The sequence below is a fragment of the Anabaena lutea FACHB-196 genome (assembly GCF_014698305.1).
Taxonomy (GTDB): Bacteria; Cyanobacteriota; Cyanobacteriia; order Cyanobacteriales; family Nostocaceae; genus Anabaena; species Anabaena lutea.
Map to the genome: position 1 here is coordinate 115,343 of NZ_JACJST010000011.1, position 57,671 is coordinate 173,013.

Sequence of the window (57,671 nt, forward strand, 5' to 3'; positions counted from 1 at the left end):
GTTCACACTAATGGCGATAGTTTAACCTTAGCTTACAATGCCCAAGGGCGGATTAGCCAGATTACCGACTCTACAGGACAAATTACCAGCTATAGTTATAATGCCTCTGGGGAAAACCTCCTATCTGTCACCAGTCCTGATGGAACGACAACCTATACCTACGATACAGGTACAGTAGCAGCGAAAAAACATTCTTTGTTATCGGTAAAATCGGATTTAGGCTATCAGCGTACTTTTGAATATGATAACCAAGGTCGTCTAACTAAAGAGTTTAGCAACGGACAAACCCAAACCCTGACCTACAGTTATGATAATAGTACAGGCGGTGTCACGATTACCGATAGTACAGGTGCGTCTCAAACTATCCTACTGGATGACCGAGGAAATGGTGGACAAATTCGCGGCGTTAATAATCAAAATCTGATTTTCAGCTATGATGCGGATGGTAATTTGATTGGTGCAACCCTGCCTAATGGTAGTGAAACTGGTTACACTTACGATACAAATGGAAATTTAACCCAGCAAACAAATTTACTCAGTCAAGACGTTAAATTTACTTACGATGCCATCTTTAATCAACTGACTGGGTTTATAGATCCAAAAGGTAATGGCGTTAATTATACCTACGATACCAAAGGCAATCTCACTAAAATCACATATCCCGATGGCAGTTTTGAACAGTTTAGCGTTGATGCTTTGGGAAATATCACCAGTGCTATCAACCGTCGCGGTAATACCATTGGATATACTTACAACACCAGTGGACTGCTAACCAAGAAACAATACGCTGATGGTTCTAGCGTTAGCTATGGCTATGACACCAAGGGAAATCTTACCAGTGTCACCGATGCCACCGGAACTATTACCATGCAGTATGATAGTGCAAATCAGCTTACTAAAATAACCTATCCTACGGGACGTTCTTTGACCTATACCTACAACGCTGATGGTCAACGGACTAAACTTGTCTCTCAAGATGGTTATACAGTTAACTACACCTATGACACCGTTGGACGCTTAAAAACTTTAACCAATGGAACATCACAAAGCATTATCAGCTATGACTATGATAATGCGGGTCGTCTGATTAAAGAAACCAACGGTAACGGGACTTATACGACCTATCAATACGACCAACAAAGTCAGTTAACTCAGTTAATTAACTATAAGGCGAATAATACCGTTAACTCTAAGTTTGAGTATACCTACGATAACTTAGGTCGGCGTACTAGCATGACCACATTGGAAGGAACTTTTCAATATGGTTATGATGCAACGGGACAATTAATATCTGTGGTTACGCCAACAAATCGTACCATTAACTATCAATATGATGCGGCGGGAAATCGTATTGGTGTGACGGATAACGGGACGACTACCAACTACAACACCAATAATCTCAATCAATATACCAATGTCGGTAATGCTGTCTATACCTACGATACAGATGGGAATGTTATCAGCAAAACCGAAGGAGGACAGACTTCAACTTATACTTATGATGTTGAAAATCGTCTGACTAAAGTTGTCAATGCTCAAGGAACTTGGGAATATCAATATGATGGTTTAGGAAACCGCGTTGCGACTATTTTCAATGGTCAAAAGACGGAATATTTACTTGATCCTTTTGGGTTAGGGGATATTGTCGGAGAATATAACGGTAGCACCTTAGTTGCTAACTACACTCACGGGATTGGTTTAGTGAGTCGGGTAAATGGTAGCAATAGTAATTATTATGATGCGGATGCTTTGGGTTCAACTATTGGGTTAACAGCAACGGATGGGAGTTATGTTAACCGTTACAGTTATTTACCCTTTGGAGAAGATTTAACTAAGGTTGAAGGTGTTGCCAATCCCTTTGAGTATGTGGGTCAATGGGGGGTGATGGATGAGGGCAATGGACTCGATTTCATGCGAGCAAGGTTTTATGATAGTGGGTTGGGACGGTTTACGGCGGTTGATCCGATTGGGTTTAATGGTGGGGATACGAATTTTTACAGGTATGTAAGTAATAATCCACTGATATATTTTGACCCCGCAGGAGAAAACGCGGCAATTATTGCTGCTGCTATAAGTGCGGTAGGAGCTATAGCAGTAGCAATAATCAATAATCTGTCTAGACCTTCTAGCAATGGTGGAACCGGGAGTAATAATAATGGCGGAACCGGGAATAATAATGGCGGAACTGTAATTAATAATAATGGTGGAACTGTAATTATTAATAATGGTGGAGTGATTAACAATTACGGTGGAACAGTAATACCAACTCCAAATCCTAAACCTAATCCTCCTAATCCTACACCACCACCAGGCGTAGGAAAGGGTGGAGGCACTGGTGGAAATAAACCCGGTTCAGGACCGGGTGGTAGTGGTGGAGGCACTGGCGGTGGAAAGGGTGGAGGTGCTGGCGGTGGAAAGGGTGGAGGAAAGGGTGGCTCAAATGGCGACCCCCACCTAGAAACCTTCGACGGCATTAAATACGACTTCCAAGGAGCAGGAGAATATACCTTCGTCAAATCCACAACAGACGACTTTGAAATTCAAACCCGACAACAACCTTGGAACGGTAGCACTACAGTTACGGTTAATACCGCCATTGCGATTAAAGCTGGTGGACAACGTATCGCTTTGTATTTGAATGATGCAAACCCCTTAAAAATTAACGGTACTGCCATAACCCTTCCCAACGCTGAACTTTATGCAGTCGGACAAAACTTCATTACCCGTTCAGGTAATGAATACAACATTTTTACAGCTAATGGCGATCAAATTCAGGTAACAATGTATGGCAATACTTACATTAATATCAGTCTTGGTCTTGCTGATAACCGCAAAGGTAAAGTAGTCGGACTTTTAGGCAACTATAACGGAACTCCTAACGATGACTTTGCTCTCCGTAACGGTACTGTCATCGGTGGCACAATTACAGATCAACGACTCTACGGTGATTATGATGACAGTTGGCGGATTACTCAAGCAAATTCCCTCTTTGACTACACTTCAGGGCAAAGTACCACGACCTTTACCGACCTCAACTTCCCACCCAGTGCTATTACTCTAACCGCCCAACAACGCGCCGATGCTGAACAGATTGCCCGAAATGCAGGAATTACAGATCCAAATCTGCTGGAAAATGCCATTGTTGATATTGCCCTTACCAATGGCGCACCCGAATTTATTCAGGGTTACGTTAACTTACAACTCCAATCATCTAACACCCTGACGAACCCCGATGGTTTGGGAACTCAACACTATTTAACTGCCAATGCAGTCATTCCCTACACTATCCGCTTTGCTAACACCGCAGCAGCCGGAACTACTCCAGTTGCTCAAGTTACCATCACTCAAACCCTCGACACTGACCTAGACCTCAACACCTTTACCTTACAAGACTTTGGTTTTGGGGATATTACCCTTGATGTTCCCAACGGCGTACAAAATTACAGTCAACGCCTTGACCTGCGTAGTACCAGAGGTGTGTTTGTCGATGTCAATGCGGGACTAAACACTACCACAAGAGTCGTCACTTGGACATTTACTGCCATTAACCCCACCACAGGCAACGCCGCTAATAGTGCGACTCAGGGCTTTTTACCTCCCAATGATCAAAACGGGGCAGGAAGTGGTTTTGTAGGTTATAGCGTTCAACCTAAAGCCAACTCCGCTAATAATACTCGCGTTGATGCCCAAGCCAGCATTACCTTTAACAGCCAAACGCCTATTCAAACCATTGCCGTCTTTAATACCCTAGATAGTAATGCACCGACCAGTCAAGTAACTGCCTTACCTGCCAACAGTAACGCTAACTTTACCGTATCTTGGACAGGTTCAGATAACGGCAGTGGCATTGCCTCCTACGATATTTATGTGGCTACCGATGGCGGTCAATATGTGCTGTGGAAAGATGATATTACAGCTACTTCTGCTACTTATAACGGTCTAGCAGGTAAAACATACAGGTTCTATAGCGTCGCTACCGACAACTTAGGTTTAACTGAAATAGCGCCAACTCTAGCTGATGCTACAACCACTATCGGTACTATCCAACCTGTTATCAATCTGAGTGCTAATCAAACCATAGTGGAAGGCTTCACGAGTCCCCAAAATGTTGCTTATATTGTGAGTCTGTCTAATTCTAGTACCCAAACGATTACAGTCCAGTATCTCACTAGCAATGGAACCGCTCAAGCTGGATCAGACTATACCAGCACAAGAGGAACTCTCACCTTTAACCCAGGTGTCACCAGTCAGGTGATTAATATTCCCATCCTCAACGATTCTGTCAATGAGGCAAATGAAACCTTTACCCTGACTCTCAGCAACTCTACAAATGCCACGTTGGGAACATCAAAAACTGCTACCACAACTATTACTGATACCCTCACTGCATTTGTTACCACTACCCTACCAGCCAATGTGGAAAACCTAATACTCACAGGTAATGCAGCCATCAACGGAACTGGAAATAGCCTGAACAATACGATTACAGGGAATGGTGCGAATAACATCCTTAATGGTGGTGCAGGTATTGACATCTTAATTGGTGGGTTAGGCAATGACATTTACATTGTTGACAGTACAACTGATACGATTACCGAACTAGCTTCACAAGGAACAGACACAGTTCAATCCTCCATTAGCTACACCTTGGGGACAAACGTTGAAAATCTAACACTCACAGGTAGTGCAGCCATCAACGGAACTGGAAATAGCCTGAACAATACGATTACAGGGAATGGTGCGAATAACATCCTTAATGGTGGTGCAGGTATTGACATCTTAATTGGTGGGTTAGGCAATGACATTTACATTGTTGACAGTACAACTGATACGATTACCGAACTAGCTTCACAAGGAACAGACACAGTTCAATCCTCCATTAGCTACACCTTGGGGACAAACGTTGAAAATCTAACACTCACAGGTAGTACAGCTATCAACGGAACTGGAAATAGCCTCAAGAATATCATCAGAGGAAATGGTGCGAACAACATCCTCAATGGTGGTGCTGGAAATGACCTACTGCAAGGGTTAGGAGGAAATGATACTCTCTGGGGGGGATTGGGTGATGATGTTCTCACCGGAGGAGTTGGTGCTGATCAATTTCGCTTCCAAGGTAGTGGAGTTTTTAATGCTAATTTAGGTGTTGATTACATTACCGATTTTGCAGTTGGACAGGACAAGATTGCTTTGAGTAAAGCTACATTTAATGCTATTACTAATGCGGTCGGACAGGCGTTAACCAATTTTGCGGTGGTTGCAAATGATGGGTTAGTAGATGCTAGTACTGCCCGCATTGTTTATAGTCAAGAAACTGGCAGTATTTTCTATAACCAAAATGCTAATGTTTTGAATGCAGCGGCAGTGTTTGAGTTTGCTTATTTAGGTAATCCTGATATCACTCTCAGTAGCAGTGATTTTGTTTTGATTGCTTAGTGCTTTCGTTGGATGATAGAAAAGGTGGGCAATGCCCACCCTACATTATTTTTGGGGTGAATTTTTGAGCATTTCTAATGCTTCATCACACCAATCTATCCACTCTAATTCGTAGCGAATACCTGCTTTTAACACTAAATGTCTTAACTTTTGTGGGTGAGTTAATGCTTCTTTTTGCGGAAAATGTTCTTGCTCAATTTCTCGGTATTTAGACAATTTTTCTAGATGTAATCGGCGACGATGTTCTACATCTTCGATGAGAATGTTAACGGATACTAAACTACCAGAAAATATTTTTACTAATATGTCTTCTCTAATCACATCAGGTTCACTAGGTTTTTTCATCCACTCCACTAAATGTTGCTTTCCTAGTTCTGTGATTGAGTAGATTTTTTTATCCAAACGACCTTCACGGGGAATGATCTCGGAAACAATGAAACCTTGTGTTTCGAGTTTGCCTAATTCCCTGTAAATTTGCTGTTGTGAAGCGTGCCAAAAATAACCCACTGATTCGCTAAAAACCTTGGAAAGGTCATAACCGCTGTGAGGTGCTTCGATTAAACAAGTCAAAATTGCTTGCGGCAAACCCATAAATAAAAAATTACTTGGCTACTTGACAGATATTTATTTAAGGTTACACTATAATTTGTATACAACAAATTGAATAAAACTAGTATATCTAAATAGTTGTGTACAGCAAGTTTAATTGCTGAACCTCAGGTAGTTACATCTATGCAAAATCTTGACCCCAACCAAGCAAGAATTCCTAAGTTTTCAACTCCGCTAATTGCAACGGTGGTAGTTTTAGCTTTGACAAGTGTTGCAGGGTCGTTATACTTTTTATCTAGTGATAATCCTGCTGAAAAAGCTACCTTAGCGGCTGATAATCGCCCTGTAATCAAGGCAATTACGGCTTTAGGACGAATCGATCCCCAAGGGGAAGTGATTCAATTATCGGTGTCTCAGATGGCTGGTAGTAACCGTGTAGCGCAACTTTTAGTTAAAGAAGGCGATCGCATTCAAAAAGGACAAATGATTGCTATTCTAGATAGTAGCGATCGCAGACTGGCTGCACTCAACCAAGCCAAACAACAGGTGAAAGTAGCAGAATCGCGTTTAGCACAGGTAAAAGCTGGTGCAAAACAGGGAGAAATTGAAGCACAAAAAGCCACAATTACCGAATTAGAAGCACTATTGCGTCAAGAAAGTGCTGCTAGAATTGCCACTGTGAAACGCTTAGAAGCAGAAGTTAAAAATGCCGAACTTGAATATCAGCGTTATCAATCTTTGCAATCTGAAGGTGCAGTTTCCGCTTCTATTCGTGATACTAAAAAGTTGACTTTAGAAACAGCACAAGCGAGTTTGCGGGAAGCCATTGCAAATCAGTCCCAGACATCAGAAACGTTGAGAGAAAAACTCAAACAAGCCAAAGCAACTTTAAACAGAATTGCCGAAATTCGTCCTACTGATTTACAAGCTGCAATTGCCGAAATTGAAAGTGCAGAAGCATCAGTAAAAGAAGCAGAGGCAGATTTAAATTTAACTTATGTGCGTTCTCCTAAAGATGGACAAATTCTGAAAATTCATTCTTGGACAGGTGAAGTAGTTACCGATAAAGGTATTGTCGAAATCGGTGAAACTAATCAAATGTATGTAGTTGCAGAAGTTTATGAAAATGATATTAATAAAGTTAAATTAGGACAAGAAGCCACTATTAATCAACTCAACTTACCTGGAACACTCAAAGGAAAGGTTGATTATATCGGCTTATTAATTGCTAAAAAAGATGTCCTCAACACTGATCCTGCGGCTGATATTGATGCACGAGTTGTAGAAGTAAAAATACGTCTTAATCCTGAATCTAGTCAGCGAGTGACTGGTTTGACTAATTCTAAAGTGAAGGTGGCAATTTCTTTAAATAAATAATGAATTAAACGCAGATAAACGCAAATAATTTATTTATAATTATGTGGAAACGAAAAATACCTCTTGCGTGGTTACAACTATCACGAGAAAAAGCCCGAATGGGAGTAGCTATTGCGGGAATTGCTTTTGCAGATGTTTTGATGTTTTTGCAACTGGGAATTCGTGAAGCTTTATTTGATGGTGCGGTACAATTACATAATAGTTTAGAAGGGGAAATTGTACTTGTAAGTTCTCGTTATAAAGCTTTAATTTCTCTTGATCAATTTTCTCAAAGAAGATTATATCAAGCATTAGGTTTTACCGGAGTGCAATCAGTTAGTCCGATTTATTTAGATTTTATTCCTTGGAAAAATCCGGATAACCAACAAACTTGGAGAATTTATGCTATCGGTTTTAATCCTGAAGAAAAAGTAGTTAATTTACCCAGTGTACAAGAGAATTTAAACTACCTCAGAGAAGCAGATACAGTTTTATTTGATAGAGGTTCGCGTAAAGAATTTGGAACGATTGTTTCTCAATTTGAAACTAAAAATGGAGTAAGGACAGAATTAAATAATCGTCAGATTAATGTTGTTGGTTTATTCAGGTTAGGAACTTCTTTTGGGGTAAATGGTAATATTATTACGAGTGATGTGAACTTTCTGCGTTTATTAGGGAAAAGACGAGAACGAGGTTTAATTGATTTTGGGGTAATAAAACTAGAACCTGGTGCAGATGTAAATTGGGTAATCGCTAATTTAAAAGCCAATTTACCAAATGATGTCCAAGTTCTCTCTAAACAGGAATTTATGGCTCAGGAAAAAAGCTTTTGGAATACTAGCACACCTGTAGGATTTACATTTACATTAGGTGCAATCATTGGCTTTGTTGTTGGTGCGGTAATTGTTTATCAAATTCTTTATAGTGATGTTTCTGATCATTTACCAGAATACGCAACATTAAAAGCAATAGGTTTCAAAAATAACTATTTACTCGTAGTTGTATTTCAAGAAGCTTTAATTTTAGCAGCTATCGGTTTTATTCCTGGGTTTGCGATTTCTCAGGGTTTATATTTCATGACTCGTCAAGCAACATTGTTACCGATAATAATGACTGTAGATAGAGCCATATTTATCTTTATTCTCACAACTTTGATGTGTTCAATTTCCGCATTAATCGCTATGCAAAAATTACAAGCTGCTGATCCTGCTGACGTTTTTTAAAAGCAGTTAACTAAAACTAAGTGAAAACATCTGTGTTAATCTGCGTTTATCTGTGTTCAATTACTAAACCCTAACTAACATGAAAACTTTACCTGCAATTTCCATTTCTAATGTTAATCACTACTATGGTGAAGGTTCATTAAAAAAACAAATTCTTTTTGATATCAATTTAGAAATCCAACCAGGAGAAATTGTGATAATGACTGGGCCTTCTGGTTCAGGAAAAACCACTTTACTAACTCTGATTGGTAGTTTGCGTTCTTTACAATCAGGAAGTCTAAAAATATTAGGTAAAGAAATTTATGGTGCTAGTAAAGATGCAATGATACAAGTGCGGAGAAATATCGGTTATATTTTTCAAGCACATAACCTTTTGGGTTTTCTCAATGCTCAACAAAATGTGCAAATGCCTTTTGAGAATGATCATACTATTTCTTTTCGAGAAGCACAAGCAAAAGCCGCAGCGATGTTAACAACTGTGGGTTTAGCGGAAAGACTGAATTATTATCCTGATAATCTCTCTGGAGGACAAAAACAACGAGTAGCTATTGCGCGTGCTTTGGTACATCATCCTAAGTTAGTGTTAGCAGATGAACCGACAGCAGCTTTAGATAGTAAATCCGGTAGAGATGTAGTTAATTTAATGCAGCAATTAGCAAAAGAACAAGGTTGTACAATTTTATTAGTTACTCATGATAACCGGATTTTAGATATTGCAGATAGAATTGTAAAAATGGAAGATGGTTATTTGGTAGTGTAGGGGTTTAGCATTGAGAGAATATTTTAAATATATGCCATAAAATATTATAATATAAACACACAATTATTCAATGAGCGAATCTGGAAGATGTCTAACACGCTGTACAATCACGATTTGCAATTATGGATTGAGCAAACGATTCAGCAGTTACAGAATCATGAATTTGGAACGCTAGATATTGAGCATTTGATTGAGGAACTAGTTGATTTGGGTAAATCAGAGAAAAATGCACTCAAAAGCAATATCAAAATTCTATTAGCTCACTTACTCAAATTAAAGATTCAGCATAATGTACCCGATTCAATGAAAGCAAGTTGGTACAGTTCGATTGTAGAACATCGTCAGCGAGTTATCGACAATATCACAGATACCCCATCTCTCAAAACTTTCTTAACAGAAGCTGTGGAAAAAGCCTATCCCGATGCTCGTAAACTGGCAATTAAGGAAGGTAAACTTGCTAAATTTGGGGTTCGTGTACTAGAAGAGAGTGAGTATCCTCTCATGTGTCCTTTTTCGATTGAGCAAATTCTGGATGAAGATTTCTATGGTCTATAGGGTTTCTAAATTAAAGCATGAAATGATTTTTGCACAAAGGTGAGGCAGCGCGGTCAAAGAACAAAACCGCTAAAATAGTACCCTAAAGCAAAATCATGAAAATGGTAATATGACCACAGCCACACCCGTAAAAACAGAATACGAAGCAATTATCGGTTTAGAAACCCATTGTCAACTCAGCACCAACACCAAAATTTTCTCCAACAGTTCCACCGCATTTGGTGCTGATCCCAATACTAACATTGACCCGGTGTGTATGGGTTTACCAGGGGTTTTGCCCGTACTTAACGCCAAAGTGCTAGAATACGCTGTGAAAACTGGTTTAGCGCTAAATTGTCAAATCGCTAGATATAGCAAATTTGACCGTAAACAGTATTTTTATCCTGACTTACCCAAAAATTATCAAATTTCTCAATATGACTTACCCATAGCCGAACATGGTTGGATAGAAATTGAATTAGTAGATGATGCTGGAAACCCTACCCGCAAACGCATTGGTATTACCCGTCTTCACATGGAAGAAGATGCGGGAAAATTGGTACACGCAGGGAGCGATCGCATTTCCGGTTCTACATATTCTCTGGTAGACTATAACCGCGCAGGTGTACCATTGGTGGAAATCGTCTCGGAACCTGATTTGCGTTCTGGACAAGAAGCTGCTGAATATGCCCAAGAATTACGCCGGATTGTGCGCTATCTTGGTGTCAGTGATGGAAATATGCAAGAAGGTTCTCTGCGTTGTGATGTGAATATCTCCGTTCGTCCTGTGGGAAGAAAGGAATTTGGGACGAAGGTAGAAATCAAGAACATGAACTCCTTTAGTGCTATCCAAAAGGCGATAGACTATGAAATTGAGCGCCAAATTGCTGCCAATGAATCAGGAGAAAAGATTGTTCAAGAAACGCGCTTGTGGGAAGAAGGTTCACAACGCACAATTAGTATGCGAGTGAAAGAAGGTTCTAGCGATTATCGTTATTTCCCAGAACCAGATTTAGCACCAATTCAAGTGAGTGAGCAACAATTAGCAACTTGGTTGAGTGAATTACCGGAACTACCAGCGCAAAAACGCCATCATTATGAGAATGAGTTGGGACTTTCGGCTTATGATGCACGAGTCTTGACAGAAGATAGTTCGGTAGCTGATTATTTTGAAAGTGCCATCAAATCTGGTGCAAATCCTAAATCTGCGGCTAACTGGATTACCCAAGACATCGCTGCTTACCTCAACAAGCAAAAACTCACCATTGCAGAAATTGCTTTAACTCCCGCTCACCTTGCAGATGTGATCACTCGCATTGAAACTGGTAAAATTAGTAATGCTCAAGCTAAAGAAAAACTCGCAGATTTACTGAGTGGTGTTTCTCCAGAAAAAGCTTTTGCAGGTCAGGAGTTAATTAGTGATCCTACTATACTAGAACCCATCATTGATGAAGTTCTCGCCGAAAATCCCCAACAGCTAGAAAAGTATCGTGGTGGTAACACTAACCTCAAAGGTTTCTTTGTAGGACAAGTGCTGAAAAAGACTGGTAAACGTGCTGAACCAAAACTGACTAATGAATTGGTGGAAAAGAAACTTAATGCTTAATTGCAGGTTCACTTCAGTAGTGATAATTAAGTTGTTTCCCTGTTAATTCACACAATATCCGTTTAAACGCCAATCATCAGCAATCGCACACCAATATAGAGACGTTGCACACAACGTCTCTATAGTAAATGTTCGCTTAATTACTTATCAAAAAAACTCGACCCGTCTTGAGCGTCTCCCATCTGGAGCGCGGTTCCCTAATTATAAATCTTTAACCAAACAGGATCTCATATCAATTCACTTAATTAAAGCTACAAATGAATCTCCGCATAAAAGCGTAAGAGCGTCGTTCTATTGTTATATCAACCTTAAAGTGAAACGATATCACCCCATATTTTGGCAAAAAACAAAAAAAGGGTATTACCCCTCATCCCTTAAGTGATATACTTTGCTATATAGATGAACCCTGATGATTTGGAGAGCTACCTAAGTGGCTCTCTTTCTTTTAGAAATAATCCAGAAATCACGAATAATTAAATTGGGTAAAAAAATCGCTCTCCTAAGTAGAACTCTTTTCACTACGTGACGCAGACGCGAAAAATTTTGAATTGTTGAAATTTTTTCCTAGTACACAACAGCATCTGCCAACAAACCATTAAAAATTACTGAAACGCTTGTTTAATGTGGTTTTTTAATTTTTAATTTTTAATTTTTAATTTCTAATTCCCAGAAAACAGTACTAGTGATAATTATGAGTATTTTCTCTTCAAAGCAGAAAATGATACCTAATAATCCGGATGAGTCAGCCAGTTCCAGAAGAACTGACACAGATAAAACCATTTTTGGCTTTAGGACAGGGAGATACTTAGATCATGACTATGGCATCTGCGTACTTATTCAAGATTCCTGGGAATCCTACTATTCAAATTAGTCAAGATGAATTGCGATCGCTTCTGACTAACATAGAAGCTGAACTACATCGTAGTCAAGTTTATACTCGTGCGATCGCTAACTTGCAAAAATTGCTTGGCTCATCAGATGAACAAGCCAAACTTTTATTTAAAGCTGTTGGCAGAGAAGCAATTAGTTTAGCATTTAAGCAATTCGCGCGACAGCATCATCTAGATGCAAATATCAATTCACCTACAGATAATACTGAGTCACCCAATGTAGATGTAGAACCATCTAGCAACTTGCCACAAAGTAGCAAAGGTATTAAATTACCCTCAAAATCCGAATTGGTAAATACTACCCAAGAACATTTACCATCAAAACCTCAATCTCATGTAATAGAAAATACAGAAGCCGCAACTCCTCGCCAAAAGCAAAATCCAAGGTGGTCTTGGCCACATCAAAAGCTAGGAAAAATGAGATTAGCTGATCAGATAGCGGCAGAAAAGCGGTTGGAAAGTCTACGTCAAATCGGTCAACAACTCAAGCAAGCCAGGGAGTCACAAGGACTGACTCTGCAAAAACTGCATATTTACACCCATATATCAATTCATCAGATGGAAGCAGTCGAAAATGCTAATTTCGATTTATTACCAGAAGATGTCCTCATTCGTGGTTTTATCCGTGTCATGGGCAATGCTTTGGGAATAAATGGTATAATTTTAGCCGCTTCCTTACCCATGCCCAATCAGGCTAAATCAGTTTTGCCCTCTTGGTATCACGTCAAAAATTCCGTTGGACAATTGGATCTAGAAATCCGTCCCTTACATTTGTATATGGGATATACAGCCCTTGTCGCTGGTGCTGTGGGGGGATTATCATTCATGACTCAACAATCACACAATAAATCCGTCTTAAATTCAGAAATAATTATTCCTACTACTTCATTACTATGTCAGTCAACTCAAAAAACTGAAGCCAATGTTAAGCCCGGTATCAAATCTAGTAGTACTGGTGTCTGTGTGGGATCTGATATTTCTCCACCAGAGGCATTTTAACCATAGCTACTCTGATGCCAAATTAATACCAAGAAAGAAAAATGATAGAGACAGATGGAAAACTGTAAATCAGGATTCTCTTAACACATATCCCACACCCCGCACCGTTTGAATAAGACGCTTGAGACCATCTTCTTCAATTTTTAACCGCAAGTAGCGAATGTATACTTCAATCACATTCGATTCACCCATAAAGTCATAACCCCAGACATTTTCTAAAATTTGTTCGCGGGTTAATACTTCACGCGGATGTTCCATTAAGAACTTTAATAGTTCAAATTCCTTCATTGTCAAGTCAATCGCTCTACCATTGTGGATAGCGCGACGGGTTCCTATATCTAGAACCAGATCGCCAAAGCGTAATTGCTCTGTAGTATCAACATCAGGTTTAAGATAGAGGCGAATTAACTTCAGAAAATCTTCAGCACGATAAGGTTTGAGAATGTAATCATCAGCACCCGCTTCTAGACAAGCTACACGGTCATCAACGGTGTCCCTCGCCATTAAAACTAGCACGGGGGAACAGTTACCCATGCTGCGGAGATTTCTACACAAGGAGAGTCCTGATTCTCCTACCAGCATTCTGTCTACAACTATTAAAGCAGGTTGGCGATGGTTATGCCCGCCTGCGGCATCACGGCAATGTTGTAAACCGCTGTTCGCATCATGAGCTAAAATGGCATCATAGCCAGCTTCTTGTAAATCAAAAGCCAGCTGATTAGCTAGACTTTCATCGGGTTCAATCACCAGAACACAGGGACTGTGAGCAAGTATCATATTAATTATTAATTGGTAATGGGTGATTGGTAATTGGTAATTGGTAATTGGTAATTGGTAATTAGTAAAAACCATCTCCTATGAGTTATTACTTTTTAACCTATGACATAAATCTTAGAAAATACTACTGATTGCAAATTGGTATCAATAATGTTTTAGCACCTTACGGTATAAAACATCGATTTTGGCAAGATGCAAATCTTATCACTCATTCCAAATACTATCCCTTAACTCTCAATTCTGGAAGAAACCAAGTTAGGAGTGAGCTAATCATTATTGAAACTTCATCAAAGCATCCTTGTATCAAGTTCCCATATTTATAGCCGTGGACAGGGCGGTTAGGACACCAACTGATTATAAAACTCTCACTAAAAGAGGGTTTTACTCCTGACTCCTGACTCCTGACTCCTGCTATATGTATGGGGTTTCCCCTGTACCTCTTCGTTGATATTCAGCAAACCCTAAAGATGAAAGCCAGTTGCTGAACGGGGAACCCCCCAAATCTGCACTGGCTTACTACTGACCACTGACTTATAAAAATTAAGGCAATTCTACTGACGTGGGTTTGGCAATATGTGGCAGACCCCAACCTAATTTTTCCCGTAAAATCCGGAAAAACTCTGGTGATTGTAGACGAATAAACCTAGCAGTGTATGGCGATCGCTCTAAATATACTCGATCCTCTGGTAAAACATAGCAGCCTCCATTCCCATCTACCACCATCACCATCCGGGGGACATTGACCGGATAGATGTTAACCGGTTCGCTATCGGGAAATACCAAAGCCCTCGAAGCCAGGGAATGAGGACAAATCGGTACTAACTGCAACACAGGTACACCAGGAGTCACCACTGGACCACCAGCGCTTAAGGAATAAGCTGTTGAACCTGTTGGTGTGGAGACAATCACTCCATCAGCAGCAATGTCAACTGCTGCATGACGACCGATTTCTATTTCAAAATGGCACATTGAGGTTAATGGTTCTCGATGCAGCACCATTTCATTTAAACAGAGGGCTTCCCATAATATCGAGTCTCCCCGCAGAACTTGGACGGTGATCATGACTCGTTCTTCAATTTCATACTTACCTAACATCACCTGTTCCATTGCTTGGGGTAATTGGTTAAGGTAAGATTCCGTCAAAAATCCCATATGACCAGTATTCACCGTCAGAAGTGGGATACCACAGGGCGCGACTTGACGCGATGCAGCTAAAACAGTACCATCTCCCCCTAGTACTACTGCAAACTCCATGTCTGAGTCAAAACCAGGAGGTGTTAGACCCTCTATTGGGGTGTGGCATACGGGGCTATGCGGATTACAGTAGCCCAATATACCACCGATGCTCGTTGTCACACACACATCCCAACCAGCTGCGGTTAGCTGGTCTTTCAGTTCGATAGCGACACGACCCGCTATCGGTTTAATGTCGTTGTAGATAATGCCTGCTTTCGGCACACTCAAATATCCAAGTTTAGGCGATGCTTGACTTTTTTTGATCTCTCTCCGGTCTAGAGACGCGGAGATTCTATAATCATGTGTAAAAATTAGGTTAAAACCTGATTTTTTTCACTTTTGCCCCTAATTCCTACCTGAAAGTGCTGCATGGTTTCAGCAGAATTTTCGCGATGGTAGAGGAGTTTCACCTTGGCGTTTTAATTTTACCAGATTTTTGACAGCACCTAAGTAGAAAGGTGTTTTGCACCCATCCCAATCCCAGGAGGAGCGGGATGAACGGTTCAATCACTGTAATAGTTACACATTTTTGACTGATGTAGTCATCAATCTTAAATTTATTGACCAGGAATTTTAGATTTTAGATTTTAGATTTTAGATTTTAGATTAAAAAAAATTTGGTATAGGTTCCCCGTCCTGAAGGATTGCAAAATACTCGCTGCGCTGCGTACGCTTCGCTAACGTAAATCCCAAATCCAAAATTTTCAAGCTCTACACTTGTTTGGTGGAGTCAATCCAAAATCCAAAATACTCGCTGCGCTGCGTACGCTTCGCTAACGTAAATCCAAAATCGAGTGACTATTGACTATTGACTTTTGAAGATTGTTTAAAAGGGGTCTTTTTATTTTTCTGCTTTTTGATTTTAGTTTTCTCGTAATCTAACTCCTTCAGCTTTTTCATAATTCGGCTGAAGTACTCTTGCAGATAGGTTTCTACGGTAGCCGTTTGTTGTTTGTCTAAGCCAAATACTGTATATACTTCATCCATTGAGGCATTGAGGGCGGAACCACTAGCTAATACTTCGGTAAAGGCTAGTCTGTCAGCAATATTCCATCCCCACTGAAAAAACCGCAGCAAACCTTGTACAGTACGCAGTAAGCCAATGGGCATCCTTGTGACTCTGGCATCTTTTCCAGATAAGCGTTCGCAAATGCTAATAATTTCTTCTGCACTCCAAGCACGAGTACCAACTACAGGGAAGGATTGCTTGTGGGTTTCTGGCACACTCAAGGCACGGATAGCAAATTTAGCAATATCCTGAGTATCCATATAGGCGACTGGGGAAGATGCTCCTGTCACCCACACTGGCTGGTTTTCTAAAATAGGGATGCCATATTGACCTATTAAGCCTTGCATAAAGCCAGCTAAACGTAAAATGGTGTAGTTTAAGCCGGATTCAGTTAAGTATAGTTCTGTACATCGCTTAATTTCCATGAGCGGTACATTGGGATACTTCTCGGCATCCAAAATCGAAAAGAAGATAAATTGCTCAACATTAGCAGCCTTCGCAGCTTGAATTAATGCTACTTTGCCATCCCAGTCCACTTGCTTAATGGTGAGTGAGTCTGTGGGGCGAGATGTGGAGGCATCAATGACTGCGGTTACTCCCGCTAATGCTCCCTCTAAGGTTTGGGGATAACACAAGTCACCTTTTACAAGTTCTGCACCCCATTCTTTCAGAAAAGCAGCTTTCTTGGGACTGCGAACTAAACAGCGCACTTTGTACCCCTCATCGATTGCACGACGAGCCACTTGTCTTCCTAAGGTGCCAGTGGCACCGACGATTAATAATGTCATGGGGTCTTTATAAATTTTAATGTTTTATGAAAAGAATCTTAACAGAATTATCCTATGTAAATAAAAATTTACATAATTTTAATGAAGCAGGAGTCAGGAGTCAGGAGTCAGGAGTCAGGAGTCAGGAGTCAGGAGTCAGGATAAAGAAAGATTAATGCTCTCCCTCATCCTCCCCATCTTCCCTGCACCCCTGCACCTCTGCTTATTCTTCTGCACCCTGGATTTTAAGTAATAATGCACCTAAGGCCCAACCTACGAAGATTAAACCGAAGGATAATAAAGCTGCATTTAAGATTTCGCCGCCCATGTGCTGTGATTCTCCTTTGTGAATGGCTTGCTTATGTTTCCCGTTGTGGTGACTACTCGATTTGACTTGAAGGTTCAAATCTCATTTTTGCTAGTCCAGGGACTCAGGTAAACTAGGTCTAATAGAAACTCCACAAGAGGTACTTTTAGATTAGACCTGTGTGAACAATTTTAAACTACTTTAGCAGTTAATCTCCACGGGTTTGGCGGTAAATCCTTGTGCTTGTGGGAAGAGGGGCAAATTAATGACAATTACTGTGAATGAGATTTAGGTAGCAAATGAATCCTTTTAAAGATAAACGTCCACGTTTGGCGCTGACGCTGGGAGATCCTGCGGGAATTGGGACAGAGGTAATTTTGAAGGCTTTAGCAGATCCGGAAGTTGGCAACAACTGTGATCTGGTTTTGGTTGGTAGCGGGGATTTACTGTTACGTACCTATAAAAATTTAACAGAAAGTTCAGTATGTTTGGCAAATCCAGCAGAATTGTCTGTGATTGATGTTCCTACTACGGGTGAAATTATTCCTGGTGTGGGTAATGCAGCAAGTGGGGCGGCGAGTTTTGCTTATATGGAATATGCGATAGCTCAAACTTTAGCTGGTGAATTTGATGGGATTGTGACAGCACCTATTGCTAAATCTGCTTGGAAATCCGCAGGTTACAATTATCCTGGACAAACGGAACTTTTGGCTGATCAGGCTGGTGTTGAGCGTTTTGGAATGTTGTTTGTAGGGCGATCGCCTTTTACTGGTTGGACAATCCGCGCAATACTTGCTACCACACATATTCCTTTACGTCAAGTAGCTGATACTCTGACACCGCAATTATTAACTCAGAAACTAGATTTGCTGGTGGAGTGTTTAGAGAGAGATTTTGGGATAGAAAATGGGAGAATTGCGATCGCAGGTTTGAATCCCCACAGCGGTGAAATGGGACAACTGGGAACCGAAGAAATAGATTGGTTAATTCCCTGGATAGAGGAACAAAGGTGCAAGCGTCCAAATATGCAGCTAGATGGACCAATACCACCAGATACAATGTGGGTTAAACCAGGTATTGCTTGGTTTGGAAATGCTGAAATCAAAAATCCGGCTGATGCGTATTTAGCACTTTATCACGACCAAGGTTTAATTCCGGTGAAGTTGATGGCTTTTGATCGGGCTGTAAATACTACGATTGGTTTACCTTTTGTGCGGACTTCCCCAGATCATGGAACGGCTTTTGATATTGCGGGTAAGGGGATTGCTGATGCTACGAGTATGAAAGAGGCGATTAATTTGGCGGTAGAATTGGTGAAGCAGAGGTATAGAGTCAGGGTTGTAGGGTGAAGTTTAACAGTCTTAACATCGTAGAGACGATGCCTAAAAGTACAAGTTATCATGAAAAACTAAGTTAAAGACCTACAAGATCCACTAGAAGCAGCAGCTTATATTGAATTTTATTCTTTAACCAATTCTGAGGGTTTAATTCCCCCGCCTCTACAGGCAGCAAGTTTTGTGTCGGGGTCTAAATCTCCGTTGCAAAGCTTAATTACGAATTACGTATCCCTAGCGGGACCGTAGGCACTATTACGAATTATTTTAAAGCTTTGTATTGAGGCTTGAGTAGACACAAATTCCCTGGGTTTTGCTGGTTACAATGTACAAAAATAACATGAATTATCTAATCAAGCCTCAATAAATGTACTTAGGCAATTCAACTATTAAAAGCAAGTTGTTAAGCAAGAACAGCAATATTGTGGTGATGAGTTGCTTTTTCTAAAGTTTAAATTTTGCTACCTTCGGGTGGTTCAAACTTGTAACCATATCCCCGTACAGTTTTGATAAACTCTGGCAGACTAGAATCAATTTCCATTTTTTTCCGTAGCTGACCGATATGGACATCAACAACTCGTCCATCTCCGACGTAATCACAACCCCAAATTTTTTGGATGAGTTGGGGACGACTCCAAGCTTGACCGGGATGACTGGCTAAAAAATGTAAAATATTAAACTCTAAAGCGGTTAAGGCTAAAGGTTTATCGTTCAGTGTTACTTCTCTACCTTCTGGGTTAATCGCTAACTGTTTAAAGATCAGGCGTTGTGATTGACTAGGATGGATATAACGGATGCGTCTTAAAAGTGCTTCTACTCGGACTTCCACTTCTGCCAAACTAAATGGTTTAGTCATGAAGTCATCTGCACCTGCTGCTAGAACCTTTATTTTATCAGCTTCATCATTGCGGCTAGTGAGTATCAAAACTAAAACATTGGTACGACTTTGCATTTCTTGACAAAGTTTGTAGCCATTAGCGTCTGGCAAATTCCAATCTAGAATGACTAAAGCTGGGTTGAATTGCTCAAATAAAGCCAGCGCAGTCTTACCATCTGCGGCTGATTCTATTTGATATTTCCGACTTAAAAAACGGTATACGAGATTGCGGACGCTGAAGTCATCATCTACAATCAGAATTTTGGGAGTATTAGTGGAAAGCGTATCCATAAGGCAATGCAGTCTATGATTGATGTGGCAATTTGCTGTAGCGATAGACGGGGGTTTACGTGTTGTTTTTCAGAGTTCATTCGCTCCTAATGTGGCTTGAGGTGAAAAATCCTGTAATACTACCTGTATATCCTAAATTTTCCATAAAGTTCATCAAAACTTCAAACATGATAATGCTTAAAAAATGTATGCGTAATGTACAATTTAGGGATTTTTTGAAAAAATTTTGGTATAAATTCGACGATCTATCCTTCAAAGTCATGTAATTTTTAAGCATCCCTAGAACTACAAACAGCCCAAAAAACTGATAGATATCATTTATCCGTATCAATCATGATTATTTGAGTCAAACCGTTACATTTTATTATTCAAATGGGATGAAGTGAATCGGGTTATAAATTAGACTTTTCTCATTAGAAAATCTTATTGGCGTAACTGACGATCTAAATTTTTTAGGAGTTACGCATTGACAAAAAATATCAAATATGTATGTCCGTGAAAACTACATTGATCGTAGGGGTAAAGCGCAGTGCTAAACCCCTACCCCACGGTTGATTTATCGGTAAAAATAGAATTAGTTTCAGCCTGAAATAAAGTATTTTGGTGAACGCATATCATGATTGATTTGTACAGTGCCTAAGTCCTATTTTTATACAAATTTTTCTAATGAATTCTACAGATCAATCACCGCGTATCGAGATCTGTGCGTCTGCCTATTTGAAGATAAAACTATTTACACAGATTAAACAACGATAAAAATGGTTTGGTGGGCATTGCTCACCCTACAAAACTTAAAATTTTTCTATGATCACTATATAAAAATATCCAACTATACCCAAAGAAAGAGGTTGGAGATTGTCATACTAAGGAAAGATAAATTAAGTTTAAAGATTTTGCTAAATTGCTGTTAAGGTAATCGGTGACACCTATGACTAACAATCCTTTCAGTAGTATTAGTTCCCATCAGCAATCAATAGAAGCAGAGTCTGATGTTCATGTGATTAAATCTCGTCTGGAATGGGGTGAACCAGCTTTTACAATTTTAGATGTGCGCGATCGCTCGATTTACAACGAAGGTCATATTATGGGAGCAATGTCTATGCCCATAGATGAACTAGCAGACCGTGCAGCATTATCTTTAGATCACAAGCGTGATATTTACGTTTACGGTATCGATGAGGAGCAAACTGCTCAAGCTGCTCAAACACTTCGTTCTGCTGGGTTTTTTAATGTATCTCAAATCAAAGGTGGTTTTGGTGCATGGAAAGCTATCGGTGGTGCAACAGAAGGTATTATTGAAGCACTAACGCCACCAGGGGCAGACGACTATAATGTTGTATCTAGGATACAAAATCACCTAGAACACCAACAGAAATAAAACTCGTAATTAATAATTCAGGGACTTACAAAGAGGAAAATAGAAAAATATCCAATTACTTCGGACGGACTAGAAGCCCATAACACAAAATTGGATAGTTTCTTTTTTGGTGTTCCTTAATTGGGAATTGGCAATTGTTTGGAGAATTATGCCTCAGTGTTCAAATAAATCTTTAAACTGCAATAAATCCAAAGACACTATTGTGGGCAGAACTTGAAAGCATTCTTGGGCTAATTCCCAACGTCCTTCTCGTTGCAGCATTTGCGTCAGCTTTTGCTGTATACTTAGTAAGTAACGGACATCATTGGCGGCGTAATTTAGTTGAGCTTCAGATAAATTAGCGGCGTTACCCCAATCGGAACTTTGAGAGCTTTTATCTAGTTCTACTTGTTCTAACTCTTGCACTACGTCTTTGAGTCCGTGACGGTTGGTATAAGTGCGGGCTAACTTACTGGCAATTTTGGTACAAAAAACAGGCTGAACCTTAATTTTTAGGTTGTGGTGTAAGGTAGCAACGTCAAAACGGGCAAAGTGAAATACTTTGAGGACGTGGGTTGCTTCCAAGAGTTTTTTTAAATTTGGGGCTGTTGTTTGTCCTTTAGCGATGCGGATAGCTGTGACTTTTCCCTCTGGGTTGCACAACTGGACGAGACACAAGCGATCGCGCTGTGGTAATAGTCCCATTGTTTCGGTATCGACTGCGATCGCATCAGATTCTAAATACTGGGAGAGGTTAGCGTCATCAAGATCGCGATCGCTAACCTGAAAATCTGGTAATGTCATGAATGGTTCACAAAATAAATGACTGTGTCTATCAGACAAATTATTCATCAGACACTACATCATTATTGTGCAAGAAATCAGTAATAAAATCTATCTCTTGTTCATCTCGTATTCAAAAATATCTGCGTGAGGTAGACTTCTCCTTTTCCATTAGTAGCTACACCGACTCCTGTCAGCTTGTATTTTCCTTGTATATTTTTCAGATGTCCAGGACTATCAAGCCAACCAATCACAGCTTGGTTAGCCGGATTGTTATATCCAACGTTGAAAGCCACATTTTCGGCTGCATTTTCCAAGGGAAGAGGGATAGCCTTAACTCGCTGTTCAAATCCATGATGACTAAACTTAACCGTTCCTTTAGCCATGTTTTGACTGTGAATTCTGGCTTGCTGAGTGATATTTGCGTTTAAAGTTAATTTTGGCAGTCCTTGAGAAGCTCGATATTGATTAATTTGCTCAAAAACTAATTTCTCTAGAGTAGTAGTTTGAAAATTAAGATTAGGTATTGCTGCTTGACTAGAAGTATTCAATGACTGCTGATTTAGCGCGATTTTTTTGTGAGAATTATTGCTGGTTACAGGAGCGGTCATGAATCCACTAGCGAAGACAAGCGTACTTAAAGCGATGCCAAAAGCAGTTTGTCGAAACATAGAGAATTAAGTAGTGTATGGATTTATAAGACATATACTCTATCTTCTGATTCTGAGAATACATACCAGGATACTATTAAGTCTTCATGATCTGAGTAATTATGGGAATTTTCAGAGTTACAGCAGATTGCAGATCAATGAGGTACAGAATCTAAATTGAAACCTAGACACATTTGCCAGTTTTACTCTTGAACGGCAGTTGCTTTATGCCGGGGAACCCGTCCACCGCACTGCCTCCTCCTGACTCCTGAATTCTGCTGTATGAGTTCATTTTTATGACTATTGCATTTTACTTCTCTGAAAATCTGCCAATTTCATGACTTTTTGATTACCATAGTATCCATTGGTTGATGTCTCTGGTAGATGCCGCCTTAAATGTTCTTGACATAACATTATTATTCAAAAAATATCCAAAAAATAGTATCCACTGACAGATGTCGTGGACACTAAAACTATCAGGAAAACATTTTTGGAAAAACTGATCTGGTATGAATGTTATCGGTGAAACTTACTGAGGAGTGAGAAATTTTGCGACTGTTTGCACATCCTTGTCACCCCGTCCTGAACAGTTGATGATAATCTTGGGACTACCAGTTAATTGGGGACAGAGAGTTTCTAGGTAAGCGATCGCATGAGAAGTTTCTAAAGCTGGTATAATTCCCTCTAGCTTAGATAGCCGTTGGAATGCCTCTAAAGCCTCAGCATCAGTCACACTATAATATTCAGCCCGACCAATATCCTTCATATAGCTGTGTTCTGGCCCCACACCCGGATAATCTAACCCTGCACTAATCGAGTGAGGTTCAATGACTTGGCCATCATCATCTTGCAGAAGATAACTCATCGCCCCATGCAATACACCAACTTGTCCTTTTGTCAAGGTTGCCGCGTGTTTGCCAGTATTCACACCTTCTCCAGCAGCTTCCACCCCAATTAACCGCACAGATGGCTCCTTCACAAATTCGTGAAATAGTCCCATTGCATTAGAACCACCACCCACACAAGCCATGAGAATATCTGGTAAACCGCCCCATTTTTCTAATGCTTGAGCGCGGGTTTCTTCACCAATGACAGCGTGGAAATCTCGTACCATCATTGGGTAAGGATGGGGGCCAGCGACAGAACCGAGGATGTAATGAGTACTTTCTACATTCGTGACCCAGTCCCGAATGGCTTCAGAAGTGGCATCTTTAAGAGTTCCCGTACCGGCAGACACTGGGCGAACTTCTGCCCCCATTAACCGCATTCTGAACACGTTTAAAGCTTGGCGTTCCATGTCGTGAACACCCATATAAATCACGCATTCTAAACCAAAACGAGCGCAAACCGTCGCTGTTGCTACACCATGTTGTCCTGCACCGGTTTCAGCAATGACGCGCTGTTTACCCATGCGCTTGGCTAATAATACCTGACCGAGAGCATTATTAATTTTATGTGCGCCGGTGTGATTTAGATCTTCGCGTTTTAAATAAATTTGCGCTCCTGTACCATCGGGACGGGCATAATGAGCCGTAAGGCGTTGGGCGAAGTATAATGGTGTAGCACGTCCTACGTAATCACGCAGTAACCCTTGTAGTTCGGCTTGAAAACCAGGTTCATTGCGGTATTGCTGATAAGCTGTTTCTAGTTCAGCTAAGGCAGGCATTAGGGTTTCGGGAACATACTTACCACCGAAGCGGCCAAAGCGTCCTAGTTTATCGGGTACGGAAGCAGTTTGTGAGAAATTAGGGGAGAGGGGAGTAGTAGTCACGGATTGGGTAAAATAAGATAACAAAGTTAATTTTAATTCTAGAACTGTTGAGGATGCCGAGAAAGAGCATTATTCCCTCGTACCCAGTCTCCAGACTGGGAATGCTATCTTGGAGGTTCTACCTCCAGGTATAGTAGAGTCGGAGCCTCTCAACTGTATTCCCACGCAGAGCATGGGAACTAAAGAAAATCAAGATTCTTGTATCTCCTTTTGTAAAGCCTGAACTTGCTCAACAGATAATTCGGTAACTTCAGCAATTTGTTCTAAACTCATCCCAATTCTCAGCAAATTTAAAGCCAACTTTCTTGTTGTTTCAACCTTACCCTTAACTTCACCTTTAGCTTCACCTTCTTCTAAAGCTTCTTGATAAACCTTAGTTTGTTTCAACTCACTTAAACCTAACATAGCTTCAATCTCCTCTCGGCTCTTTTTGGGTAATTTGTAGACGATAATTGTCTCAATGAGGTTAATTAAATCCCGTTTGATGGTTGCATCAGTTAGCTGTTGGTTTGCTTGTGTGATTAGGCGTTTTGCTAGTGCTGGTGCAGCTTCCTCTGTTTCTATCACCAGTTTAACAACACCCACCCCCAAAGAACTCTCTCCTAACTCATCTAAATAAATGCGTTTAACTCGCTCAAGCAGCAAGATTTCCCCAAATTGTAAATTCTCTTCTCTTTCTATATTACGACTGGGATAGATAATCACAACCTGCCAAGGATGAGGAGTTTTGTATTGTCGTAGGTAGAGAAAAAGTTCCGCAAATAGACGAAAATATAAATCATCATCTGGCTGAAACTGAACTTCAACAATATAAAATGGTTTTTTGGGATCTTTGGTAGTTGGTAAAAATACACCATCTAAGCGAAAAGCCAGTTGTTTAACTTCACGTGATGTGAATTCATAAGTATCTGCTTCTGCGGGTGAATGGTTAATTAATTCAAAGAAAATGCTAGGAAATGCCTGAAATAAGCTATAGAAAATTGTATCTGTTTTCACGGTAATTGAGGAATTAATATAATTTTGGAAAACGAACCGCAGAGACGCAGAGAGCGCAGAGAGATTTTAAGAAAATAGTTTTGTCAAAAATGTGTTTCCTGCATCTTCAATTTTATCATCAAGAGAAAAAGTGAGGCTACGAACTCTGATTTTTCCAATATATTTATCAAGAGAATGATTTAATTCTGTTGGATAGACTAATACTGTTTCAGGACAACTTTTAGAAACTGCATAAGTTACTACTTGGGCTATATCTTCAGGAGAAGAATGTTTGGGGTTTTTATATTTAGTATCGAGAATGTATTTAGGTTTTGAATCTGTTTTGTCATATAAAATTAAGTCAGTTTTAAAATATATTTTTTCTCCTATATTAATTTTCTCTTGAGTTTTTAAAGTGAAATTATGGGGTAAATTTTTCTTTAGCCATTCTGCAACAAACATTTCATAAAGACGCGCCATATCTACTAAAAACGGTAAACTTGTATTTTTACCCTTTTCATGATTTGGGATAGTGTTGTCTAAAAAGAATCGGCAAAATTGATGTAAAATATAATAATCTTCATTTAAGCGGTGATAAAGTCGCCCAATACAATCTTCTGAACTACAAGGTTGTAAAGATACCATTCCTTGCATTGCGTGATAAGCTTTTCTAACTATCAATGATACTTTTTCTGTACAAAAACCGCTATGTCCAATATGAAAAAGCGTCCAAAACAATATTTGATTCTCTATAATATCAGCAGTATGTTCTTCATATTCACATTGTAATTTTACATTCCAAGGTTTTTTAATTATTTGTTGAACATTTAATCTTCCGCGCACATAAGCCAATTGCTCAGTTTTTGGTAGATAAGTACGATATAATTCTTTACGACAGCGTTCTATTATTGTATCTGCTAAAATATAAGCTAGGTGATTGTAAAAATCTTCTACAGATTCACAATTCATTAAGCCTTTAAGAAATTTAAAACTCTTTAAATTATAAGCATATTCCAACATTCCAAATAAATTTTTAATTGGTACTTTCGGATTTATTTTCAAAGCTAAATCAGAATTTAAAGGAATATAACCTACATATCCTTGAGCCGTTATTTTCCATTGATAACGAGTTTTAGGACTGGGAAATTCTACATTTACTTGTTTTTGGTATTTCTCATATAAAATAATTCCAACCTCTTCAGAAATTTCCTCACGAGAAAAAGATTGAGTTTTATATTCGATTATTTCAATAATTTTTAAATTTGCTGGGTTCATATTGTTATCTGTTTTTCGATTTTATCCCAGCGAAACTCATCTACTTTTTCTAGGTTGTTAAAAAAGTATTCTTCTAAATACGGTTCAATTTCCATTTTCCAAATATCTTCAATATCTTCTCGTAGATTAGGAGTCAAAAAGAAAGAAATACCAATTTCATAGTTTTTATCATTAATCGCTTGATTTAATTGTTTTAAAACATTAATTAAATGAATAGCTGCAAAATTTTTATTTAGGTGATATTTGAATAACACCAAATAATTAGGACGCAGTTCAATAAACGCAAAACGACGACGTAAAGCATGATCTATTTGTGCAATAGACCTATCTGCTGTGTTCATTGTGCCAATTATGCGGACATTTTCGGGAATACGAAATCTATTACCACCAGCTAGGGGAATTTCTTGATTACGGTATTCTAGTAAATACATTAATTCACCAAAAACCTGTGCTAAATTAGCGCGGTTAATTTCATCAATAATCAGAACACAAATATCTTGACAGAATTCTGCTTTTTTACAAAATTCTAAAAATCTACCGGGAACAAGTGGATATGTTAATTTACCATCGTCACTTTGAGGACGAATACCTTGAATAAAGTCTTCATAGGAATATGCTGGATGAAATTGGACTAATTCAGAGAAACCGTTACCTTCACTGATTAGGTGCTTTGCGAGTTTTTCAGCTATGAAAGTTTTACCTGTTCCGGGTGAACCGTAGAATATGGCTTGTTTCTTGCGATTAATTGTGCGTATCCAACGTTCTATAGTTGTCTCTTCAAAACAGATTTCTTTACTGATATCAGATAAACTATATTTAGGATTAGATTCAATATTTGTGTCCACTTTAGTAATCTTTTGTTGATTGAGATATTGAAAATCATATTTTTTTATGGCTATTAGCCAATAACAGAACATATCGAATAAATCATCATCTCGTAAAGCTGGTACACCAATCTGGTGCATATCTTGAGCCAATTCTTGAATCAGATTACGTCCTGTATTATTAAGTTCTGGATAATCTGTAAGTTTGTTACCGTAGTTTGTATTAGAAAAATAATTAATAACTCTTTGTGATGTGTTATTTATCAATAAAAATTCATTCGGTTGTAGTGCATTCAGAATAGGAGTTAGTATTCCCATATGGAAACCTTTAGATTCAAAGAATTGTGAAAACTGCAACCTCACACAATAACTAAATAATTGCTTTGGATTACCATTACAGCAACGCACAAAATTTAAAATAACATTAGCAATTTGATTCCAGTCTTCACTTTTACTCCAGTTTGCTTCTTCAAACCATTCTTTAATATCTTTGGTAATAGCTGGAGCAATATGAATCCAAGCACCTTTTTGACGATTATTGCTTGTATTACTATGAGGTAAAAGTTGTAATAATACTAATTCTGTTATATTTTCACCTCTATCTGCTGCTGCTGTAATTGTCTCAAAATTACGATAAGCCTCTTGACGTTGCTGAGTATATGAATTGATATGACTTATCCCATCTGCTGTATAGGGATAGGAATTTATAAATTCATAAAATAATTGTATAAATTCAGATTTATGATTTAGCATAAATAATTATCATTAAATATTATTTTTTAGTAGACGATATACGGGATTTATCTGGAATTAAAGACTCAAATAACTGAAATTCACTATGTTTTAAATAACGATAACTTTGTGGGGGATGAAATCTGGGAATTTTGGCTCTCAGAGTTTCCAGTTCTATCGGCTTATGTAGCTCTTTTAGATTTTTAATAAAAATAGCAACAATTGTTGAAGCAGTATTGTAATATGTTTTATATTCATTACAACTAATTCCAGCTATATTTTCAATCTCCTTCCAAAAATTATTTATGTCTTTTGGCTTTGCTTGAATTTCATTTTGAATTATATTATCTACCTCAAATGTAGCAACTAAAGCCTTTGTAGGAGATGAAACATATACTAAAACTAAGTCACCTTTTTGTAAGCGAGTACGAACACGACGTAGTTCTACTTTTTTCTCTCCAGACAAAATCATTGCTGCATATTTAGGTTTAATTGATAACATTAATATATTCTCAAACATAATCTTATTTTTCACTTTTTATTTAAAACACCTAAATTATATAACGTTGGGAAATGAGAATTTTGGATTTTACAAGCCGACTGAAAAGTTGATTTTTTATTTAAAACCGCTTGAACTTTTTTTAATAGAACAGGATATTTAAATAACTCTGTATTGCTAAAACGAATTGCTATTATATCACCATTTTTATCTTGAGGTATCTTCATAATATCATCTAACTTATACACTCCTAATCTTTGAAAACGTTGATAAAGCTCTTTAGGCTTACCAATGATGACTTCATCAATAAATGAGCAAGCTCTAATAGAACTTATTCCACAGTATGAATTGTACTTATCTTCACTTACATACCAGAGAATTCTACCAGGAGCATTTAATCCTCCTGAATTTTTCGCAGATTTATAGTATACAGCTTCACGATTAAATGCAAGTTCTTTTTTTTGTCCTAATAGTAATATTTGTTGAGCCAAATATTCATCAAATAAATCCTGCGCCCATCTAGGTTGAATAGGAATAATAAAATTATTTATTTCAGAATCAATAATTTTTGCTGGAAAAAGGAATTTTTCAAAATCTGCTGATGCTTTAATATCCTTAATTAAGGATTCTGAATTAAGACTTTCAGCAATTTTCATACAAAAGTTATATTCTTGACTTAAACAAAAACCTATATCATCAAAGCGTATTGATAACTCTGATGCAGTTTCTGCAACTGCTAAATTTATCTTTAACCATCCGTTATTAACTCGAATAAAGTTATCTTCCTGAATAGCTTTAATTACTGCTTCTTCTAAATATGGATCAGTAATTCTAGTAAATTGTCGATTTTCATTAGCAGAAAGTAATATTGATTTAAAAATTATATGTCTTGCTAATGTAGCTGATAGAGGGTTGTTACTTACTCTTAAAAGTGGGATTTCTAATTCATTGTTTTTATTTCTACTATAAACAAATAAAGCAATAGGTAATTCTTCTTGCTCTGCAACTATATAACACTCGAATTTATCTGTTTCCGAAATAAATCTTCTTAAATTTTGTCGAAATTTAGATATATTTTCTTGCTGATCCTCACACAAAAAATGTTTAGTTAATAATTCTTCCTGTCCTTTTTTAATTGGTATTTTTTCTAACGAAGTTCCAGCCAAGCGTACAGGCTGATAATCAGGTTTATTACGCAGTTCATCTAGTTGTCGTATGAGTTCATTAGGAGTTAATATGGAAAGTCTGAAATTTTGATATATTTCATCTGCAATTTCTAATAAATCCTGTTCATTGGTTATAAAAACATGAGAATCTGATGCTATGGCTCTGGCTAAATGAGGTACATCAATATCATCTATAAATACTTTTTTATTTACAAAAAAAACCTTTAATTTTTCTTTTATTATGTCTAAATTATGATTGTTGCATGGTGGTAAAGACGTAAAATTTTGAGATAGTTTTAATAGATTATTTCTTTCTTTGCTATCACTAATTGAAATAATATAATTATTGATTTGACCAGTTATACATAATTCTAATTCTGACTTAAGCCAATCGCTTAAAAGTAATTTTGCTGCTTCATTTTCTTTATTTTCATTTTGACACAAAAGTAAAAAAATATGTCTATCAATTACGGCACAAAGTTTTGATTCTAGCTTTTGGGTAAAAATTGAAGATAACAGATTAGTATGTCCATGATCGAACCACCAATATACAAGTTCTTTTCGAGCTTTACTATTACCTGGTTTTTCATATTGAGCAACAAAATTTAGCCTTGACCACATAGATTGCAGTCCATAATCATGGCGACAACTCAATCCAATACCGCTATATTTATCTTTAGTAATTTTTTTGAGTTCATCAACCAATGAATCGCTAATACGTTGTTTTCTATATGAGGGATCTATACAAAGATGAACAATTGTAATTCTGTCATAAGAATTACGATATAGTAAATAACCAATACATTTGAATTCCGGTTCAATAGCTACAAGGATCTGACGCTTGATAGCACGTTCTATAAAAGCATCTTTAGGAAATAATCCAAGCCTTGAACGGTTAAGACTCCATAAATCTATTACAGCCTGTAAATAAGGAGATTTATCATCTATTGATTCTATTTTTATGTTATTTTTGTTTGTCATATTTTTAACCTTGCGATTATAGACTGCATAGCAGCTTAGTTCTTTAAACAAACGGTTATTGTCTATTATGTAGCAATTATATATCCGATTGCTCCCGCTTAGGCTAAAATAGACAATAGCTAAACTAAAATTATAAAAGTTTATTTTTTCTGCATTAAATTTTATGGCTTCTAATCCCAAATCTGACAAACGCTTTGTCTACCAAGAATTTGGTAACGGTAGTTCACCCGCACTCGAACGCGCTGTAGAACGGGGAATCCAAGATTTACCCCCAAATCAGCAAAATGTGAGAATCCAAGCCACTCGCGCTGGACGCAAAGGTAAAACTGTAACGGTAATTACTGGGTTTCAAACTAAACCAGAAACTTTAGCTACTTTATTAAAACAGTTAAAAGCCCAATGTGGTACAGGTGGGACTCTGAAAGATAACGAAATTGAAGTTCAGGGAGATCATAAACAGAAGATTTTAGAGATTTTGGTCAAACTTGGTTACAAAGCCAAAATCAGCGGTGGTTGAAGAGTGCGGTTTACCGTATCTTTTCAGGAATTGTATTTATAGCAGGTGATGTTAATTGTAGAGATGTGGAATATTAACAGGAGGCTGAAATGGATTTAGTACGGATTTTATGCGCGGTTTTTCTGCCACCTTTAGGAGTATTTTTGCAAGTTGGTTTTGGTCTGGACTTTTGGATTAATATCGTTTTGACTTTGTGCGGATATCTTCCAGGAATTATTCACGCGATTTGGATAATTGCGAAGAAATAATTATTGCTGAGAGGTAGGTGTTATTTTCCTATCTCTCTATTTTTTTTACTAACTTAAAAAATTTCACCAAAAGTCCAGAATATGAAAATAAAGTATCCCATTAATTTTCACAAAGGTCTAACTTTCCTTATCGTGTTGGGACTAATGTTTTTATATCATAATTTTACTATTGGAGCTTGGGTTTATCTTGCCCTTCATAGTACTTATGGTTTTCTTTGGTTAATAAAAGATACTATATTTCCAGATAAACAATGGGAGCAGAAAATTCCCACTGTTCAAGGAATAATTACCTTTTTTCTACTTGGCTTGTACTGGGTAGCACCATTTATTCTCATTAGTAGCGGTACTGTTCCACCTTTACCATTAGTAGCTGCTGCTATTTCTTTGAATATTGTGGGTGTGTTTTTACATTTTACCAGTGATGCCCAGAAATACTATACACTCAAGTATAAAACTGGACTAATTACAGAAGGTTTCTTTGCCAGATGTCGTAATACTAACTACCTAGGAGAAGTATTAATTTATCTGGCATTTGCTATGTTAGCTCAACATTGGCTACCTTTACTAATTCTTGGGTTATTTATAGCTATGATATTTGTTCCCAACATGATCAAAAAAGATAAATCTCTGTCTCGATACCCTGAGTTTGCAGAATACAAAGAAAATTCTGGTTTGCTGTTTCCTAAACTATGGACATCCAGGAATATTCAAAACGAAGAAACTACTGCTTAACGAGAATAAAGATACAACAATATAATTTTACCTTCACCAAAGAGAGTTTTATGAACTACAAAGGTATTGCTTTAGCAGCTTTTTTGGGTATTGCTACACCTGCGATTCTTGATATTGCTATTCCTCAACCTGTACTAGCAGCAAAATACAATTATCCAAAAGGCACATTTGTTGATAAAGAATGGAAAGTCAGTTTGTCATTTAATAATAATGTTTATTATTACTATGGTGAAAAACTTAATAGTAATGCTTATATAAGCCTGTCTGGTGCTGTCGCTTCAGGAACTAACGACCGTCAAGTTTACACTTGGAATAATAATGGCACAAAATATCAAGTAAGTTGGCGGCCAAGTGATCCGAGTTTTATTCGGGTAGAGGTAAAAAGTCCTAATGGTAAGGTGATTTTGAATCGGTTACTCATGGCTACGGGAGATTAGAGAAATTGATTGATAACGGGTTATGGGTAATAGGTGAAAGCTTATTACCTATTTGCTCAACAAATTATGATGGATATTTTAGTTACAAAATAAAATATATTTACTTAAGATAAATTGTCAGGAGTTCATAAATGACTACAGTAGTATGTTGGTTAAACAAAGACAGAGGTGTAAATTGTGAACTGGCAATATTTGGTTTTTGTCATGTTAGCTCTGAATTTAAAATAATTCATTTATATCAAAAAAACAAAGATAATCCATTAGATATTGTAGTTACAGAAGAAAATACCTTAGATGATAACCATTTACTCATACTTGGCGATAAAAAGAAAGAAATACGTCAACTTATCGAGAACAAAAGAGCAGAATACGTTGAAAACGAGTTTTTATGGTGGTATTCTCCTAAAGAAGTAATAGAAAGTCTTATAGAAGAAGAAAAATTTAAGACTATAGGTGGTTCAATACAGACGTGTATTGCCGCAGAATCTGAATTTAAAATATATGCCAATGCTTTTCCTAGAAAACAAGGTATTCAACAAGAAACAATGTTGTATCAAAATATAGATCCTGATGATATTGTTAATATTGGTAATTGTTTTATAGCCTTTCCAATATTTCCAATATTTTGACCAATTTAATAACGATAAATATCTCTAAAATGAGCTTATTCATTTCCACAGATATTGTCCAAGCCAGTTGATTTAAAAAACTTGGGAATTATCTAAAATTTATTATTGATATCTAATACTACTTCTACAAATTAATGAAATATGGATTTATTGGTTTGCATGATCAACCGCCTGGGAATGAATTCCCAGTCTAATAACCCAAGTCCGTTAAAACGGACTAAAAGCTTTTTTCAGTCGTCTTCAGACGACTTTTGCTATTAGACTCAGAATTCATTCTGAGGCGGGTTATTATTAGCAATTACCTATTCGCTAAATATTGATACATTTCCCATCTAGCATTAACTTCTGCTTGCGCTTGTTCCAGTAAAGATTTTGCAATTTCCGGTTTACTCTTCGTCAACATCTTAAATCGGTTCTCTTGATACATTGACTTTTCCACCGATTCAGAAGGTGCTTTCATATCTAATTGGAGGGGATTTTTTCCCTGGTTTTGTAATGCCGGATTGTAGCGATATAATAACCATCTTCCTGCGTCTACTAAAGCCTTTTGCTGTTGTAAACCGGTGGTCATATCAATACCGTGAGCAATACAATGACTGTAGGCTATTATGATTGATGGGCCATCAAAAGCTTCCGCTTCCAAAAATGCTTTGAGTGTATGTTCATCACGCGCACCTAACGCTACACTCGCCACATAAACATTACCATAAGTCATGGCCATTAAACCTAAATCTTTCTTTGGTGCAGGTTTTCCACCAGTTGCATATTTAGCGATCGCACCTTTGGGAGTTGCTTTGGAAGATTGCCCGCCTGTGTTAGAATAAACTTCGGTATCCATGACGAGGATATTGACGTTTTTACCGCTGGCTAAAACATGATCTATCCCCCCAAAATCAATGTCATAAGCCCAACCATCACCCCCAACTATCCAAACACTCTTTTTCACCAGATAATCAGCGAGGGATTTGAGATTTTCAACCGCAGATAAACGCTGATTAACGCGGATATTCTTTGCTTCTATCTGCGTGTATCTGTGTGCATCTGCCTTGGTAATTTCTTCTAGCTTTTGTTTGAGAATTGCGACTCGTTCCCGTTGTTCCCAAATATCAGCTTCATCTTTTTGTTCAGCGTTGAGAATGCTGTTAACCAAATTATCCCCTAACTCACTGCTGAATTGTTGCAATAACTCCGCTGCAAATTGCGCTTGTTTGTCGAGGGAGAGACGATAACCAAAACCAAATTCCGCGTTATCTTCAAACAGGCTGTTAGACCATGCTGGCCCTCTACCGTCAGCGTTTTGAGTCCAAGGAGTTGTGGGTAAATTTCCACCGTAAATGGAGGAACAACCGGTAGCGTTGGCAATGAGTGAGCGATCGCCAAATAATTGTGTTAATAATTTAAGGTAGGGCGTTTCTCCGCAACCAGCACAAGCACCAGAAAATTCAAACAACGGTTCCTGCAATTGCTGCTGACGAATTTGGTTTAACTTCAACTTTGTGCGATCGGGATTTGGTAAACTCAAAAAGAAGTTCCAGTTTTCCCGTTCTTGTTCCCGCAATGGTAACTGCGGACTCATATTAATAGCCTTCCTCGTCGGTTCCGCTTTGTTTTTTGCAGGACAAACATTAACGCAGATAGTACAACCTGTACAGTCTTCTGGGGCTACCTGAATGGTAAATTTCTGGTTAGCAAAATCCTTATCTTTGGCGTTAGTTGATTTGAAAGTTATCGGTGCGTTGACTAACTCACTCGGTTGATAAGCTTTAGCGCGAATTGCACTATGGGGACAAACCATCACGCATTTCCCACATTGAACGCAGACATCTTCATCCCATACCGGAATTTCTTCCGCAACATTGCGTTTTTCCCATTTTGCAGTTCCACTGGGGAAAGTTCCGTCAGCAGGTAAAGCACTGACAGGTAAATCATCACCTTCCCAGACCATGATTTTGCTAAGAACATCCTGCACAAATTTAGGTTTAGTAATTGATAATTGATTTTCTTCCCCATTACCTATTACCAAAGACCTATTACCAACTTCATGCAGATTTTCTAAGGTGTTGTCCACAGCTTGTAGATTCATACGGACGATTTCTGCACCTTTTTTACCATAGGTTTTTTCAATGGCTTGTTTAATTTTAGCAATTGCTTCTTTTTCTGGTAAAACTCCCGCTAAAGCAAAGAAACACACCTGCATAATAGTGTTAATTCTTCTGCCCATACCACTATTTTTCGCAACTTGACTGGCGTTAATAGTGTAAACTTTCAGGTTTTTGTCAATAATTTGTTGTTGGACTTTCGGTGGTAGATTTTCCCAAACCGTATCAGCATCATAAGGACTATTTAACAACAAAGTTGCCCCTGGTGCAGCAGCTTTTAAAATATCAATACTTTCCACAAATCCCCAATGATGACAACCGATAAAATTAGCTTTGTCTATCAGGTACGTTGAACGAATTTTTCCAGTTCCAAAACGCAGATGAGAAACTGTCATTGAACCGGATTTTTTGGAATCATAAACAAAGTAACCTTGGGCGTTATTTTCTGTTCCTTCACCGATGATTTTGATAGAGTTCTTATTTGCACCAACTGTACCATCTGAACCTAAACCATAAAACATGGCGCGAACTACATGATCCGGTTCTGTAGAGAAATTGGGGTCAAAATTCAAAGAAGTAAAACTGACATCATCATTAATCCCAATAGTAAAATGATTTTTGGGTTTAATGAGGGTGAGATTATCAAAAATACTTTTCACCATTGCGGGAGTAAATTCTTTAGAAGAAAGTCCATATCTGCCACCAACTATTTTTGGAAATGTGGTTTTTTTCCATCCTTCATAAATAGCTGTCACTACATCTAAATATAATGGTTCTCCTGCACTTCCTGCTTCTTTAGTTCTATCAAGAACTGCAATAGATTTGACACTATTAGGTAATGCTTCCACAAATCTAGCTACATCAAATGGGCGATAAAGTCGCACCTTCAAAACTCCGACTTTTTCCCCTTGGTTGTTGAGATAATCTACGGTTTCATGGACAGTTTCACAACCAGAACCCATAATCACAATTACTCGTTCTGCATCTGGTGCGCCATGATATTCATAGAGTTTGTAATATCTTCCTGTGCGTTTCCCAAATTTATCCATAATTCTTTGGACAATTTCCGCACAAGCATTGTAATAAAGGTTTGCACCTTCACGAGATTGAAAGTAAACATCGGGGTTTTGGGCTGTTCCTCGTAATACTGGTTTATCTGGTGTTAAGCAACGTTGACGATGTGCAGATACTAAAGATTGGGGAATGAAAGATTGTAAATCCTCATCTGATAATAATTCAACTTTCTGCACTTCATGGGATGTTCTAAATCCATCAAAGAAATGCATAAATGGTACTCGTGCTTCTAAAGTTGCAGCATGAGAAATTAATGCAAAATCATGACTTTCCTGCACAGAAGCTGAACACAAAAAAGCGAAACCAGTCGCCCTTGCAGCCATGACATCACTATGATCACCGAAAATAGATAAAGCGTGTATAGCTAAAGAACGGGCGGAAACATGAAGTACAAAACTGGTTAATTCTCCTGCAATTTTGTATAAATTAGGAATCATTAATAACAATCCCTGCGAAGCGGTGAAAGTTGTACTTAGTGAACCTGTTTGTAATGCTCCATGCACCGCAGCAGCAGCCCCTCCTTCGCTTTGCATTTGGGTTACACTGGGAACTGTACCCCAAAGATTAGGTTTATTTTCTGACATCCAAGCATCAGCCCATTCACCCATTGCTGAAGATGGAGTGATAGGATAAATGGCAATTACTTCGTTTAATTTGTAAGCTACACGCGCAACGGCTTCATTACCATCAATTGTGGCAAAAGGCTTGTTCATGATTTTTCTTCCTGTGTCTTTTCTGGTTGTTTAAACTGTATGCAGAGAAACCAAAAACATAAGCATTGAAAATAGCTAAAGTCAGGAAGTTAATTTGTGCTATTTATTACATTTTTATTAATTGTGAATTATTAATTATGAATTATTTTGACTTATAGCCAATATTTTGAATTTTAGCAGGTAGTAAATATCCTATCTATATTAATATTAATGTTGTACTCAAGATTTATGATCTTTGATAAATCAAAGTTTGATGATTGTCATGGGGGGGAGGTACGGGAGGTTTTTTAACGCAGAGGTTCGCTGAGGTAAGCGCTGAGGTTCGCTGAGGTTTTTTGAGAGGGTAGTTGGGAATATTTCAAGTGTTTGAAGTATAATTAAGTTAGGTTTTTCTGCATTTCCACCCAAATAATATAAGTTATGATTTATCGAGATTCTGATATTGAAGCTGAACTACAACGCATGAAGAGAGAGTTAAATATCTCTGTAAGTAAGAATGTTAAGAGTATAGGTAATCAGGATTCTAAATCTCAAGGGTTAGATCATGTGATCAAGAAGCTCAATCATCTTGTGGGAATGGAAAATGTTAAAAATGACATTAACACTTTTATCAATTTTTTGAAAGTTCAGAGAATGCGAAAGGAACAAGGTTTACCAAATATTTCTATTTCCCTACATTCAGTATTTTGTGGACCTCCGGGAACTGGTAAAACAACGGTTGCGCGTTTGATGGGTGAAATATACAAAGAATTAGGAATACTTTCCCAAGGTCATCTTGTGGAAACTGATAGATCAGGTTTGGTTGCAGGTTATGTGGGACAAACAGCTTTAAAAGTAGATGAAGTCGTAAATTCAGCATTAGATGGAGTTTTATTTATTGATGAAGCTTACGCACTCGCACCAGCCGGTTCAGGAAAAGATTTTGGACAAGAAGCGATAGATACTTTACTAAAAAGAATGGAAGACTATCGAGATAGGTTAGTTGTGATTGTCGCTGGCTATAGTAATGAAATGTCGCGTTTTATTGATGCTAATCCTGGTTTACAATCGAGATTTAATAGATATTTTTATTTTGATGATTATAAACCGGAAGAACTATTAAATATTTTCGAGGGAATATGTAAGCAACAGCATTATAGAATAACCCCAAGAGGTAAAGAAAAACTTTTGAAACACTTGACAAAGTTATATTCTGAAAAAAATAATAGTTTTGGAAATGGTAGACTTGTCAGGAATATGTTTGAGAAAACAATCGAAAGACAAGCTAACAGATTGGTGAAAATAAAGGAAGTCAACAAAGAAATGATGATGACTATTACCTGGGAGGATATATTGTAAATAATTCAATAAATAATAATACCCAGTAAACCTTAAATTTTAGTAAATTTTAAATTGTAGGGTGCGTCAGACTTGATAGCTTGCGTGACGACGCAGGAGTCATTAAATCCTACAAATAAACAGATTTTAAAAATCTGACGCACCGTAATAATGTGCCGGTTGCGTAAGTCCTGAAATTAACGACTATGAAAAGATTGATTTTGTTTAGGTGCAGAAGATGGACGCTGGGGTATTTGATTTCGCATTAAAAGTAAAGGAAGACTGAGTAAACCAAAAACCATAACTACTCCTGTCATAATCAAAACTGGTAAACGTTTAGGTCTATAGTCTCCTTGTTCAATTTGCTGAAAAATTTGATTGTATCTCCATGCTGCTAAAGCAATGGTAATAATACCAAATACTACTAAAAAAACGCCTAAGTTTTCAGAATTTATTAATGGGTTTATAGTGGTTTCTTGTTGTGTAAAAGCTATGTTAATTTGACGTAAAAATATACCAAATCTAGAAATTGCAAAACCAAAGCCAATTAATGCAATAGAAGTACGTAACCAAGCTAGAAAGGTACGCTCGTTTGCTTGATGTTCTCGGATACGATCTATATTAGCTAATTTATTACTCATAAAATAAAATTGGCTATTATCAAATGTGACTTAAATATAACTACTAAACTAGAAACTTTAAATCGTTAAAAGCAGCAAATTAGATAATAAAATACCTTTGGATTATACTCAAAAACATTATAAACACAGAACAGCTAAAATATCAATAATCACCAAATCTCGTCAACTTATTGACAAGATTATCAATAATATTGAGAATTAGCTTTAAATATTGCGAAAACTGTCAGATAGAACAATTTTTGAAACTCAATAGATTAGAAAAAATTATCTTTAAATATTGATGTTGATTTTCCACACAGTCAGTCCAACCGACAAACAACCAACTAAAATACGCTAAAATGCAAACAGAGTAAGCATTTCCCCTTTAACAACAATCATGCTGGAGACTCTGCAAACACAAATTTATCAACTTGAACAGTTCGCAAACAGCCTTGTTGCTAACCAACTCACCCACCTTAGCGTCGTCAGCATTGCCATTATTTTTGCCGCTGGCTTGCTCACCAGCCTTACGCCCTGTATGTTGTCTATGCTGCCCATTACCATCGGCTATATTGGTGGTTATGAAGCTAAAACCCGCTTGCAAGCAGCAGCACAGTCAACTTGGTTTGCCTTGGGATTAGCAACTACACTTGCAGGGATGGGAATCATAGCAGGTTTAGTTGGAAAAGTCTACGGTCAAATAGGAATTGGTTTACCAATTATTGTGAGCATTATTGCTATTATTATGGGACTGAACTTATTAGAAGCTCTACCCCTACAATTTCCATCTTTGAAGGAAACAAACTGGATTTCCCAAGATTTACCTCCTGGAGTGCGTTCATACTCCATTGGGTTAACATTTGGGTTAGTCGCTTCCCCTTGTAGTACACCAGTTTTAGCCAGTTTATTAGGTTGGGTTGCTAATACCCAAGATTTAATTTTAGGTGCTGTTTTACTACTTGCTTATACAGCCGGATATGTTGCACCATTAATTTTAGCAGGTACATTTACTGCTTCCATTAAAAAAATATTAGAATTGCGCCGTTGGTCTGGTTGGATAAATCCTGTCAGCGGTGCATTATTAGTAGGCTTTGGTGTTTTTTCCTTACTTTCTCGCATTCCTATTAGCAGTTTCTAGACAATGACTTTAGATAATACAACATCCACAGAATTGAGTTGGTGGTTAATACCTGGGCGATTTATCCGGCGGGAGATTTTGCCTGTATTAACTGATTTACGTTTGGCAATTATCCTCTTATTAGTAATTGCCTTATTTAGCATTAGTGGTACTGTAATTGAACAGGGACAATCACCTGCATTTTACCAATCCAACTATCCAGAACATCCTGCTTTATTTGGTTTTCTGACTTGGAAAGTCATTCAAGTAGTTGGGTTAGATCATGTATATCGAACTTGGTGGTTTTTGGCTTTATTAGTGTTATTTGGAACTAGCTTAACAGCTTGTACATTCACCCGGCAATTACCAGCCCTAAAAGCTGCCCAAAAGTGGAAATATTACGAAGAAACCCGCAACTTTAAAAAATTAGCTTTGAGCGCAGAATTAGAGACTGTTCCTTTACAGTCACTTACACCAATTTTAGAAAAAAACCGTTATAAAATATTTCAAGATAAAAATCTAGAAAAAGATGATATGCTCTATGCCCGCAAAGGCATAATTGGACGCATGGGTCCAATTATTGTCCATATTGGTATCGTTGCCATTTTGCTGGGTGGAATTTGGGGCGCAATGACCGGATTTATGGCTCAGGAAATGATTTCTAGTGGTGATACATTCCAGGTAAAAAATATTATTGATGCTGGGGCTTGGTCATCTCAAGATGTATTAAAAGATTGGTCAGTGCGTGTAAATCGGTTTTGGATTGATTACACACCTACGGGGGGAATTGACCAATTTTATTCTGATCTGTCTGTGTTGAATAAAGATGAGAAAGAAGTTGACCATGAGAAGATTTATGTTAACAAACCACTGCGTTATCATGGCGTAGTTTTTTATCAAACAGATTGGGGAATTTCTAGCGTCCGCGTTAGATTAAATAAAAGTCCGATTTTTCAGTTACCAATGGCACAATTAGATACCAAAGGTAAAGGCAGACTTTGGGGAACTTGGATACCAACTAAACCTGATTTAAGTGAAGGTGTTTCCTTACTAGCAAAAGATTTACAAGGAATGGTTTTAATTTATGATGCTAAAGGCAAATTAATTAATACCGTCCGTGCGGGAATGTCCATACCTGTGAATGGGGTAAACTTGAAAATTCTTGATGTTATTGGTAGCACAGGTTTACAAATTAAATATGATCCTGGTATTCCCATTGTTTATGCAGGATTTGGTTTGCTAATGCTAGGTGTGGTGATGAGTTATTTTTCCCATTCCCAAATTTGGGCATTACAAAAAGGTAATATTCTCTATGTAGGTGGTAAAACCAACCGCGCCCAAGTGGCATTTGAACAAGAAGTTTTAGGAATTTTAGATCAACTTAGTGACCCAGGAAAAAAATAATTTTTTCTTCATGGGGCATAATAGCAATTGAGTGGTGTATTTTATTCATGTAATACCACTCAAAATGGTGCGTATATCCTATGGATAAATCCAATATTCAGCCACTGATTGCAAGTATCCACCAAGAACTGATACCCCAGTTAATTGTGGAAAGTGTCCATCCTCACAACCCAGCACAAGTGCGCCATCTTCCCCCCCCTTGGCAACTTCTAGGTACGGGAAACTACGCAGCAGTAGTTTATCACCCTGAATACCCAGACTTGGTAGTTAAAGTTTACGCAACCGGTCGTCCTGGGTTTGAGGAGGAACTAGAAGTTTACCGTCGTCTTGGTTATCACCCCGCTTTTTCTGAGTGTTTTTATGCTCAAGAAGGCTTGTTAGTCTTAAAAAGATTATATGGTGTTACCCTTTATGACTGTCTTCACAGGGGTTTGCGTATTCCTCCCCAGGTGATCAAAGATATTGATAATGCTTTGGACTATGCGCGGACTCGTGGACTTTTCCCTCATGATGTGCATGGAAAGAATGTGATGATGTTTGAGGGGAGAGGTTTAGTTGTGGATATTTCTGATTTTCTGCACCAGGAACGCTGCTCAAAATGGGATAATTTGAAAAAGGCTTATTATTGCCTATATTTGCCTATTTTGTATCCTTTGCGGTTACGAGTACCTTATTCACTTTTAGATATGGTTCGCAAAACCTACCGCTTTGTAAGTTCTTTTGCAGGTAATGTATTTAAATTTATTCACAGATTAATTCGTCGCAAATCTCTGAAAAATTAATGGGGTGGGTAATGTTTCCTACTAAAACTTATGAAACTGATGGTGAAACTTTACCTGAACCTAATATTTATTGAGCCGATACGGTTAGTAATACAGAAAAAAATATCCCAAACGTTCGTAGTAAGGACTTAAGTCCTCACTACAAACCTACGTTAAAAAACTTATTTTTGATGTCTTACTTCCACAACAGTATGTACATTTCCACGGGGAGTAAAATCTGTCTTTACCGTTACTTCCAACGGATCACAAGCCGCAACAAAATCATCTAAAATTTGATTAGCTGATTCTTCGTGGGAAATATAGCGATCGCGATAACTGTTAATATACAGCTTCAAAGCCTTCAACTCTACCACCCGTTCATCAGGTATGTAGGAAATATATATGGTTGCAAAATCAGGATAACCGGAAAATGGACATTTACAAGTAAATTCCGGCAAACTAATATCAATATTATAGCGCCGACCCACACGCGGATTAGGAAATGTAATTAGTTTTCCTTCCTCAATCTCACGTTCGCCATACTTCATTTCTTGACTAGCTGGGGTTACAGTCTCAGGTAGAGAATTACTCATAAAATTATTATTGGAAAAACGCAGCGATTCATAACTACTAACTTAACACTCATTACTCATAACTCGGTACTCAGTACTCAGTACTCTTGTCCCAGTCTGGACAACTTGTATCATCGCAACCGTGGGGGTGCATAGCACAAACTAACAAATTACCGCCATACACTTGTCCATGATAATTGCTACAACCTATGCAAGCAGAATGATGTTCTGTTGTAGCTTCAACTGAGTAAGGAAACCCCGGATCTATATCTGCTACTACGTCTTCCATTTCCCAGTAAACTTCCAGAAGCGGTTCAGCCAATTCCTGTAAATACTGGTCAATTTCAGCAGCAAGGTTATTGTTGACTTGCTCTGTAATTTCTTCTGTTAGCTCAAAAAAGGCATCAACCATGTCATTCATTCCTAGGAAGAAGCGCTCTACTTCATCAGCCACAGTTTCGATGATATCAATTAAATCTTTCTGCCACGGTTCCATAAACTTAACGCCCTTAATACCTAAAAATAGGGCGCTCCATTCAATTCGGCTTGATGTGCGTCAATTTATATTGACGCACATGAAACCAGCTTTAAGTATCGCGCCATTTCCAACCCACCAACTGTGCTGATGATCAAAGTAAAAAGAAGCTTTTACTGATCATGTTTCAATCTTTCTAGCTGTTTTTGCAGTTCTAGCACTTGATCCCGTAAATGATCAACATTTTCGGTTGCTGGTTCTTTCACAGTTGGTTCTTCATCTACCTCTAAAATTTCGATGCGACGAGGTTCAGAAGAGGCTGTGTTTTCAGGCTGTGTATTGGATGTTTGGGGCTGCTGGGCTTGCTTCATCATATCTTCAACGAAACGACGAGCTTCTTCGGTATTCATTTCGCCCTTAGCCACCATTTCATCAGCCAGTTTTTGGACTTGCGATCGCAGTTCGGCTAATTTCCCCCCCGCTTTCTCGCCGGCGTAAGAAGCCAAGCCAACACCGAGGTAAAAAGCTTTTTGAACAATATCTCCAAAACCAGGCATTGCTGTAGAGCGCTCCTAAAAATGGGGCGACCCGGAGACTACGCCTACCACAAGCATCCCGTATTGCTGCTACCTTCCGGTCCTGACAAGATTTGGGCGTTGAAGTCGCATAGATCCAGGTCTTTTAATATCATAACATCAAAAGTCAGTAATTGTGTGTCATTCCATAACAATTCGCCATTCGTAAAGCTGATAACTGACACAACCGTTCTGTACCAAGGGATCACCAGCAACTATCGCCTGTGCTTCATCCATTGATGCCGCCTCAAACAGCATCATCCCGCCTCCCCGTTGCGCCCAATAGCCTGTTTTAGCTTTGTGTCCTTTGTCTATCAAGTCTTGTACATAAGCTGTGTGGGCGGGTACATATTGATCAAAGGTGGGTTTATCTACTGTACCTGCTTCAATCTTTACAAACCAAGGCATATCAATTTTGGATTTTAGATTGGCAATAACTTATCATAATTCGTTATTTGATTTCTGATTTTCATCTACTTGCATTATCATTATTAATTTTTTACACAGTATAAATCTAGCTACCCAGATTGGTTTTATACTTTTTGATGTCAAAAGCGTCAACTAAGTAAGTTTTTATGTCTTAACCTTTTGGCGGTTAAGAAAACAGAAAAAGCTGTCACTATTTCCAACCTACTCCCAACATAAAAACTAAACAAGCCGCGCTGAATAAAAATATAAATGAGCTTGACTCATAAGACCTACAAGAAGAGAGATTTTTGGGTAAATTTTCTGACTTTCCAAACATCCTCTCCAAGTAAACGCAAACAATCAAAGTTGACAAGGGAGGATTTTAGACATTCATAACTCAACTCAGCAATATTCTCACAATTGTCTTAGAAAAAGGATAGCGTGATGGCCAGCAAATTGATTCTCAATAATAATGAAATTCTCAGAAAAGGCTCGAAAGGACAAAAAGTTCAGCAGTTGCAAAGAATCTTAACAGACCTTAAACTCAATCCCGGTTTAATAGATGGTGATTTTGGTAATAAAACTGTCGCAGCAGTCCAAAAATTTCAACAACAAAAGGGTTTAATAGCAGATGGAATAGTAGGAAAAAAAACTCAGGATGCTTTAAATCAATCTCTTGATAACCTCATCGCAACCCCAAACAAAACCCCAGAACAAGCCCTAGTTCAGGAACAAAGTCTAAATATTGATTTCAAAAGTCTTTATGGTGGTTCATCTGGAAAAGTACCCCTTCCTGGAGTTGCTCTCATTAAAGAATTTGAAGGATTATTTCTAAAAGCTTATCCTGATCCTCTCTCTGGAGGTAAACCAATCACCATTGGTTGGGGAACTACTCGCAAAAAAGATGGTAGCGAATGGAAACTGGGTGAAACAATTACCAAAGCAGAAGCAGAGGAAATTTTAATTTTTCAGTTAGATACAAAGTACCTACCACCCCTATTAAAAATTCCTGTTTGGAACGAATTGAACGTCAATCAACAAGGAGCCTTATTAAGCTTTGGTTATAACTTAGGTGCTAACTTCTATGGTGGTTCCAACTTCCAAAGCATGACTAGAGTCTTGAGAGATAAAAAATGGGATGAAATTGAAGAAACTTTTCTAAAATATAGGAATCCTGGAACTAAAGTAGAAGCAGGTTTAAGACGGAGAAGACAGGCAGAAGCTAAACTCTTTTTAACTCCAGTTAGCTAAATCTTAAATTCCATCCCTATAGAGACGTTCCGCCAGAACGTCTCTACATTAAAAAATCTTAATTAATTACTTGCCATTCGGACGCTGAATAATCGTTTCTACTACTCTACGCTTGGCTTGCGGATCAACACCTACTAAGCGTACATATTCACCGCTATATTCAGCTAAACAAGATTCTAGCATAGAAATAGCATCGGAATGTGCATCAATATTGAAAGAACCACAACTTTGCCAAGAACCTGTGCGAAAACGACGTTCATCAACGTGTTCAATTCCAATTTTGTAACCTTGAGACAAAATTTGTCGAACTTGTTCTTGAGTTTCTAAAGTTAAATGGGTAGATTGATTAACCACAGGTTTAGTAACTGGAATTTCCGCAACAGGTGACGGTGCTTGATAACCTTTCCCTCGATTTAAGCGATTGTATTCATCAACTAAATGAGAAGTTTCCACTCGTTTTTGTTCACCCACCATAAATTTACCAGACTCAATTAAATGAGATAGAGTAAAATCTGGCTTTTTAAATGCTGGAGGTCCCTCTAAACTGTTCACAACTCGTAAAGAGACATTTTCAAAACCCGTTTTATGAATAAATTCGCGGATTTGTTCATCATAAATTCGGGAACGTAAGGCGCTAAAAAAGTCAATAGATTGATGAGGAAAAGTATCAACTAGTTGTTCAATTTCTCTTTGTGAAAGTCCATCAGCAGCAAAGATTCCCCCGACAATTCCCACCTTATCATCGCGGTTAGGTTCCCAGTAAAATTTATCCATTCTCCCATCACGAATTAATGGTGCGTAGAGGGTAGAAAAATCATTGCCGGTGACAATAATCGGAACACGACATAAAGGATTGGAGTCATAACTTCCCGGTAACTGTACATCTGTGGGATTATCAGCAATATTCATCAGTGTGGCATTTACCAACTGGGTATTTACTGTATATTGAGTCCCTTCATCAAAACGTCCCGCACCTGCATCTAAATCATTAATCATCAGTACGCACATTTTTCCCCGTACTTTGATTAATTCCGCTGTTTCCCGATAACGCAACCGAATCAACCGCGCCGGATCTCCAGCATCTGGACTTTCTAATTCTCCCCCAGATATCAAAGTCACCTCGATACCCATTTTTTCAAAGACTAACTCACATTGAAAGGATTTTCCCTCTCCTTTGCGGCCATGAATTCCTAAAATCAGGGGAACTCGAATACCGGGAATGTTTAAAAAGTTTTTGGTAATATGAACTGCAAGTTTATCAAGAAAGCTCGGAGCAATATAATAACTCATAGAATTATCTCCAGTTATGATTTATTGATATCATCATAGTTTTTTTTGGTAACGATAGTCAATTAAATGGTAAATTAAATTTGGCAATCCTTACATTTAATTTTAATTAAAATATGACTATGAATAATTCATCAATTAAAATTACCAAGTTATTAGATACAGATTTAGAAAAACTGAGAAACATTAGCCGAGAAATTTGGTATAGTCACTATTTTTCAATTCTCAGCCATGAACAAATCGAGTATATGCTAACTAAAATGTATGGAACAGGAGTAATTGAAAATGAAATTTATAACCAAGGGATATTTTATGATAAGGTATTGCATAATTTTGAATTAGTTGGTTATTTATCCTATGGTTCAGAAACAATAGATAATGCTAATTATTTAAAATTACATAAATGTTATTTACTACCATCCTTACATGGTTTTGGTTATGGTCAAATCATGTTATCTCATGTATACCAAAAGGCGAAAGAAATGAACTCTAAACAAATTATTCTCAATGTCAATAAAAGGAATCAAAAAGGAATTAAATCTTATTCTCGATTTGGTTTTAGAATTATTGATAGTCAGGTGAAAGATTTTGGCAATGGCTTTGTAATGGATGATTATATCATGGGCTATGATATTTAATTTAATAAAAAATAAACTAATATTTGTTAATAGTTTGGTTGGGTCAACCATTTTATTGATGATTAACTTTCAACCAACTAACAGCAAAATCAACAGCATTTCTAATATTAAATAACTTGGTTTGTGCAGCACCAACTGTGGAAACTTTAACCTGACCAGTTTTTTCAAAAGCTTCACCAATTTTAACAAAGCAGTCAGTGTCAAACTCAATATCTGTATACCATTTCCATACTCGCTTTCCTGCTGCTAAAATTGGCGCACCTTTATTAATTCGCTGTTCTCGACCAACCCGGTATTCAGCTAAATGAAAACTGGTGCAACTATCATACCCAACTCCTAATAACAGCACCCAAGCATTCAAATCGTAGATACGCGCTAATGGTGAATTTTCTCCCAAAGAGTTTTCAAGAGAATGATCTGAAATTATATTTTGAGCATCTTTTCCCCAACCAGCAAAAGAAACATGAGGATGAGAACTCCGCACCACATTTTCCCAAGTTCGGAAGGTTTCTACAATGCGACCCATCTCTCGTGTTGGAGTAACTTTATGATCAAAAGCTGGCATAGTTTCACGAATAATAGACCACCATTCTTTAGGGACGGCTGGATTTTCCCACATAGCAGGGTCAGACAAATCACCAGAATGGGTAGGCATTACTAAATTTCCGTCTGGTGCAATCACATCCATTAGTGCTTGAACTACGGTAACAGAACCACCACAAACCCAACCCAATGAACTTAGAGAAGAGTGAACTATCACGGAGATACCTGAAGTTAGACCTGCGTTCAATAAGTCTGTAGCTAAACTCTGACGAGTATGAGGTGATAAGGTACGGAGAATTACTTTTGATTCACTCATTATTTACCACAAACGCTGTATCGGATAAGTATCAAAAATTGTATCAGCACTTATTATAGGTATATTTTCCACCATAGCTTGTGCAATCAACATTCTGTCAAAAGGATCATGATGATGTAAAAGTACTTGGGTAACAACCGTAATATGATTTATTTTTATATCTAACACCATGAAATCATTGATGATGCTTGATCAAGAGTAATGTGCTGCATAATTACTGCCCTTAGCTTTATTTGTACTACTCAACAATTCTATCAAAAACTAAAAAAACCTCCGCGTACCTCCGCGCTAACCTCCGTGTTCCTCTGCGTTAAAAAAAAGAGAGATAGAAAACTCTACCTCTCCAAATAATAAATTATTCAAACCAAATCAGAACTTAATATCTGCTGGGTTTGTGAACAATGAAGCTAAGAACTTGGCACTGCTTAACGTTATCAAAACCTACAACACGGATGTAGCAGTTGCCATATTGAGAACGGCAACCTTGAACTTCGCTTAATACTTCTTGAGTAGATTTAGCGCCGAACAAAGGCAACTTCCACATTGTCCAGTAAAGTTCTGTAGGTTCAGAAGTTTCGTTGAATTCAATTGCGGGAATGTAGCCTTGGTTCAAAATGTACTGAACTTGCTTGGCAATTTGCGCGTCAGACAGAGGGGGAAGATAAGAAAGGGTTTCGTAACGACGCTCTTTTGGTAAAGTTTGCATAGCTTTTGATAAGTGGGGGAGATTTTTTATTACTTGGTTGACTGACTAATTAGATAAATTATCTAAATTAGGAATGGCTACGTCACGCAGGCTATCAGATATTGTCTGTCTTTGGTGTTTCCGGGCTGGGATTTGATAAATTTAGTTGCGTGATGCGTTCGAGATGCTGGCGACGCTGTTCCATATTGGCTTGCTGAATGCCAGTTCGCACCATTTCTGGTAAGAACTCTGTCACTTCCGCCGCTATGTGTTCCCTGACAGTCATAATCCGCAAAGCTAAATCTGACTTTTCCCGAAACAGTTCCTCAATAAATGCTTCTCCATCTTGGATTTTCCCAGCAGAAAAGTTTTGCAACCAATGTGCTAAAGGAGGATTTGTTTCGCCTAGCTGTGCCAATACAGTCCTTAGCGCCTGATAAGTCAGGTAGCTTTGGAGAGTTTTGGCTGTGTCTTTCGCAATTTGCTTTAGATTCATGCTTGACCCCAGCCCAATAGATTTTAGATTTTAGATTTTGGATTTTTGATGAATCCCAAATCCAAAATCCCAAATCCTAAATCATCAGACGGTATCCATTGCTTCAAACTCGAACTTAATTTCTTTCCACAGTTCGCAAGCAACAGCCAATTCAGGAGACCACTTAGCAGCTTCGCGGATGATATCGTTACCTTCACGAGCCAAGTTACGGCCTTCGTTACGAGCTTGAACAACTGCTTCTAAAGCTACGCGGTTAGCGGTAGCACCAGGAGCGTTACCCCAGGGGTGTCCCAAGGTACCACCACCGAATTGTAGTACTGAGTCATCACCAAAGATTTCTACCAAGGCGGGCATATGCCATACGTGGATACCACCGGAAGCAACTGCCATTACACCAGGTAGAGAAGCCCAGTCTTGGGTAAAGTAGATACCGCGAGACTTGTCTTGCTCAACATAGTTTTCACGCAATAGGTCAACGAAGCCCATTGTGATTCCACGTTCGCCTTCCAACTTACCAACAACTGTACCGGTGTGGATGTGATCACCACCAGACAAGCGGAGAGCTTTAGCCAATACGCGGAAGTGGATACCGTGGTTCTTTTGACGGTCGATTACGGCGTGCATAGCACGGTGAATGTGCAACAGAATACCGTTGTCACGGCACCAACGAGCCAATGTGGTGTTCGCGGTGAAACCTGCGGTCAGGTAGTCATGCATGATGATGGGCATTTTGAGTTCTTTAGCGTACTCAGCCCGCTTTAGCATTTCTTCACAGGTAGGAGCGGTGACGTTCAGGTAGTGACCTTTGATTTCGCCGGTTTCTGCTTGTGCTTTGTTGATTGCTTCAGCTACGAACAAAAAGCGATCGCGCCATCTTTGGAATGGTGCAGAGTTGATGTTTTCGTCGTCTTTGGTGAAGTCCAAACCACCGCGCAAACACTCGTATACAGCGCGTCCGTAGTTCTTAGCAGAAAGACCTAATTTGGGCTTAATTGTACAACCCAACAGAGGACGACCGTATTTGTTCAACTTGTCGCGTTCAACTTGAATACCGTGTGGTGGTCCTTGGAAAGTCTTGATGTAAGCTACAGGGAAACGAATGTCTTCCAAACGTAGCGCCCGCAGAGCTTTGAAACCAAATACGTTACCGACAATAGAGGTTAATACGTTGGTGATAGAACCTTCTTCAAACAGATCCAGAGGATAAGCAACGTAACAGATGTACTGGTTGTCTTCACCGGGAACTGGTTCGATATCGTAACAACGACCTTTGTAGCGATCTAGGTCGGTCAACAAGTCTGTCCAAACTGTTGTCCAAGTACCAGTGGAAGACTCAGCAGCTACAGCCGCACCAGCTTCTTCTGGAGGAACTCCGGGTTGGGGGGTCATCCGGAATGCTGCTAGTAAATCTGTATCTTTAGGAGTGTAATCAGGTGTGTAATAAGTTAGTCTGTAATCTTTAACCCCAGCTTGATACCCAGACTTTGCCTGAGTTTTCGTTTGAGCGTAAGACATATTTTCCTTCCAACAAGTCTCTCTTTTTACTATCAAATCACGTTATGTGCAACTTCTTATCACCCCTTTTATTTCTGCCTTTCTCATAGCTGATATAAGAAAAACTTATATTTTAGGGTTGGACTTGGCTTAAGGTAGCGTTGTTGGTGCTGCAAAATTTAGGTAGCGGTGGCAGTTTACCGTACCCATCTTCTTCCTATCCAGGACGCACTATTGAGCGCTGTTTTTTCCCTTGTTCCTCAACCAAAAAGTATTTTTATCTCTTCTGCTTACCCTACTAAACCTGCTTAATCTCAAAGAAACTCCGGCGCTTTTTGGGCATTTTTTGGAATTTAACCCTTGAAAATCAGTAAATCGTGGGATTTAAGCGTTTTAGCTTATTTTCCCTGTTTTTTTCTCCTGATACCTTGCCCATATTGGGAAAATAGATATAGAGGAAACTTCACTAACTGAGCTTTAGTCAAAGGGTGAGCAAAGGATAAAAATTTGCACACCACGAAATTTGTAACTTGTCTCACAATATATCAAGAATTTAATAAGTTATTCTTTGAAAGTTTTTAACTTATATATTTAAATTTGTTATTACATAAAGTATTAAACATTTTGTTAAGACTACTTTACAAGTGGTGATTACTAGTTGTATGTAGCACCAAAGGGCAGTAACGGCAAAGGTAAAGATTTATTAGATACTTTCTCTAAAGGAAATACAACCGTGATGTTATTTCACAGACGTACTCGTTTATCGATGATTTCTATCCTGTTCGGGTTGATAGCCATACCAAGCATGGGAATTACCGCAACAGCGCAAAACAACACTGATCTTAATCCCGACAATTCCTCCACTACTTACTCAGTTTCTGCACCCCCAAAGCGAATAGATCCCTTACCCAATGAGCGGGAAGTGCTAGAACGGGAAGTAGAAACTGATTATCGTGTTAGTAACTTACTAGGAGATTTTGCTGGTAATCTTTGGGTAGGTTCTTGGCGGGGTTTATCGCGTATTGACCCGAATACGGGCAATATTATTGCTCGCATCAGTTTACCAAATGTTGCTATTGGTTCTTTAGCTCAAGATAAAGTCGGTCGTTTGTGGGTGGGAAATTATGAGGGTTTGACACGAGTTGATCCGCGCACTAATGAAATTACAGCCCAGAATTTATTACTACCTTCCAAACGAGTGTTATCACTCTTAATTGATAAACGGGGTTATTTGTGGACGGGAACTGATAGTGGTTTAGTTCTAATTAGTCCTGACCAAGGTTTGGTGATGACAACAGTTAAAAATTTACCTGGTGTTAGCGCCAATGCTATGACTCTAGATGCTGAGGGTCAACTTTGGGTTGGGACTTTGGATGGATTAGTGCGGGTAAATACTGCCAGTGGTTTGATTATGAAGCGAATCGGCAGTTTACCAGGATCAACTGTGCAAACTTTAGCTATCAGTCCTGAAGGGTTAATCTGGGCGGGAATGCCGAATAATTTGTTAGTAATTAACCCTAAAAATGGGATTGTGCTGAGGTCTGTAACTCCTTTGCGGGGAAGAAATGTGACTTCAATTCGCTTTGCTCAAGATGGTAGCGTGTGGGTTGGGACTACCAATGGGTTGTTAAGATTAAATCCAAATACAGGAGCTTTGTTAGATCGAGTTGCTGGACTTCCTTCTAGTCGGGTGCTGACCCTTGCACCTGATATGGGCAATAAATTGTGGGTGGGAACCAGCGAGGGACTGGCTTGGTTAATGCCTACAATGGATCAGGCTCGACCTCATTTCGGTTTTGGTCGGTCTGTGAAGTAGGGATTTGGGACTGGGGACTGGGGACTGGGGACTGGGAAGAGGTGATAGATAATTCTCTCTCCTGACTCCTGAGTCCTGAACCGATAGCGCAGCGTGGCGTAAGCCATAGGTCTGCGAAGCGTCTCCTGACTCCTCATCCAAAATCTAAAATCTAAAATTTAAAATTATTTATGGCAGTTACTACCCAGCAATTAATTCAATGGAAACAGCAGGGACGTTCGATTGTCGCGTTGACTGCCTGGGATTATGCGATCGCTCAACTCCTCGACGCAACTGGTGTAGACTTAATCCTCGTAGGTGATTCTTTGGCAGTTGTGCTTGGTTATGAAACTACTCTGCCAGTTACTTTAGAAGAAATGATTCACCATGCTAAAGCTGTCCGTCGTGGTGTGAAAAATGCTTTAGTCGTTGTGGATTTGCCATTTTTGACCTATCAGGAAAGTATTCAACAAGCAATGCAATCAGCCGGACGGGTGCTAAAAGAAACTGGAGCGCAGGCTGTAAAATTAGAAGGTGGTTATCCCGCAATGGTCGAGACTATCGAGCGGTTGGTACAAGCTGGTATTCCCGTGATGGGTCATGTAGGTTTGACACCCCAATCAATACATCAACTCGGTTTGCGACAACAAGGAAAAATCCCGGAAGCAGGGGAGAGAATTTTAAATCAAGCGATCGCTCTCGAACAAGCTGGTGTATTTTCAATAGTATTAGAACATATCCCCGCCCATCTAGCATTACAAATCACTCAAAAACTCCGTATTCCCACTATTGGCATTGGTGCAGGTTCAGATTGTGATGGTCAAGTTTTGGTGACTGCTGATATTTTAGGACTTTCAGAAAAGCAGCCACCATTTGCCAAAGTTTATACAAATCTACGAGAAACAATTACCAAAGCTGTCCAGAACTATTCGGTGGAAGTGCGCGATCGGCAATTTCCATAATAAGGAGGCAGGAGGCAGGAGGCAGGGGGTAGCTCACAAGGGTAGGTATTTTACATTGTCGTGAGGGCTAGACTTGGTGGACAAGGAAGGACAGTGGACAAGGGAGGAAAACCGTACAAAATCATATTCTCTTGGTAACAAGAACAGTCCGTCAAAAGACCATTGTGCGTATAAAATCTTCCTTGTCTACCTTCCCTCCTTGTCTTCCAAGTCCTGCCTTCACAGATAATATTAAAAACCTACCCTTGTGAGGTCTTCCCCTCTCCCCATCTCCGTGTCTCCCCATCTCCGTGTCCCCACGTCACCTTAAACCTTCTGGATCTATTCCTAACTCACGCAATTTATCCTCCAGCTTGATGACGTGGTTTTGTACTTCGTGAATCTGTTCTTGGGGTGTCAGATAACGTCTTCCTGCTTCGTCATACCAATACAACCATTCCCTAGTTATCCCGCCATAATTGCCTCGTTCGCAACCAATTCCTAAGCCGATTTCTGGTAGCCAAACAGGACTGCTTTCCTGTAATTCATACCTACCATTGACCAACTTATGCACTTCCAACCTGCGTTGGCGACGACGACGGGAAGAATAAATCACATAGTACAGCACTCCTAAAGCGGCATATTCATCCAATTTAATGCTATATTCCTTACGGTAATTTGGGGAAACTACTTCTAGCACTAAAATGGGTACAACGTTTTCATCCCACAACACATAACTAGGGCGCAGTTCCTCATCGTAACAGCGTTCTACCCCCAAACTAAGAAACCCATCTGGTACAATCGGCAGTTCATCTGGGTGATAATAAATACCCATATTCACTCCGAAAAACCAGTCCATGCGTTCTGCCCAAAGTGTCAGCAGTATGGCTTTTAGCAATCCTGGAATTAATTCTTGTAGTTCGTTATCCACAGGTGTTTCATCAGAGTCGGGTAATTCTTCAGCAGAGGGTAAGTACCTTGGTAGGTTGAAATTTAACATAACTACTTTCCCCAACACTCACAACAATTATAGAATTGTATGTCTGTTTAAGCGATACTTAAAACCAACCAAAACAATATTGACAGTCCGCTGCTGACTCGATAAAAGCTCTGATACTATCAAGATGAGATCTGATTGAAGAAGAGACAGGGGGATTCCGGGTGGGGGACTCAGACCCTTGCAAGCTACCCGTTTCCTTGTAAGAGCATTTTTTCGATAAAAGCTAATTTGATCTAGACACGCATAATTTTTTGCAGAATTGTCACAGATAAAGACTAAACTTAAAAGTCTTGTGCAGCTAAACCTGTAAATTTAAATGAAGTAATCATGTCCAAGGTTCTTGTCTCCGATCCTATTGACCAGGCTGGTATTGACATTCTTTCCCAAGTTGCTACGGTTGATGTCAAGACAGGTCTTAAACCAGCAGAATTGATAGAAATTATTGGTGAGTATGACGCGCTGATGATCCGTTCTGGAACCCGCGTCACTCAAGAAATTATTGAAGCTGGCACACAATTAAAAATTATTGGCCGTGCTGGTGTGGGTGTAGATAATGTCGATGTTCCTGCTGCTACCCGCAAAGGTATTGTAGTTGTTAACTCTCCTGAAGGAAATACCATTGCTGCTGCTGAACACGCCCTGGCGATGATGTTATCTTTATCCCGTCATATTCCAGATGCAAATGCTTCAGTCAAACGCGGTGAGTGGGATCGTAAAACTTTTGTAGGTGCAGAAGTATACAAAAAAACTCTCGGCGTTGTCGGCTTAGGTAAAATTGGCTCTCATGTTGCGTCTGTAGCTAGAGCTATGGGAATGAAACTGTTAGCTTATGATCCCTTTATTTCTACAGAACGGGCTGAACAACTGGGCTGTCAGTTGGTGGATTTAGATTTGCTGTTTCAGCAAGCGGACTATATCACACTACACATCCCCAAAACCCCAGAAACTACCCATTTAATCAACGCTGCAACTTTGGCGAAGATGAAACCGACTGCGAGAATTATCAACTGCGCTCGTGGTGGCATCATTGATGAAGCAGCTTTGGCAGCAGCAATTAAAGAAGGTAAAATTGGTGGTGCAGCTTTAGATGTGTTCGAGTCCGAACCTCTAGGGGAATCAGAATTGCGATCGCTCGGAAAAGACCTGATCCTCACTCCCCACTTAGGCGCATCCACCAGCGAAGCCCAAGTAAACGTAGCCATAGACGTAGCTGAACAAATTCGGGATGTGCTTCTAGGACTACCAGCCCGTTCGGCAGTCAACATTCCCGGACTCAGCCCCGATATTCTAGAAGAACTCAAGCCCTATATGCAGTTGGCTGAAACCTTGGGTAACTTGGTAGGACAACTAGCCGGTGGACGGGTGGAAACACTTAATGTTACCTTGCAAGGAGAACTGGCAACAAATAAGAGTCAGCCTTTGGTGGTAGCAGCCCTAAAAGGACTACTTTATCAAGCCCTACGGGAACGGGTAAACTATGTCAATGCCAGCATAGAAGCCAAAGAACGTGGCATTCGAGTCATTGAAACCCGTGATGCCTCGGTGCGAGACTATGCTGGCTCGCTACATCTGGAAGCTACAGGGACTTTAGGTACTCATTCAGTCACTGGTGCTTTGTTAGGTGATAAAGAAATCCACCTGACTGACGTTGACGGTTTCCCCATTAACGTCCCACCTACTAAATATATGCTGTTTACCCTACACCGCGATATGCCAGGAATTATCGGGAAACTCGGTTCCCTGCTTGGCAGCTTTAATGTCAATATTGCCAGTATGCAGGTAGGGCGAAAAATTGTCCGTGGTGATGCTGTAATGGCTTTGAGTATTGATGATCCCTTACCCGATGGTATTTTGGATGAAATTACGAAAGTACCTGGGATTCGAGATGCGTATACAGTAACTTTATAAGTGCTGAGTGCTGAGTAACGAGTGCTGAGTGAAGACAAAAGTTAAGAGCAAGAGTATCAGTACTTAACTGAATCACTCTTAACTCATAACTCATAATTCATCACTCTCTCAAACTCACAACTCAGCACTGGCTAAACGCCTCGCTCCCGCTAACAGGACTCAGCACTAAAATATGGCAAACACCTGGTGGGAATTAAAAATTTTATGTGATCCAGACCTAGAAGATTCTATCTTTTGGCGACTGGAAATTTTTGGTTGTCGTGGTACAGCCAGTGAAAGCAAAGGCAATTCCTCACTAGTCAAGGCTTATTTGCCACACTTTCAAGCACAGCTACTGGATTTGTCGGCACTGTCACTATGGTTGCGCCAAGATGCTTTATGCATAGGATTAGCATCTCCGCTGCTGCACTGGAATTTGATTGATGAGGAAGATTGGGCTAGTAGCTGGAAACAATATTGGCAACCGCAGGAAATCGGCGATCGCTTCCTGATTAACCCCGCATGGCTACCACTACCTGAATCATTAGAACGGTTGGTAATTCGTCTTGACCCAGGTGTGGCATTTGGTACAGGAAATCATGCCACAACCCAGTTATGTTTAGAATCTCTAGAAATGCGTCTTAGTGAAGTTCCTGAAGCTTTTCTTGCTAAGGTT

At 38.8% G+C, this 57,671-nt stretch carries 49 protein-coding genes, 1 other RNA gene and 2 pseudogenes (2 of these 52 running past the window's edge); 24 read left to right on the plus strand and 28 right to left on the minus strand.

Annotated elements, in window-relative coordinates; genetic code table 11:
- Window positions 1-5,436, plus strand: the 3' portion of a protein-coding gene (locus tag H6G59_RS27080) for a Calx-beta domain-containing protein (RefSeq protein ID WP_199332029.1). 3,603 nt of this gene lie to the left of the window's left edge; only the last 5,436 of its 9,039 coding nucleotides appear in the window; the start codon falls outside the window, past its left edge; the stop codon is at window positions 5,434-5,436.
- A 45-nt stretch (window positions 5,437-5,481) separates the two neighbouring features.
- Here H6G59_RS27080 and H6G59_RS13625 read toward each other — a convergent pair whose 3' ends face one another.
- Window positions 5,482-6,027, minus strand: a complete 546-nt coding sequence (locus H6G59_RS13625) for a PadR family transcriptional regulator (protein ID WP_190715209.1) — start codon at window positions 6,025-6,027, stop codon at window positions 5,482-5,484.
- A 141-nt stretch (window positions 6,028-6,168) separates the two neighbouring features.
- Here H6G59_RS13625 and H6G59_RS13630 point away from each other — a divergent pair, with 141 nt between their 5' ends.
- The 6 genes from H6G59_RS13630 (at window position 6,169) to H6G59_RS13655 (ending at window position 13,353) form a co-directional block, all read left to right on the plus strand.
- A complete protein-coding gene (locus tag H6G59_RS13630) occupies window positions 6,169-7,362 on the plus strand; it encodes an ABC exporter membrane fusion protein (protein ID WP_190715212.1) in 1,194 nt (397 codons plus the stop codon).
- A gap of 41 nt (window positions 7,363-7,403) precedes the next feature.
- Complete coding sequence (devC, locus tag H6G59_RS13635) at window positions 7,404-8,564, plus strand: ABC transporter permease DevC (protein WP_190715214.1); 1,161 nt, start codon at window positions 7,404-7,406, stop codon at window positions 8,562-8,564.
- A gap of 79 nt (window positions 8,565-8,643) precedes the next feature.
- Window positions 8,644-9,324: a DevA family ABC transporter ATP-binding protein gene (locus H6G59_RS13640; RefSeq protein ID WP_190715216.1), complete on the plus strand. Its 681-nt coding sequence runs from the start codon at window positions 8,644-8,646 to the stop codon at window positions 9,322-9,324.
- Window positions 9,325-9,411: 87 nt separating this feature from the next.
- Window positions 9,412-9,879: a DUF29 domain-containing protein gene (locus H6G59_RS13645; protein ID WP_190715218.1), complete on the plus strand. Its 468-nt coding sequence runs from the start codon at window positions 9,412-9,414 to the stop codon at window positions 9,877-9,879.
- A gap of 109 nt (window positions 9,880-9,988) precedes the next feature.
- Window positions 9,989-11,464, plus strand: a complete 1,476-nt coding sequence (gene gatB, locus H6G59_RS13650; RefSeq protein ID WP_190715220.1) for an Asp-tRNA(Asn)/Glu-tRNA(Gln) amidotransferase subunit GatB — start codon at window positions 9,989-9,991, stop codon at window positions 11,462-11,464.
- A gap of 812 nt (window positions 11,465-12,276) precedes the next feature.
- The gene (locus H6G59_RS13655) at window positions 12,277-13,353 is read left to right on the plus strand and encodes a helix-turn-helix domain-containing protein (RefSeq protein ID WP_190715222.1); all 1,077 of its coding nucleotides are present in this window, start codon (window positions 12,277-12,279) and stop codon (window positions 13,351-13,353) included.
- 69 nt (window positions 13,354-13,422) lie between these two features.
- Here H6G59_RS13655 and nblR read toward each other — a convergent pair whose 3' ends face one another.
- From nblR to petM, 4 genes are all read right to left on the minus strand, one after another.
- Complete coding sequence (gene nblR, locus H6G59_RS13660; protein WP_190715346.1) at window positions 13,423-14,130, minus strand: response regulator transcription factor NblR; 708 nt, start codon at window positions 14,128-14,130, stop codon at window positions 13,423-13,425.
- 540 nt (window positions 14,131-14,670) lie between these two features.
- Complete coding sequence (locus tag H6G59_RS13665; protein WP_127056666.1) at window positions 14,671-15,588, minus strand: NAD(+) kinase; 918 nt, start codon at window positions 15,586-15,588, stop codon at window positions 14,671-14,673.
- 576 nt (window positions 15,589-16,164) lie between these two features.
- A complete protein-coding gene (locus tag H6G59_RS13670; protein WP_190715223.1) occupies window positions 16,165-17,163 on the minus strand; it encodes an SDR family oxidoreductase in 999 nt (332 codons plus the stop codon).
- Between the two features lie 202 nt (window positions 17,164-17,365).
- On the minus strand, window positions 17,366-17,470 hold the full coding sequence (gene petM / locus H6G59_RS13675; RefSeq protein WP_006199111.1) for a cytochrome b6-f complex subunit PetM: 105 nt from the start codon (window positions 17,468-17,470) through the stop codon (window positions 17,366-17,368).
- A 278-nt stretch (window positions 17,471-17,748) separates the two neighbouring features.
- Here petM and pdxA point away from each other — a divergent pair, with 278 nt between their 5' ends.
- Window positions 17,749-18,798: a 4-hydroxythreonine-4-phosphate dehydrogenase PdxA gene (pdxA, locus tag H6G59_RS13680; RefSeq protein ID WP_190715226.1), complete on the plus strand. Its 1,050-nt coding sequence runs from the start codon at window positions 17,749-17,751 to the stop codon at window positions 18,796-18,798.
- Between the two features lie 436 nt (window positions 18,799-19,234).
- On the opposite strand, the gene H6G59_RS13685 is transcribed toward pdxA, so the two are convergent.
- Window positions 19,235-19,951 carry a response regulator transcription factor gene (locus H6G59_RS13685; protein ID WP_127056662.1) on the minus strand — a complete coding sequence of 239 codons (717 nt, stop codon included), beginning with the start codon at window positions 19,949-19,951 and terminating at the stop codon, window positions 19,235-19,237.
- A gap of 928 nt (window positions 19,952-20,879) precedes the next feature.
- On the opposite strand from H6G59_RS13685, the gene H6G59_RS13690 reads away from it, so the two are divergent.
- A complete protein-coding gene (locus tag H6G59_RS13690; RefSeq protein ID WP_190715228.1) occupies window positions 20,880-21,329 on the plus strand; it encodes a rhodanese-like domain-containing protein in 450 nt (149 codons plus the stop codon).
- 153 nt (window positions 21,330-21,482) lie between these two features.
- Here the strand turns inward: H6G59_RS13690 and H6G59_RS13695 are convergent, their stop codons facing one another.
- From H6G59_RS13695 to H6G59_RS13730, 8 genes are all read right to left on the minus strand, one after another.
- Window positions 21,483-22,112 carry a ribonuclease D gene (locus H6G59_RS13695; RefSeq protein WP_190715230.1) on the minus strand — a complete coding sequence of 210 codons (630 nt, stop codon included), beginning with the start codon at window positions 22,110-22,112 and terminating at the stop codon, window positions 21,483-21,485.
- A gap of 101 nt (window positions 22,113-22,213) precedes the next feature.
- Window positions 22,214-22,762, minus strand: coding sequence for a CAP domain-containing protein (locus H6G59_RS13700; RefSeq protein WP_190715231.1), 549 nt, complete (start codon window positions 22,760-22,762; stop codon window positions 22,214-22,216).
- Window positions 22,763-23,270: 508 nt separating this feature from the next.
- Window positions 23,271-24,512: a tryptophan synthase subunit beta gene (trpB, locus tag H6G59_RS13705; protein WP_190715232.1), complete on the minus strand. Its 1,242-nt coding sequence runs from the start codon at window positions 24,510-24,512 to the stop codon at window positions 23,271-23,273.
- 189 nt (window positions 24,513-24,701) lie between these two features.
- Window positions 24,702-25,508 (minus strand): Rpn family recombination-promoting nuclease/putative transposase, encoded by an 807-nt coding sequence (locus H6G59_RS13710; protein WP_190715234.1) that lies wholly within the window; start codon window positions 25,506-25,508, stop codon window positions 24,702-24,704.
- A 66-nt stretch (window positions 25,509-25,574) separates the two neighbouring features.
- Window positions 25,575-26,762, minus strand: a complete 1,188-nt coding sequence (locus tag H6G59_RS13715) for an McrC family protein (protein WP_190715236.1) — start codon at window positions 26,760-26,762, stop codon at window positions 25,575-25,577.
- Window positions 26,759-28,339 (minus strand): McrB family protein, encoded by a 1,581-nt coding sequence (locus H6G59_RS13720; protein WP_190715238.1) that lies wholly within the window; start codon window positions 28,337-28,339, stop codon window positions 26,759-26,761. The genes H6G59_RS13715 and H6G59_RS13720 overlap by 4 nt, the downstream gene beginning before the upstream one ends.
- A 19-nt stretch (window positions 28,340-28,358) precedes the next feature.
- Complete coding sequence (locus tag H6G59_RS13725) at window positions 28,359-28,838, minus strand: ASCH domain-containing protein (RefSeq protein WP_190715240.1); 480 nt, start codon at window positions 28,836-28,838, stop codon at window positions 28,359-28,361.
- Between the two features lie 11 nt (window positions 28,839-28,849).
- The gene (locus H6G59_RS13730) at window positions 28,850-30,964 is read right to left on the minus strand and encodes a PIN domain-containing protein (RefSeq protein WP_190715242.1); all 2,115 of its coding nucleotides are present in this window, start codon (window positions 30,962-30,964) and stop codon (window positions 28,850-28,852) included.
- Between the two features lie 163 nt (window positions 30,965-31,127).
- On the opposite strand from H6G59_RS13730, the gene H6G59_RS13735 reads away from it, so the two are divergent.
- The 5 genes from H6G59_RS13735 (at window position 31,128) to H6G59_RS13755 (ending at window position 33,527) form a co-directional block, all read left to right on the plus strand.
- The gene (locus H6G59_RS13735) at window positions 31,128-31,481 is read left to right on the plus strand and encodes a translation initiation factor (RefSeq protein ID WP_190715244.1); all 354 of its coding nucleotides are present in this window, start codon (window positions 31,128-31,130) and stop codon (window positions 31,479-31,481) included.
- A gap of 89 nt (window positions 31,482-31,570) precedes the next feature.
- A complete protein-coding gene (locus H6G59_RS13740) occupies window positions 31,571-31,729 on the plus strand; it encodes a YqaE/Pmp3 family membrane protein (RefSeq protein ID WP_190715247.1) in 159 nt (52 codons plus the stop codon).
- Window positions 31,730-31,810: 81 nt separating this feature from the next.
- The gene (locus H6G59_RS13745) at window positions 31,811-32,461 is read left to right on the plus strand and encodes a methyltransferase family protein (RefSeq protein ID WP_190715249.1); all 651 of its coding nucleotides are present in this window, start codon (window positions 31,811-31,813) and stop codon (window positions 32,459-32,461) included.
- Between the two features lie 50 nt (window positions 32,462-32,511).
- Entirely contained in the window at window positions 32,512-32,898 is a 387-nt protein-coding gene (locus H6G59_RS13750) for a hypothetical protein (RefSeq protein ID WP_190715251.1), read from the plus strand.
- Between the two features lie 131 nt (window positions 32,899-33,029).
- A complete protein-coding gene (locus H6G59_RS13755; RefSeq protein WP_190715253.1) occupies window positions 33,030-33,527 on the plus strand; it encodes a hypothetical protein in 498 nt (165 codons plus the stop codon).
- A gap of 298 nt (window positions 33,528-33,825) precedes the next feature.
- Here the strand turns inward: H6G59_RS13755 and nifJ are convergent, their stop codons facing one another.
- Window positions 33,826-37,413 carry a pyruvate:ferredoxin (flavodoxin) oxidoreductase gene (nifJ, locus tag H6G59_RS13760; protein ID WP_190715255.1) on the minus strand — a complete coding sequence of 1,196 codons (3,588 nt, stop codon included), beginning with the start codon at window positions 37,411-37,413 and terminating at the stop codon, window positions 33,826-33,828.
- A gap of 420 nt (window positions 37,414-37,833) precedes the next feature.
- Here nifJ and H6G59_RS13765 point away from each other — a divergent pair, with 420 nt between their 5' ends.
- Window positions 37,834-38,751 (plus strand): AAA family ATPase, encoded by a 918-nt coding sequence (locus H6G59_RS13765; protein ID WP_190715257.1) that lies wholly within the window; start codon window positions 37,834-37,836, stop codon window positions 38,749-38,751.
- 176 nt (window positions 38,752-38,927) lie between these two features.
- On the opposite strand, the gene H6G59_RS13770 is transcribed toward H6G59_RS13765, so the two are convergent.
- On the minus strand, window positions 38,928-39,371 hold the full coding sequence (locus H6G59_RS13770) for a YidH family protein (protein ID WP_190715259.1): 444 nt from the start codon (window positions 39,369-39,371) through the stop codon (window positions 38,928-38,930).
- A 376-nt stretch (window positions 39,372-39,747) separates the two neighbouring features.
- Between H6G59_RS13770 and H6G59_RS13775 the strand changes: the two genes are divergently transcribed.
- The 3 genes from H6G59_RS13775 (at window position 39,748) to H6G59_RS13785 (ending at window position 42,653) form a co-directional block, all read left to right on the plus strand.
- Window positions 39,748-40,488, plus strand: coding sequence for a cytochrome c biogenesis protein CcdA (locus tag H6G59_RS13775; RefSeq protein WP_190715260.1), 741 nt, complete (start codon window positions 39,748-39,750; stop codon window positions 40,486-40,488).
- A gap of 3 nt (window positions 40,489-40,491) precedes the next feature.
- Complete coding sequence (locus H6G59_RS13780) at window positions 40,492-41,871, plus strand: cytochrome c biogenesis protein (RefSeq protein ID WP_190715262.1); 1,380 nt, start codon at window positions 40,492-40,494, stop codon at window positions 41,869-41,871.
- Window positions 41,872-41,951: 80 nt separating this feature from the next.
- The gene (locus tag H6G59_RS13785) at window positions 41,952-42,653 is read left to right on the plus strand and encodes a serine/threonine-protein kinase (protein WP_190715264.1); all 702 of its coding nucleotides are present in this window, start codon (window positions 41,952-41,954) and stop codon (window positions 42,651-42,653) included.
- Between the two features lie 161 nt (window positions 42,654-42,814).
- Here the strand turns inward: H6G59_RS13785 and queF are convergent, their stop codons facing one another.
- The 5 genes from queF to H6G59_RS13810 form a co-directional block, all read right to left on the minus strand.
- Window positions 42,815-43,225 carry a preQ(1) synthase gene (gene queF / locus H6G59_RS13790; protein WP_190715266.1) on the minus strand — a complete coding sequence of 137 codons (411 nt, stop codon included), beginning with the start codon at window positions 43,223-43,225 and terminating at the stop codon, window positions 42,815-42,817.
- Window positions 43,226-43,295: 70 nt separating this feature from the next.
- Window positions 43,296-43,700: a hypothetical protein gene (locus tag H6G59_RS13795; RefSeq protein WP_190715268.1), complete on the minus strand. Its 405-nt coding sequence runs from the start codon at window positions 43,698-43,700 to the stop codon at window positions 43,296-43,298.
- Window positions 43,701-43,852: 152 nt separating this feature from the next.
- Window positions 43,853-44,236: a phasin family protein gene (locus H6G59_RS13800; RefSeq protein WP_190715270.1), complete on the minus strand. Its 384-nt coding sequence runs from the start codon at window positions 44,234-44,236 to the stop codon at window positions 43,853-43,855.
- A gap of 25 nt (window positions 44,237-44,261) precedes the next feature.
- Window positions 44,262-44,358: signal recognition particle sRNA small type (ffs, locus tag H6G59_RS13805), an RNA gene on the minus strand.
- Window positions 44,359-44,395: 37 nt separating this feature from the next.
- Window positions 44,396-44,662: a YciI family protein gene (locus H6G59_RS13810; RefSeq protein WP_190715272.1), complete on the minus strand. Its 267-nt coding sequence runs from the start codon at window positions 44,660-44,662 to the stop codon at window positions 44,396-44,398.
- Between the two features lie 444 nt (window positions 44,663-45,106).
- Here H6G59_RS13810 and H6G59_RS13815 point away from each other — a divergent pair, with 444 nt between their 5' ends.
- Complete coding sequence (locus H6G59_RS13815) at window positions 45,107-45,913, plus strand: glycoside hydrolase family protein (protein ID WP_190715281.1); 807 nt, start codon at window positions 45,107-45,109, stop codon at window positions 45,911-45,913.
- 66 nt (window positions 45,914-45,979) lie between these two features.
- Here H6G59_RS13815 and H6G59_RS13820 read toward each other — a convergent pair whose 3' ends face one another.
- Window positions 45,980-47,203, minus strand: coding sequence for a RuBisCO small subunit-like domain-containing protein (locus H6G59_RS13820; protein WP_190715283.1), 1,224 nt, complete (start codon window positions 47,201-47,203; stop codon window positions 45,980-45,982).
- A gap of 119 nt (window positions 47,204-47,322) precedes the next feature.
- Between H6G59_RS13820 and H6G59_RS13825 the strand changes: the two genes are divergently transcribed.
- Window positions 47,323-47,838: a GNAT family N-acetyltransferase gene (locus H6G59_RS13825; RefSeq protein WP_190715285.1), complete on the plus strand. Its 516-nt coding sequence runs from the start codon at window positions 47,323-47,325 to the stop codon at window positions 47,836-47,838.
- Between the two features lie 52 nt (window positions 47,839-47,890).
- Here the strand turns inward: H6G59_RS13825 and H6G59_RS13830 are convergent, their stop codons facing one another.
- The 5 genes and pseudogenes from H6G59_RS13830 to H6G59_RS13850 all read right to left on the minus strand — a co-directional run bounded on the left by H6G59_RS13830 (window position 47,891) and on the right by H6G59_RS13850 (window position 51,393).
- Window positions 47,891-48,697 carry an AAC(3) family N-acetyltransferase gene (locus tag H6G59_RS13830; RefSeq protein ID WP_190715286.1) on the minus strand — a complete coding sequence of 269 codons (807 nt, stop codon included), beginning with the start codon at window positions 48,695-48,697 and terminating at the stop codon, window positions 47,891-47,893.
- 3 nt (window positions 48,698-48,700) lie between these two features.
- Window positions 48,701-48,877: pseudogene (locus H6G59_RS13835) on the minus strand (PIN domain-containing protein); the annotation flags it as partial.
- Window positions 48,878-49,073: 196 nt separating this feature from the next.
- On the minus strand, window positions 49,074-49,403 hold the full coding sequence (locus H6G59_RS13840; protein ID WP_190715288.1) for a ribulose bisphosphate carboxylase small subunit: 330 nt from the start codon (window positions 49,401-49,403) through the stop codon (window positions 49,074-49,076).
- A 45-nt stretch (window positions 49,404-49,448) separates the two neighbouring features.
- Window positions 49,449-49,878: pseudogene (rcbX, locus tag H6G59_RS13845) on the minus strand (RuBisCO chaperone RbcX).
- Window positions 49,879-49,962: 84 nt separating this feature from the next.
- On the minus strand, window positions 49,963-51,393 hold the full coding sequence (locus H6G59_RS13850; protein WP_190715292.1) for a form I ribulose bisphosphate carboxylase large subunit: 1,431 nt from the start codon (window positions 51,391-51,393) through the stop codon (window positions 49,963-49,965).
- Between the two features lie 712 nt (window positions 51,394-52,105).
- Here H6G59_RS13850 and H6G59_RS13855 point away from each other — a divergent pair.
- Together H6G59_RS13855 and panB are read left to right on the plus strand one after the other, a co-directional pair.
- Window positions 52,106-53,188: a ligand-binding sensor domain-containing protein gene (locus H6G59_RS13855; protein WP_422602424.1), complete on the plus strand. Its 1,083-nt coding sequence runs from the start codon at window positions 52,106-52,108 to the stop codon at window positions 53,186-53,188.
- 170 nt (window positions 53,189-53,358) lie between these two features.
- Window positions 53,359-54,129: a 3-methyl-2-oxobutanoate hydroxymethyltransferase gene (gene panB / locus H6G59_RS13860; RefSeq protein WP_190715294.1), complete on the plus strand. Its 771-nt coding sequence runs from the start codon at window positions 53,359-53,361 to the stop codon at window positions 54,127-54,129.
- A gap of 301 nt (window positions 54,130-54,430) precedes the next feature.
- Here panB and H6G59_RS13865 read toward each other — a convergent pair whose 3' ends face one another.
- Window positions 54,431-55,108 carry a Uma2 family endonuclease gene (locus H6G59_RS13865; protein ID WP_190715296.1) on the minus strand — a complete coding sequence of 226 codons (678 nt, stop codon included), beginning with the start codon at window positions 55,106-55,108 and terminating at the stop codon, window positions 54,431-54,433.
- Between the two features lie 327 nt (window positions 55,109-55,435).
- Here H6G59_RS13865 and serA point away from each other — a divergent pair, with 327 nt between their 5' ends.
- Both serA and prmA read left to right on the plus strand, forming a co-directional pair.
- Window positions 55,436-57,016, plus strand: a complete 1,581-nt coding sequence (gene serA / locus H6G59_RS13870; RefSeq protein ID WP_190715297.1) for a phosphoglycerate dehydrogenase — start codon at window positions 55,436-55,438, stop codon at window positions 57,014-57,016.
- Between the two features lie 172 nt (window positions 57,017-57,188).
- Window positions 57,189-57,671: the 5' portion of a 50S ribosomal protein L11 methyltransferase gene (prmA, locus tag H6G59_RS13875; protein ID WP_190715299.1), read on the plus strand. 438 nt of this gene lie beyond the right edge of the window; only the first 483 of its 921 coding nucleotides appear in the window; the start codon lies at window positions 57,189-57,191; the stop codon falls past the right edge of the window.

What these genes read in the sequence shown, in the direction of transcription:
- H6G59_RS13840 (WP_190715288.1), bottom strand. Translation starts at nt 49,403, where the DNA reads ATGCAAACTTTACCAAAAGAGCGTCGTTACGAAACCCTTTCTTATCTT.
- devC (WP_190715214.1), top strand. Translation starts at nt 7,404, where the DNA reads ATGTGGAAACGAAAAATACCTCTTGCGTGGTTACAACTATCACGAGAA.
- queF (WP_190715266.1), bottom strand. Translation starts at nt 43,225, where the DNA reads ATGAGTAATTCTCTACCTGAGACTGTAACCCCAGCTAGTCAAGAAATG.
- H6G59_RS13755 (WP_190715253.1), top strand. Translation starts at nt 33,030, where the DNA reads ATGACTACAGTAGTATGTTGGTTAAACAAAGACAGAGGTGTAAATTGT.
- H6G59_RS13740 (WP_190715247.1), top strand. Translation starts at nt 31,571, where the DNA reads ATGGATTTAGTACGGATTTTATGCGCGGTTTTTCTGCCACCTTTAGGA.
- nifJ (WP_190715255.1), bottom strand. Translation starts at nt 37,413, where the DNA reads ATGAACAAGCCTTTTGCCACAATTGATGGTAATGAAGCCGTTGCGCGT.
- H6G59_RS13780 (WP_190715262.1), top strand. Translation starts at nt 40,492, where the DNA reads ATGACTTTAGATAATACAACATCCACAGAATTGAGTTGGTGGTTAATA.
- H6G59_RS13645 (WP_190715218.1), top strand. Translation starts at nt 9,412, where the DNA reads ATGTCTAACACGCTGTACAATCACGATTTGCAATTATGGATTGAGCAA.
- panB (WP_190715294.1), top strand. Translation starts at nt 53,359, where the DNA reads ATGGCAGTTACTACCCAGCAATTAATTCAATGGAAACAGCAGGGACGT.
- H6G59_RS13765 (WP_190715257.1), top strand. Translation starts at nt 37,834, where the DNA reads ATGATTTATCGAGATTCTGATATTGAAGCTGAACTACAACGCATGAAG.
- H6G59_RS13735 (WP_190715244.1), top strand. Translation starts at nt 31,128, where the DNA reads ATGGCTTCTAATCCCAAATCTGACAAACGCTTTGTCTACCAAGAATTT.
- H6G59_RS13670 (WP_190715223.1), bottom strand. Translation starts at nt 17,163, where the DNA reads ATGACATTATTAATCGTCGGTGCCACTGGCACCTTAGGAAGACAAGTG.
- H6G59_RS13690 (WP_190715228.1), top strand. Translation starts at nt 20,880, where the DNA reads ATGACTAACAATCCTTTCAGTAGTATTAGTTCCCATCAGCAATCAATA.
- gatB (WP_190715220.1), top strand. Translation starts at nt 9,989, where the DNA reads ATGACCACAGCCACACCCGTAAAAACAGAATACGAAGCAATTATCGGT.
- pdxA (WP_190715226.1), top strand. Translation starts at nt 17,749, where the DNA reads ATGAATCCTTTTAAAGATAAACGTCCACGTTTGGCGCTGACGCTGGGA.
- H6G59_RS13785 (WP_190715264.1), top strand. Translation starts at nt 41,952, where the DNA reads ATGGATAAATCCAATATTCAGCCACTGATTGCAAGTATCCACCAAGAA.
- H6G59_RS13750 (WP_190715251.1), top strand. Translation starts at nt 32,512, where the DNA reads ATGAACTACAAAGGTATTGCTTTAGCAGCTTTTTTGGGTATTGCTACA.
- H6G59_RS13730 (WP_190715242.1), bottom strand. Translation starts at nt 30,964, where the DNA reads ATGACAAACAAAAATAACATAAAAATAGAATCAATAGATGATAAATCT.
- serA (WP_190715297.1), top strand. Translation starts at nt 55,436, where the DNA reads ATGTCCAAGGTTCTTGTCTCCGATCCTATTGACCAGGCTGGTATTGAC.
- H6G59_RS13795 (WP_190715268.1), bottom strand. Translation starts at nt 43,700, where the DNA reads ATGGAACCGTGGCAGAAAGATTTAATTGATATCATCGAAACTGTGGCT.
- petM (WP_006199111.1), bottom strand. Translation starts at nt 17,470, where the DNA reads ATGGGCGGCGAAATCTTAAATGCAGCTTTATTATCCTTCGGTTTAATC.
- H6G59_RS13825 (WP_190715285.1), top strand. Translation starts at nt 47,323, where the DNA reads ATGAATAATTCATCAATTAAAATTACCAAGTTATTAGATACAGATTTA.
- H6G59_RS13640 (WP_190715216.1), top strand. Translation starts at nt 8,644, where the DNA reads ATGAAAACTTTACCTGCAATTTCCATTTCTAATGTTAATCACTACTAT.
- H6G59_RS13810 (WP_190715272.1), bottom strand. Translation starts at nt 44,662, where the DNA reads ATGCCTTGGTTTGTAAAGATTGAAGCAGGTACAGTAGATAAACCCACC.
- H6G59_RS13720 (WP_190715238.1), bottom strand. Translation starts at nt 28,339, where the DNA reads ATGCTAAATCATAAATCTGAATTTATACAATTATTTTATGAATTTATA.
- H6G59_RS13700 (WP_190715231.1), bottom strand. Translation starts at nt 22,762, where the DNA reads ATGTTTCGACAAACTGCTTTTGGCATCGCTTTAAGTACGCTTGTCTTC.
- H6G59_RS13830 (WP_190715286.1), bottom strand. Translation starts at nt 48,697, where the DNA reads ATGAGTGAATCAAAAGTAATTCTCCGTACCTTATCACCTCATACTCGT.
- H6G59_RS13815 (WP_190715281.1), top strand. Translation starts at nt 45,107, where the DNA reads ATGGCCAGCAAATTGATTCTCAATAATAATGAAATTCTCAGAAAAGGC.
- H6G59_RS13725 (WP_190715240.1), bottom strand. Translation starts at nt 28,838, where the DNA reads ATGTTTGAGAATATATTAATGTTATCAATTAAACCTAAATATGCAGCA.
- H6G59_RS13695 (WP_190715230.1), bottom strand. Translation starts at nt 22,112, where the DNA reads ATGACATTACCAGATTTTCAGGTTAGCGATCGCGATCTTGATGACGCT.
- H6G59_RS13625 (WP_190715209.1), bottom strand. Translation starts at nt 6,027, where the DNA reads ATGGGTTTGCCGCAAGCAATTTTGACTTGTTTAATCGAAGCACCTCAC.
- H6G59_RS13820 (WP_190715283.1), bottom strand. Translation starts at nt 47,203, where the DNA reads ATGAGTTATTATATTGCTCCGAGCTTTCTTGATAAACTTGCAGTTCAT.
- H6G59_RS13630 (WP_190715212.1), top strand. Translation starts at nt 6,169, where the DNA reads ATGCAAAATCTTGACCCCAACCAAGCAAGAATTCCTAAGTTTTCAACT.
- H6G59_RS13775 (WP_190715260.1), top strand. Translation starts at nt 39,748, where the DNA reads ATGCTGGAGACTCTGCAAACACAAATTTATCAACTTGAACAGTTCGCA.
- H6G59_RS13685 (WP_127056662.1), bottom strand. Translation starts at nt 19,951, where the DNA reads ATGGATACGCTTTCCACTAATACTCCCAAAATTCTGATTGTAGATGAT.
- H6G59_RS13770 (WP_190715259.1), bottom strand. Translation starts at nt 39,371, where the DNA reads ATGAGTAATAAATTAGCTAATATAGATCGTATCCGAGAACATCAAGCA.
- H6G59_RS13715 (WP_190715236.1), bottom strand. Translation starts at nt 26,762, where the DNA reads ATGAACCCAGCAAATTTAAAAATTATTGAAATAATCGAATATAAAACT.
- H6G59_RS13655 (WP_190715222.1), top strand. Translation starts at nt 12,277, where the DNA reads ATGACTATGGCATCTGCGTACTTATTCAAGATTCCTGGGAATCCTACT.
- H6G59_RS13745 (WP_190715249.1), top strand. Translation starts at nt 31,811, where the DNA reads ATGAAAATAAAGTATCCCATTAATTTTCACAAAGGTCTAACTTTCCTT.
- H6G59_RS13850 (WP_190715292.1), bottom strand. Translation starts at nt 51,393, where the DNA reads ATGTCTTACGCTCAAACGAAAACTCAGGCAAAGTCTGGGTATCAAGCT.
- H6G59_RS13800 (WP_190715270.1), bottom strand. Translation starts at nt 44,236, where the DNA reads ATGCCTGGTTTTGGAGATATTGTTCAAAAAGCTTTTTACCTCGGTGTT.
- nblR (WP_190715346.1), bottom strand. Translation starts at nt 14,130, where the DNA reads ATGATACTTGCTCACAGTCCCTGTGTTCTGGTGATTGAACCCGATGAA.
- H6G59_RS13865 (WP_190715296.1), bottom strand. Translation starts at nt 55,108, where the DNA reads ATGTTAAATTTCAACCTACCAAGGTACTTACCCTCTGCTGAAGAATTA.